At 69.6% G+C, this 47,006-nt stretch carries 30 protein-coding genes and 1 pseudogene (1 of these 31 running past the window's edge); 20 read left to right on the top strand and 11 right to left on the bottom strand.

The window, feature by feature from the left end; translation table 11 throughout:
- Positions 1–827: pseudogene (locus tag DK459_RS17380) on the top strand (hypothetical protein); the annotation flags it as partial.
- 65 nt (positions 828–892) lie between these two features.
- Here DK459_RS17380 and DK459_RS17375 read toward each other — a convergent pair.
- Positions 893–1,834, bottom strand: a complete 942-nt coding sequence (locus DK459_RS17375; RefSeq protein ID WP_024069340.1) for an aromatic alcohol reductase — start codon at positions 1,832–1,834, stop codon at positions 893–895.
- Between the two features lie 212 nt (positions 1,835–2,046).
- On the opposite strand from DK459_RS17375, the gene DK459_RS17370 reads away from it, so the two are divergent.
- Both DK459_RS17370 and DK459_RS17365 read left to right on the top strand, forming a co-directional pair.
- Entirely contained in the window at positions 2,047–2,946 is a 900-nt protein-coding gene (locus DK459_RS17370) for a LysR family transcriptional regulator (protein ID WP_006386343.1), read from the top strand.
- Positions 2,947–3,094: 148 nt separating this feature from the next.
- A complete protein-coding gene (locus DK459_RS17365) occupies positions 3,095–4,003 on the top strand; it encodes a DNA/RNA non-specific endonuclease (protein WP_080564238.1) in 909 nt (302 codons plus the stop codon).
- A 34-nt stretch (positions 4,004–4,037) separates the two neighbouring features.
- Here DK459_RS17365 and DK459_RS17360 read toward each other — a convergent pair whose 3' ends face one another.
- Positions 4,038–4,763 (bottom strand): NAD(P)-dependent oxidoreductase, encoded by a 726-nt coding sequence (locus DK459_RS17360; RefSeq protein ID WP_006386341.1) that lies wholly within the window; start codon positions 4,761–4,763, stop codon positions 4,038–4,040.
- Positions 4,764–4,928: 165 nt separating this feature from the next.
- Here DK459_RS17360 and DK459_RS17355 point away from each other — a divergent pair, with 165 nt between their 5' ends.
- The 3 genes from DK459_RS17355 to DK459_RS17345 all read left to right on the top strand — a co-directional run bounded on the left by DK459_RS17355 (position 4,929) and on the right by DK459_RS17345 (position 7,077).
- Positions 4,929–5,378 (top strand): EF-hand domain-containing protein, encoded by a 450-nt coding sequence (locus tag DK459_RS17355; protein ID WP_006386340.1) that lies wholly within the window; start codon positions 4,929–4,931, stop codon positions 5,376–5,378.
- Positions 5,375–6,160 carry an APH(3') family aminoglycoside O-phosphotransferase gene (locus DK459_RS17350; protein WP_006386339.1) on the top strand — a complete coding sequence of 262 codons (786 nt, stop codon included), beginning with the start codon at positions 5,375–5,377 and terminating at the stop codon, positions 6,158–6,160. Before DK459_RS17355 ends, DK459_RS17350 begins: the two co-directional genes overlap by 4 nt.
- 242 nt (positions 6,161–6,402) lie before the next feature.
- A complete protein-coding gene (locus DK459_RS17345; RefSeq protein WP_038504954.1) occupies positions 6,403–7,077 on the top strand; it encodes a hypothetical protein in 675 nt (224 codons plus the stop codon).
- A gap of 60 nt (positions 7,078–7,137) precedes the next feature.
- Here the strand turns inward: DK459_RS17345 and DK459_RS17340 are convergent, their stop codons facing one another.
- Positions 7,138–7,935, bottom strand: coding sequence for a hypothetical protein (locus DK459_RS17340; RefSeq protein WP_006386337.1), 798 nt, complete (start codon positions 7,933–7,935; stop codon positions 7,138–7,140).
- A gap of 61 nt (positions 7,936–7,996) precedes the next feature.
- Here DK459_RS17340 and DK459_RS17335 point away from each other — a divergent pair, with 61 nt between their 5' ends.
- The 6 genes from DK459_RS17335 to DK459_RS17310 all read left to right on the top strand — a co-directional run bounded on the left by DK459_RS17335 (position 7,997) and on the right by DK459_RS17310 (position 14,877).
- The gene (locus DK459_RS17335; RefSeq protein WP_024069343.1) at positions 7,997–8,473 is read left to right on the top strand and encodes a hypothetical protein; all 477 of its coding nucleotides are present in this window, start codon (positions 7,997–7,999) and stop codon (positions 8,471–8,473) included.
- Positions 8,474–8,564: 91 nt separating this feature from the next.
- Positions 8,565–9,866 carry a UDP-N-acetylglucosamine 1-carboxyvinyltransferase gene (locus tag DK459_RS17330; protein WP_024069344.1) on the top strand — a complete coding sequence of 434 codons (1,302 nt, stop codon included), beginning with the start codon at positions 8,565–8,567 and terminating at the stop codon, positions 9,864–9,866.
- Between the two features lie 75 nt (positions 9,867–9,941).
- Positions 9,942–10,736: an alpha/beta fold hydrolase gene (locus tag DK459_RS17325; protein WP_054471831.1), complete on the top strand. Its 795-nt coding sequence runs from the start codon at positions 9,942–9,944 to the stop codon at positions 10,734–10,736.
- A 190-nt stretch (positions 10,737–10,926) separates the two neighbouring features.
- Entirely contained in the window at positions 10,927–12,378 is a 1,452-nt protein-coding gene (locus DK459_RS17320) for an NCS1 family nucleobase:cation symporter-1 (protein WP_035182450.1), read from the top strand.
- A gap of 127 nt (positions 12,379–12,505) precedes the next feature.
- Entirely contained in the window at positions 12,506–13,885 is a 1,380-nt protein-coding gene (locus DK459_RS17315) for an HdeD family acid-resistance protein (protein WP_006384613.1), read from the top strand.
- Positions 13,882–14,877 carry a DUF4105 domain-containing protein gene (locus tag DK459_RS17310; protein WP_038503845.1) on the top strand — a complete coding sequence of 332 codons (996 nt, stop codon included), beginning with the start codon at positions 13,882–13,884 and terminating at the stop codon, positions 14,875–14,877. Before DK459_RS17315 ends, DK459_RS17310 begins: the two co-directional genes overlap by 4 nt.
- A gap of 19 nt (positions 14,878–14,896) precedes the next feature.
- Here DK459_RS17310 and DK459_RS17305 read toward each other — a convergent pair whose 3' ends face one another.
- Positions 14,897–15,640 (bottom strand): SDR family NAD(P)-dependent oxidoreductase, encoded by a 744-nt coding sequence (locus tag DK459_RS17305; RefSeq protein WP_024069348.1) that lies wholly within the window; start codon positions 15,638–15,640, stop codon positions 14,897–14,899.
- Positions 15,641–15,686: 46 nt separating this feature from the next.
- Positions 15,687–16,349 carry a TetR family transcriptional regulator gene (locus tag DK459_RS17300; protein ID WP_053497957.1) on the bottom strand — a complete coding sequence of 221 codons (663 nt, stop codon included), beginning with the start codon at positions 16,347–16,349 and terminating at the stop codon, positions 15,687–15,689.
- Positions 16,350–16,432: 83 nt separating this feature from the next.
- Between DK459_RS17300 and DK459_RS17295 the strand changes: the two genes are divergently transcribed.
- The gene (locus DK459_RS17295) at positions 16,433–17,101 is read left to right on the top strand and encodes an O-methyltransferase (RefSeq protein WP_020928233.1); all 669 of its coding nucleotides are present in this window, start codon (positions 16,433–16,435) and stop codon (positions 17,099–17,101) included.
- A gap of 18 nt (positions 17,102–17,119) precedes the next feature.
- Here DK459_RS17295 and DK459_RS17290 read toward each other — a convergent pair whose 3' ends face one another.
- A complete protein-coding gene (locus tag DK459_RS17290; RefSeq protein ID WP_006386328.1) occupies positions 17,120–18,655 on the bottom strand; it encodes an MFS transporter in 1,536 nt (511 codons plus the stop codon).
- A gap of 111 nt (positions 18,656–18,766) precedes the next feature.
- Between DK459_RS17290 and DK459_RS17285 the strand changes: the two genes are divergently transcribed.
- Positions 18,767–19,666, top strand: a complete 900-nt coding sequence (locus DK459_RS17285; protein ID WP_006386327.1) for a LysR family transcriptional regulator — start codon at positions 18,767–18,769, stop codon at positions 19,664–19,666.
- 7 nt (positions 19,667–19,673) lie between these two features.
- Here the strand turns inward: DK459_RS17285 and DK459_RS17280 are convergent, their stop codons facing one another.
- Positions 19,674–22,358 (bottom strand): hybrid sensor histidine kinase/response regulator, encoded by a 2,685-nt coding sequence (locus DK459_RS17280; RefSeq protein WP_054471826.1) that lies wholly within the window; start codon positions 22,356–22,358, stop codon positions 19,674–19,676.
- On the bottom strand, positions 22,351–23,172 hold the full coding sequence (locus tag DK459_RS17275; RefSeq protein ID WP_006386325.1) for a response regulator: 822 nt from the start codon (positions 23,170–23,172) through the stop codon (positions 22,351–22,353). Before DK459_RS17275 ends, DK459_RS17280 begins: the two co-directional genes overlap by 8 nt.
- Before the next feature lie 483 nt (positions 23,173–23,655).
- Here DK459_RS17275 and DK459_RS17270 point away from each other — a divergent pair, with 483 nt between their 5' ends.
- The 3 genes from DK459_RS17270 to DK459_RS17260 are packed head-to-tail and all read left to right on the top strand — an operon-like array spanning position 23,656 to position 40,761.
- Complete coding sequence (locus DK459_RS17270; protein ID WP_006386324.1) at positions 23,656–25,311, top strand: ShlB/FhaC/HecB family hemolysin secretion/activation protein; 1,656 nt, start codon at positions 23,656–23,658, stop codon at positions 25,309–25,311.
- A gap of 24 nt (positions 25,312–25,335) precedes the next feature.
- Positions 25,336–39,996, top strand: coding sequence for a filamentous hemagglutinin N-terminal domain-containing protein (locus DK459_RS17265; protein WP_110134940.1), 14,661 nt, complete (start codon positions 25,336–25,338; stop codon positions 39,994–39,996).
- Positions 39,997–40,005: 9 nt separating this feature from the next.
- Positions 40,006–40,761 carry a SapC family protein gene (locus DK459_RS17260; protein ID WP_006386319.1) on the top strand — a complete coding sequence of 252 codons (756 nt, stop codon included), beginning with the start codon at positions 40,006–40,008 and terminating at the stop codon, positions 40,759–40,761.
- Between the two features lie 84 nt (positions 40,762–40,845).
- Here DK459_RS17260 and DK459_RS17255 read toward each other — a convergent pair whose 3' ends face one another.
- The 3 genes from DK459_RS17255 to DK459_RS17245 all read right to left on the bottom strand — a co-directional run bounded on the left by DK459_RS17255 (position 40,846) and on the right by DK459_RS17245 (position 44,223).
- The gene (locus DK459_RS17255; RefSeq protein ID WP_024069353.1) at positions 40,846–42,144 is read right to left on the bottom strand and encodes an alpha/beta fold hydrolase; all 1,299 of its coding nucleotides are present in this window, start codon (positions 42,142–42,144) and stop codon (positions 40,846–40,848) included.
- A 9-nt stretch (positions 42,145–42,153) separates the two neighbouring features.
- Positions 42,154–43,146 carry a tripartite tricarboxylate transporter substrate binding protein gene (locus DK459_RS17250; RefSeq protein ID WP_006386317.1) on the bottom strand — a complete coding sequence of 331 codons (993 nt, stop codon included), beginning with the start codon at positions 43,144–43,146 and terminating at the stop codon, positions 42,154–42,156.
- A gap of 153 nt (positions 43,147–43,299) precedes the next feature.
- Positions 43,300–44,223 (bottom strand): LysR family transcriptional regulator, encoded by a 924-nt coding sequence (locus tag DK459_RS17245; RefSeq protein ID WP_024069354.1) that lies wholly within the window; start codon positions 44,221–44,223, stop codon positions 43,300–43,302.
- A gap of 141 nt (positions 44,224–44,364) precedes the next feature.
- Here DK459_RS17245 and DK459_RS17240 point away from each other — a divergent pair, with 141 nt between their 5' ends.
- From DK459_RS17240 to DK459_RS17230, 3 genes are all read left to right on the top strand, one after another.
- On the top strand, positions 44,365–45,303 hold the full coding sequence (locus tag DK459_RS17240) for a dihydrodipicolinate synthase family protein (protein ID WP_054444096.1): 939 nt from the start codon (positions 44,365–44,367) through the stop codon (positions 45,301–45,303).
- A 78-nt stretch (positions 45,304–45,381) separates the two neighbouring features.
- Positions 45,382–46,350, top strand: a complete 969-nt coding sequence (locus DK459_RS17235; RefSeq protein ID WP_054444097.1) for a tripartite tricarboxylate transporter substrate binding protein — start codon at positions 45,382–45,384, stop codon at positions 46,348–46,350.
- Positions 46,340–47,006, top strand: partial view of an SDR family NAD(P)-dependent oxidoreductase gene (locus DK459_RS17230; RefSeq protein WP_024069355.1) — the 5' portion only. 38 nt of this gene lie beyond the right edge of the window; only the first 667 of its 705 coding nucleotides appear in the window; it begins with the start codon at positions 46,340–46,342; the stop codon falls past the right edge of the window. Before DK459_RS17235 ends, DK459_RS17230 begins: the two co-directional genes overlap by 11 nt.

Genomic DNA, 47,006 nt, shown 5'->3' with positions numbered 1-47,006 from the left:
GTCCCGCCCCCATGGCCAATCGATCCTATCTGTACAGCCTGAGCAACCGCCCCGCCAGCTATGCCGACCGGCCCGAAACGATCTGCGGCCTGTCCGAATGGCCGTATGCCGTCCCGTTCTCCTACCGCTTGCTGATGTCGGGCGATCCGCAGTTGTGCGCGTCCTTGATCGCCGACGGCCTGGAAGACGACGAGCCGCATCGGCGCACCCGGCTGTACGCCATCAGCAGCCGCTTCGAGCCCGGCCTGGCGCGCATCAAGCGTTTTGCCGAGATCGTGCGGGCGGCGGTGGGCGCCGCCGCGCCCGCGACGGCAGCGACGCCAGCGGCCGAGCCGGCGCCGTCGCTGCTCGGCAGGATCCGGCGGCTGTTCTCGTCCGCCGACGCCGCGCCGGCCGGGCCTGCGACCACGGCCCCGACCGAACTGCTGGCGGCCCTGGACGAGACCATCGCCTTTCTCGAGGCGCACCGCGACGACTACCTGCTGCTGGAGACCATCGAACTGGACGTGATGGCCGAATCGGAAGAGGCCGCGCTCAAGGCGAGCGTGGAAAAAGAGCTGGCGCGTTGCCGCCAGGCGGGCGCCGCGCTCGACGCGCTGCCGGCCGATCCGGCCGAGGCCGGCCGGCAGTTGCTGGCGGCCACCCGGGAACGCGGCGCCGCGCCGCTGGATGCCCTGCACGGATTGCGTTTGGACGACAGCTTCGATGGCGGCCGCAACCAGCGCGTGGACTACATCCTGGGGCTGATGTGGAGCGAGGTGCTGTACTTCGACCTGCTCGACCGCGCCGAATTCGAGGCGCGCCAGCGCGAGGCGCAGGCGGAGTGACACCCGGCCGGCGGCCATGCGCCGGCCCCTGCCCGCTTTGCCCCCTGCCCGCTTCGGCCCCGCTCCTACGCCACGACGCCCGCCGCCCGCCGCAACGCCTGCCGGTTCTCGCGCACCCACGCCGTCAGGCCCTGCGTGGCGATGCCGCGCGCGGCGTTGAAGGTCCGCGCCGGATCCCACGCCACGCCCCGCCCTTGCGCGAACACGGCGCGGTACTTGCGCATCGGATCGCCAGGCGCGGCGGCCAGCTCGCGCATCAGCGCCGGCACCGTCCGGGCCTGGCGCTGTGTCTCGATGCCGAGCGCCCGGTCCACCGTGTCGGCCAATTGGCGATAGCTCACGGTATCGCCGGCCACGTACACCACCTGGTTGGCCAGGCGCGGCTCGGCGCGCAGGATCGCGGCGGTCAGGGCGCCGATGTCGTCGGCGGTGGTGACGGTCACTTGCGTATCCCAGCCGCCCAGCGCATTCACCCGCCGCGCCGCCAGGTCGACCACGCCGAAGGCCGGTTCGAACAGGAAGCTGGTGAACATGCCGGTCGAGACGATCAGCCACTCCGTGGCGGACTGCGCCCGCAGCATGTCGCGCACGTCGAGCTGCTCGTCGAACAGGTCCTGCGGACTGCCCCGGCCGATGAGGTCGTAGTCGACGCCGAACTGCCAGGGCACGAAGCGCCGCACGCCGCCGTCCAGCGCGGCGCGCGCGATCTTGCGCTGCACGCCGGGGCCGCCCACGAAGCCGGTGCACGACACCACGGTGCCGAAGCGGCCGAACAGCGCGGCCAGTTCGGCGGTCGGTTGCGCCAGCAGGTCGCCGCTCACGATCTGCACGCCCAGCGCGCGCAGGGTGGCGAGATCGCGCTGCTTTTGCGGATCGTCGGTGCGCAGGGACGACGGGCGCAACAGCACCGCGAGCGTGCCCGGGGCCGCGCGCGGCGCCAGGCCGCGCAGCATGGCCAGGCCGAGCTGGCCCGCGCCCAGCACCAGGGTTGCATCGGGATTCGACATAGGAAACTCCACAGACAAGGATGAATGCGGCCGGCGCGGACATCGCGCCGCGGCCCGGCCGTCGGACGCAGGCAGTGTAGGAGCGCCCGCCAGCGCCATTGTTCGCCGCGCCTGAACACACAAAGCGCGATCCGCGAACCGGCCGCGCCGCCTCGCTTGGCCGGGCGCTTGCTAACATCGCCCTTCCCTATCCGCATCGCCGCAGGCCGCCCATGGACAAACTTCAAGCGATGACGACTTTCGTGCGGGTCGTGCAGGCACAGAGCTTCAGCAAGGCCGCGGCCACGCTGGCGCTGCCGCGCTCGTCGGTGACGACGACCATCAAACAGCTCGAAGCGCTGCTGGGCACGCCGCTGCTGCGGCGCACGACGCGCAGCCTCAGCCTGACCGAGGCCGGCGCGCGTTACTACGCCGCGTGCCAGGCCATCCTGGCGCAGATCGCCGAAGCCGAGCATGCCCTGGCCGCCGACGCGCAGACACCACGCGGCCGGGTGCGGGTGGACATGCCGGGCGCCATCGGCCGCGCCCTGGTGGTGCCGCGCCTGCGCGAGTTCGAGGCGCGCTATCCGGATATCGAGCTGGTGCTGGGCCTGAACGATCGCCCGTTGGACCTGGTGCATGAAGGCATCGACTGCGCGATCCGCAGCGGGGCGCTGGCCGATTCCACGCTGGTGGCCCGGCCGCTGGGCCGGTTGAGCTGGCTCACCTGCGCATCGCCGCTGTACCTGGCCCGATTCGGCGAGCCGGACTCGGTGGCGGCGCTGGCGGCGCATCGGGTCGTCAATTACCTGTCGAACGCCAGCGGCCGGCCGCTCGACTGGCGCTTCCGTGTCGATGGCGAGGACGTGGCGCTGGCGCTGCCCGGACGCTACGCGGTCAACGAGACCGAGGCCTATCTGCATTGCGGCCTGGAGGGGCTGGGCCTGATCCAGTTGTCCGAGCTGGCCGCAGGCATCTACCTGCGCAGCGGGCGCCTGCGCGAGGTGCTGGCGCAGGCGCGTTGCGCGCCGGTGCCGATCGCCATCGTCTATCCCCAGGCGCGCGCGACAGCGGCGGTGAAGACGTTCGTGGAGTGGGTCATCACGATCGCGCGGCAGGACCTGCCCGCCTGAAACGCGCCAGCCGGCGTGGCCTCGCCGGGTGCGACATCGCATCGCCCGCGGCGCGCATGCCGCACGGCGTGACAAATCCATCACTCATCTACAATCCGGGGTCATAGTGGTCGCCCGCCAGGGCGGCAGGTCCGTAGCCCCAGGTAGCATGACCCGCGCGAAGAAACCCGCTCCCAGAAAGAGAAGCTCCCCCTCCCGATCCCAAAGCCGCGCCGCCGGCCGCGTGCCGCGCTTCCTGCGCGCGCTGATCGTCACCTCGCTCGCCAGTTTCGGCGCCGCCACCTATGTGCTGCATCCGCAATGGAAGATGCCGGCGGCGGTCGGCGACATGCTGTCGCGCCTGGAATGGCCGTCGTTGCAACGCAGCGCGCCGGTGGCGCTGCCCGCACCCAATGCGGCGCTGGTGCAGACCGCCTTCAGTGACTGTCCGCAGTTCTTCCCGAACGCGCAGCCGCCCGCGGTGCCCGCCGCGCAACGCTTGCGCGAAGTCTGTTTTTCCTCGTTCGCCATCCTGCACAACGGCGCGACCAAGACGCCTGTGTTCGTGGCCGAGCGCCTGAACCGCCAGAACCTGGCGCAGGCCAAGGGACTGCACCGCACCGACAAGTTCTACGCCGAGGCGCGGGTGCCGCGCGCCGAGCGTTCGGAGCTGGATGACTACCGCGGCTCGGGCTACTCGCGCGGCCACATGGCGCCGGCCGGCGACATGGCCACGCCCGAGGCCATGGCGCAGAGCTTTTCGCTGGCCAACATGGTGCCGCAGGACCAGAGCCACAACGCCGGCCCGTGGAGCCGCATCGAGCAGGACACGCGCCAATACGTGATGCGGGCGGCGGGCGACGTATACGTGTTCACCGGGCCGGTGTATGGCGACCGCCCCAAGACCATCGGCGCCGGCGTGGCCGTGCCCAGCTATCTGTACAAGGTCGTGTACGACGCCACCACGCACCGCTCGTGGGTGCATTGGCAGGCCAACAGCGCCGGCACCAAGGCCGGGCCGCCGATCGGCTACGACGAATTCGTCAAGCGCACGGGGCTGCGGCTGCTGCCGCAATAAGCGCGGGCGGTGCGCGCCGGCGCCCTGTGGCGATTCAGCCCGCCGCCGTGTCGTAGATCACCGGCATGCGCCCGCGCCACCGCTCCCAGGCCGCGCCGCCCATGGCCAGCTCCGCCATGAAATGCGCGACGTTGATGCGGCTGGTGCGGCCTGCGTCGAAGATGGCGCTGCGGACCGGCGAAGGATGCGCCTCGTAGCCGCTGACGGCATCCCGGTCGACCAGGCTGTCGGGCCGCACGACGGCCCATTCGATCGCGGGATGCGCCTGGCCGACCACGACGCGCAGGTAGTCGGCGGCCGCTTCGTTGTCGGCGTGCGGCGGCACCAGCGCGCGCACCAGCGCCACCACGGCGCGCTGCGCCAGCGAGAGCGGCTCGCGCAAGTCGCGGTTGCTGTTACCGGCAGTGTTCATCAGCACGAACCTGACCGGCCGGCCCGGCGCATTCGCCATGACGGCCTCGCACAGGCGCCGCACCGCATCGGCCACCAGCCGCCGCGGCTGGCCGTAGATGCCGCGCAAGCTCATGCCATGGCCCAGGCACGACGCCACCGCCGTGCAGCCCGCCACGTGGCGCGCCATCGTGGCCGGGTCCAGGTCCAGCACGCTGGCCTGGACCAGCGACAGCCGCGGATCGCCCGCCCACGCCCGTAGCGCATCCGGCGAGCGCAGCAGCGCCCTGACCGGCTCGCCGCGTTCCAGCAGTTGGCCGACCAGCAGCCGCCCGGTCGCCCCGCTGGCGCCGACCACGAGTGTCGTCATCGCCGATCCTCTTGATATGCATGGCGTGATTGGTAACCAAGGATTGTATCTGGCCCCTTCATCGCGGATTCAGGCAAAATGAGCCGCGCGCGAGACCGCGTTGCGGCCCGGCGACGGGCACGGCAAGGCGACGCGCGCCGCATCTGTCGCATAAAAAGGAAAACGATGAAGAACGCCACCCGCATGGGCAGCCTGACCGCCGCGTTGCTGCTTGCCTGCGCTGCCGGCAATGCCATGGCGGCATCCACGCCCGCCGCCGCCTCCACGGCCCCGGCCAAGTCCGCGCCGGCGCAGGCAACGCCAACGAAGGAAACGCCGGCAAAAGACACGCCGGCCCAGCCCGCGCCCGCCACCGACGACGCCCTGGACAACGCCAATACCGGCCCCATCAGCGAGGCCGAATACATGACCCGGGCGGAGATGTCGTTCAACAAGCGCGACGTCAACGCCGACGGCTATCTCAGCCGCAGCCCCCTGCTCCAGGAAGCCACCGTCGAACAGGTCGTGGCCATGGACACGGACGGCGACGGGCGCATCAGCAAGGCCGAATACCTGGCCTACATGCTGAAGAACTTCCGCGCCCGGCCCAAATTCGAGCACGGCATCAAGCGTTGAAGGCCCAGGCCCGCTACACCCTGCCAGGCCCCATCGCCGACTTCATCGGCGACGCCCCGCTCATCGCCGACCAGGTCGGCGAATCGCCCAGCCGGGTCTACCACTTCACCCGCGGCAACGACGTCTTCTTTCTCAAGGCGTCGGCGGCGGTGTATGCGCCCACCACCTACAGCGTGCGGCGCGAGGCGCAAGTGCTGCAATGGCTGGCCGGCCATCTGAACGTGCCGGAAGTGGTGCGGGTGGCGGACAACGCCGATGGCGAATTCATGCTGACGCGGCGCGTGCCCGGCGTGCCGCTGCAGGCGCGCATGGACGATGCCGACACCGCCATCGGGCTGTTCGGCGAGGCCCTGCGCCAATTGCGCGCGGTGCCGGCGGACGATTGCCCGTTCGACGCCGGCGCGCCGATGCGGCTGCGCGAGCTGGACTATCTGCTGGCGCGCGGCCTGTGCGCCGACGACCACGACCTGACGCAATGGCCCGGCCTGGCAACGCCGGCCGACCTGGTGGCGCGGCTGCATGCCACCCTGCCGCGGGAAGACCCGGCGTTCAGCCATGGCGACCTGTGCGACAACAACGTGTTCGTCGACGAACGCGACCGGCTGCATTTCATCGACCTGGGCCGCGGCGGCGTGGCCGACCGCTGGCAGGACGTGGCCTTCATCCACCGCAACCTGCGCGACATTTCCGAGGACGCGGCGGCCACTTTTCTCGGCACCCTGGACGTCGCGGACGACCCGGCCAAGCGCCGCTTCTTCGAACAGCTGGACGAGCTGTTCTAGGGCGCTGGCCCGCGGATACGCGCGCATCCGCGGGACAGCGCACCGGCCTTGGCGCGCAGCCGTGCGCGCCGCCGTCACGGGCCGCTGGTATCCTCGTGGCGATTCTGTTAACGATTGGATACACAAGACGGAAATCGGCAATTACCCCGCCGGACCCCGCGTGCTAAGTTACGTCCCCGTTGATGCGGCCATGCGGCGCGCCAACGGCGATGCGCTTCCCCCTTCCTTTCTTCACGACCATCATGCACAACAACCAAGATCGCGCCCCGGCCCTGGCCGGCAAGAAACGGATAGCCGGCCTGCGTGCGGTCGCCCTGGGCCTGGCCCTGGCCGCGACCGCCGCCACCTCCCTGGCGGGCGACCTGCCGCCGCGCGGCGGCGCCGCCACCCAGCCGCAGACGCAACAGCCGCAGACGCAACAACAGGCGCAACCCCAGGACGAAGGCCGCCTGCCGCCGCGCGGCGAGCCGGCCCAGCAGGCGCCGGCCCGCACGCCGGCCCCGGCCCCCGCGCAGCAGCAAGCCCAGGCTCCCGCCGGCACCGAACAGAAGACCGAGATCAAGAGCCAGGCCGCCTATGAGCGCCTGCTGCACAACAGCGGCATCAGCGTGCAATGGCTGTGGACCGACGCGCGCGGCAAGCTGAACGCGGTCGACGACAACGACGTGGTGCGCCTGGAAGGCGGCCACACCAACGAAAACGGCTCGGTGACGATCAAGGGCCAGGTGCTGTCTATCTCGGCCGACCGCTTCACGTTCCGCGGCACCATCCTGATCGTGGACGCGCCGGACAAGGGCCGCCGCTGCGAACGCACCGGCGACTACGAGTTCCGCGCCACCGGCAAGCGCAAGTACTGGCGCCTGCAGCAGATGGAAGCGTGCGGCGGCCTGACCGACTACGTCGACATCTACTATTGATCGACGCGCTGGCCCCGACGCGGCGCCCCCGGGCCGCCGCGCCGGGTTCAATGCCCGTGTCTACAAATGGCGATGGCTGCACGCCATCGGCTGGCCGACCAGCTCGCCAACCAGCCGCGCCAGCGCCTCGGCGCTGCCTTCTTCCAGGCAGTTGGCGCGGATCATGCGAAACCCCAGCGCCATGCTGAAATGCCAGTCCAGGTCGAACAGGTGGTAATCGCGCCCGTCGGCCGGATTGCGCCAGCGCACCGCCGGGTCCTCGTACGCCGCGCCGATGAAGTCGACGTGCGAGCCGAACGGCGGCAGTTCCTCCAACGGTTCATCCGAGCCCGGCAGGCTCGGCATTTCCAGGTTCTCGCCCACGCCGACGTACGGCTCGGGCCCCTCGTAGGCCAGCAGGATCACGCTGAACCCCGTCGGGTCGGCGTCGTAATGGGCGCGTTGCCCGGGATTGAGCAGCGCGCGAGCGGCCGGTCCAAGGCAGAAATGCGGGCTGCGCCAACTGCTGCTCTCGTCGTCGAACGACGGATCGGGCACGATGCCATGCGCCGCGAGCAGCGCCAGCGTCTCTTCCATGGTGTCGTGATGCCGCACCGGCACTTCGGGCGGCAGATGGCCGGCGGACTGGTACAGCGCGATCACGTCGCCGGTCGTGCGCAGGCCTTCGCGGTACTGGAACGAGCCCTCTTTCAGGCCGGCCAGGCCGAGACTCAGGGTGTCCAGGGCCTCGCGTGGCACGCGATCGCCGCGCGGCTCCAGCAGATAGCCGCCGGCCAGCAGGCGCGCTTGCAGCGCCGGCCAGTCGGGCGGCGGCAGATGGGGGTAGCGGGGAAAGATGAACTGATGATGTTCGGACATCCTGGGCAAGCCTCGTAATAGCGTATTCTTTGACGTTCAGGCAACCGCAAGGATATCTTGAATGAACCCGACCTTAATCAAGTGGCTGACCAGCGTCGGCTTTGGCCTGGTCATCGGCCGCGCCGCCTACGGTGTCATCAACTCGCTGCTGCAGATGGTCTTCGGCGTGGACCAGCCCGGCGCCCCCTTCGACCCCGAGGCGCTGGATCGCATGCTGATCACCGGCAGTGTGCTGTGCCTGGTGGTGGCGGGGGTGACGGCGGCCGCGCTGCTGCGCGTGGCCGACAACCGGCGCCGCATCGCATGGGGCTGCCTGGTGCTGGGCGTGACCCTGATACTGACGCTGGCGGCCGCCCTGCCGACGATGGACCTGGGTTCGCATCCGGCGGGGTCCTCCGAGGCGCGTGACGCCAAGACGGCGTTCTTCTTCTGGATGCTGATCTTCGGCCTGCCCTACCTGGGCGGCGGCCTGGCGCTGACGATCGGCGGCGCCGTCATGCTGCGCAAGTTCCGCAACGCGCCAAGGTCGGCGGCCTGACGCGGCCCCGGGGCATGCCGGGTACAATTTCCCCCGCGCTTGCCCTTGCCATCCCCCTTGCCGTTCCACCTGTCGTCCAAGCTTCTCGCCCATGTCCAATCTCATCGTCCACGGCGGCACGCCCCTGCGCGGCCGCGTCATCCCGTCGGCCAACAAGAACGCGGTGCTGCCGATCCTGTGCGCCACGCTGCTGACCGACCAGCCGCTGCGGCTGCATGGCGTGCCCGACATCACCGACGTGCGCAAGATCCTCGACATCTTCCGCACGCTGGGCAGCGAAGTGCGGCTGGATGAAAGCACCCGCACACTGGACCTGCATCACCGCGACACCACGTTCGACGCCGCGCGCCATCGCCTGCCGGAAGAGATGCGCTCGTCCATCATGCTGGTGTCGCCGCTGCTGGCGCGCTTCGGCGTGGCGCGGCTGGAGGACAACGTCAAGGGCTGCACGCTGGGCGTGCGCGAGATCGATCCGCACGTCGACATCTTCCGCTCGTTCGGCGGCGAGGTCGAACGCGCCAGCGGTTCGCTGCTGGTGCGCAGCGCCGGCCCGCTCAAGCCGACCCATCATTGGCTGGACTACGCCTCGGTCACCACCACCGAGAATTTCGTGCTGTGCGCGGCCGCCGCGGCCGGCGAATCGACGCTGACCAATGCCGCGTCCGAGCCGCACGTGCAGGAGTTCTGCCGCTTCATGACGATGATGGGCGCCAACATCGACGGCATCGGCACCTCGCGCCTGACGGTGCGCGGCGGCGCCACCCTGCGCGGCGGCGAGTTCACCTTCGAGGAAGACTTCCACGAGATCACCACCTTCCTGGCGCTGGGCGCGATCACCGGCGGCGACGTGGTGGTGCGCAACAGCACGCCGTCCAATTTCCCGCTGATCGACCGCACCTTCGCCAAGTTCGGCGTCAGGATCGTGCACGAGAACGGCTGGTCGCGCGCGCTGCGCGACGGCCCGCTGAAGGTGCAGACGCCCTTCACCAGCAACGTGCTGACCAAGGTCGAGGCCGCGCCGTGGCCGTATTTCCCGGTGGACCTGCTGCCCATCTTCATCGCCCTGGGCGTGTGCGCCGAAGGCAACGCGATGTTCTGGAACAAGGTCTACGACGGCGCGCTGGGCTGGACCGGCGAGCTGTCCAAGTTCGGCGCGCACGTGTTCTCGTCGGATCCGCACCGCGTCATCACCTTCGGCGGCAATCCGCTGACGCCGGCGGTGGTCGAAAGCCCCTACATCATCCGCGTGGCGATCGCGCTGTTCATGATCGCCAGCAGCATCGAGGGGCGTTCCGAGATCCGCAACGCCACGCCGATCCGCCGCGCCCACCCGCGCTTCGTCGAGAACCTGCGTAGCCTGGGCGTGCAGGTCGAATGGACCGCCGAGGAATAGCGCGGGCGGTTTCCTATAATCCCGGGATTCCTTCAAACGGCGCTTCGGCGCCCTTTTGCTTCCCAGGATCCCTACATGTCGTCGATTGCCAGCCAGGATGTCCACGTGTCCACCCCGCAAGGCCGCCTGTTCGCGCGGCGCTGGGATCCCGCCGGGCGGGATGCGGACGCGGCGCCGATCGTGCTGCTGCATGATTCCCTGGGCTGCGTCGAACTGTGGCGCGACTTCCCCGAACAGCTGGCCGCGGCCACCGGCCGCGCCGTCATCGCCTACGACCGTCTGGGCTTTGGCCGCTCCGATCCCAACCCCGCCACGCTGACCACCGGCTTCGTCGAGGCCGAGGCGCGCGACGGTTTCCAGGCCGTGCGCCAGGCGCTTGGCATCGGCCGCTTCATCGCCTTCGGCCACAGCGTCGGCGGCGGCATGGGCATCTGCTGCGCGGCGACCCATCCCCAGGATTGCGACGCCCTGATCACCGAGTCGGCCCAGACCTTCGCCGAGGACCGTACCCTGGATGGCATCCGCGCCGCGCAGCGCAACTTCGCCGAGCCGGGCCAACTGGACCGCCTGAAGAAGTATCACGGCGACAAGGCCGCGTGGGTGCTGAGCGCCTGGGTCGACACTTGGCTGTCGCCGGCCTTCGCCGACTGGAAGCTCGACGACGCGCTGCGCCAGGTCAAATGCCCGGTGCTGGCGCTGCACGGCGAAGTGGACGAGTACGGCTCGGCCGCGCACCCCGAAATCATCGCCCGCCTGACCGGCGGCAAGCAGGCGCTGCTGGAGAACTGCGGCCACGTGCCGCACCGCGAGCAGGCGCACATCGTGCTGGACCTGGCCGGCCAGTGGCTGCGGGGCGCGGTGCCAGGCTGATTGGCCGCCAGGGCCTGCGCAGGCAGGCCCTTTGCCGGAAGGGAAAACCCCAGGGGCGTATTGGCGCAAAGGTTGTATACACTCTTTGCACACCATAGTACGCGCCAGGCTCCGTCCAAGTGTTGCTGCTGTAATTGGTCCGCCCGGCTTCCTTTACGGCCATGCCCAACCTTGGGCCAGGGAGCTCGCCATCGATATCCGAAATCCTTCCCCCGGTCTCTACAACGAAGACCTGGCCCCCACGAAGGAACGCCGCTGGGGCGCCTTCAGCATCTTCAACGTCTGGACCTCGGACGTGCACAGCCTGTGGGGCTACTACCTGGCCGCCAGCCTGTTCCTGCTGTGCGGCAGCTTCGTCAACTTCCTGATCGCCATCGGCCTGAGTTCGCTGGTGATCTTCTTCCTCATGAACCTGATGGGCTATGCCGGCGAAAAGACCGGCGTGCCCTACCCGGTGCTGGCGCGCGCTTCGTTCGGCATCTGGGGCGCCAACCTGGCGGCGCTGGTGCGCGCGGTGGTGGCGTGCTTCTGGTATGGCGCGCAGACGGCGGCCGCGTCGGGCGCCATCGTGGCGCTGCTGGTGCGCAACGACAGCCTGCTGGCCTTCCACCAGAACACGCAATGGCTGGGGCATTCGGGCCTGGAGCTGATCTGCTACGTCGGCATCTGGGCGCTGCAGCTGCTCATCATCCAGAAAGGCATGGAAACGGTGCGCCGGTTCCAGGACTGGGCCGGCCCGGCGGTGTGGATCGCCATGCTGGTGCTGGCGGTCGGCCTGTGCATCAAGGCCGGCGGCTTCAGCCTGGAGCACGGCATCCCGATGGACGTGCTGCTGGACAAGACCCGCGACGCCGGCGTGACGGGCGCGCCGGGCAGCTTCTGGGCGCTGATGGCGGTGGGCGCCACCTGGATCACCTACTTCGCCGCGCTGTACCTGAACTTCTGCGATTTCTCGCGCTACGCCCGCGACAAGCAGGCGGTGAAACGCGGCAACCTGTGGGGCCTGCCGGTGAACCTGGTGGCCTTTTCGCTGGTGGCGGGCGTCACCACCATCGCCGCCTACAAGGTCTACGGCGAGGTGCTGCTGCACCCCGAGCAGATCTCCACCAAGTTCGACAGCTGGGTCCTGGCGCTGCTGGCCGCGCTGACCTTCGCGGTGGCCACGCTGGGCATCAACGTGGTGGCGAACTTCGTGTCGGCCGCCTTCGATATTTCGAACGTGTTTCCCAAGCGCATCAATTTCAAGTGCGGCGGCTACATCGCGGCGCTGATCGCGCTGGTGCTGTATCCGTTCGCGCCGTGGGAAGGCGGCGCGGCCCACTTCGTCAACGCCATCGGCGCCACCATGGGACCGCTGCTGGGCATCATCCTGGTGGACTACTACCTGGTGGCCAAGGGCCGCATCAATGTTGCGGCGCTGTATGACGAGCATGGCGAATACCGCTACCGGGGCGGCTGGAACATGAACGCGCTGGCGGCCACCGGCATCGGCAGCGTGTTCTCGACCATCCTGCCCAACTTCACCGACCTGCTGCCGGCCTGGTGGGCCACCTATGGCTGGTTCTTCGGCGTGGGGATCGGCGGCGGCGTCTACTGGGTGCTGGCCACGCTGCGCCCGCGGGCCATGCCGGCCATCGCTTGACCGGTCCGCCGCCGGCGCCTCGGCGCCGGCGGCGGCGCGCGACTCGACGCGCGGGCCGCAGTCGCGGTACCCTGCATGCGATACTTGCCATCCCGTGGCATTGCGCCCTTGCATGGAGCCCCGCCCCATGAGTCACCTGGTCTTGCTGCTGCTCGGTGTCGACTATCTGCACAAGCGCGCCCGCGCCCTGATGATCGGCGGCTGGCTGATGCTGGCCGCAGGCGCGTTCGTGTTCCTCGACGCCCTGGACAACGCGCTGTACTTTCCCCTGAATTTCTTCGCCGCGCTGCTGGTGGCCGAGGGCATCGCGACGCTGGCCATCGCCAAGTCCGGCGTGGGCGGCCAGCGCGTGCTGCGCTACACCAAGGGGGTGTTCGTGCTGGTGGCCGGCACACTGGTGCTGGCGGGCCATCATCACGGGCATTTCGTGCTGTCGATGATCTTCGGGCTGCTGTTCCTGGTGGACGGGCTGATCCAGTGCATCGCCGCCTACGTGGTGCGCTACCAGCGCTGGCGCGTGGTGTTCGCCTCGGGCGTGGCCGAGGTGCTGCTGGCGATCTTCTTCTTCCAGCCCTACCCCACCCACTATGTCGGCACGGTGCCCTACTGCATCGGGCTGTTCCTGGCCATCTCGGGCCTCAAGCTGCTGTGGCTGGCGCGCCGCGTGCGCAACCTGGATGCCAATCCGGCGCTGGCCACCAACCCCGACCCCGCCTTCATGCCGACGCGCGCCGACGGCCCGGCGCAGAAGGTGTTCGACGGTCCGCCGCAAGCCAGCGAGCGCGCCCTGACCGTGCACGTATGGACGCCTTCGGGCTCGGCCAAAACCGAGACGCGCAACTACCCGGTGGTCGACCGCTACATCGCGGCGGTGGACATCAACGGCGTCGTGTCCACCGGCCATGCCGCGCTGGAATCGCCCGAGGGCATCTACATCAGTCTCTATCCGGCCGTGGAGATCGACCACTCGCCCGAGCAGTTCGGCACGCTGCTGCGCGCCACCGCCGACAACAACGTGCCCGGCGTGTACCAGCCCGACTACGCCACCGAGTCCAAGGCCTGGTGCCCGTCGACCATGCAGGTGCGCATCCGCAATTACGACGCCGCCAAGCTGCAGGCGTTCTGGGACGAGTACCGCAAGACCGAGATCTACAACCTGACCCACCGCAACTGCTCCAGTTCGGTCTCGGCCGCGCTGGAAGCGGCGCTGGACGGCGTGGTGGGCCGCCTGCACGGCCCGCGGGCCGGCTGGGCGGTGCTGTGGCGGCTGCTGTTCACGCCCGAGTTGTGGGTGGCGGCGCAGATCCGCAAGCGCGCCCTGACCATGGCCTGGACCCCGGGCCTGACGCTGGACTATGCGCGCGCGCTCAGCATGCTGGCCGATCCGCGGCCGTTCGGCTGGTGGAAGATGTCGCAGGCGGCGCTGCGCCAGATCGCGGCGCTGCGCGCCGGCTGGCGCCGCCAGGACCGCGAGGCGGTCGCCCGCAATACCCAGACCCAGTCATGACGGCGCTGCTGGCGGCCGCCGTCGTCGCCGGCGCCCTGTGGGGCGCGCTGGCGCTGTGGTTCCAGTCGCCAGGCCGGGGCCGCGCCCGCCTGCTCGCGCCGCTGGCCTGGGTGGCGTTGGCCGCCGCCGCGCTGGCGGGACTGGCATGGGGCTACCTGCTGCCGGCCGCGCTGTTCGGCGCGCTGTTGCTGGCGCTGCTGGCCTGGTGGATCTGGGGCATGCGGCCCTCCAACGACCGCGACTGGATGCCCGAAGTGGCCCGCGCCACCCATGGCGAGGTCCATGGCGACCGCCTGACGCTGCACGACGTGCGCAACTTCGATTGGCGCTCGCGCACCGACTTCGACGCGCGCTGGGAAACCCGCCACTATGACCTGTCGAAACTGGCATCGGTGGACCTGGCGCTGTCGTATTGGGGCCGCCCGGCGATTGCGCATGCCCTGGTGTCGTTCGGCTTCAGCGACGGCCAGTACGTGGTGTTCTCAGTGGAGATCCGCCGCAAGCGCAACGACACGTTCTCGGAAATCGGCGGTTTTTTCCGCCAGTATGAGCTGTCGGTGCTGGCCTCGGCCGAGGAAGACAGCCTGCGCGTGCGCACCAATGTGCGGGGCGAGGACGGCTATCTGTACCGCGTCCACATGCCGCCCGGCGCGCCGCGCAAGCTGCTGCTGTCGTACGTGGACACGGCCACGCGCCTGCGGCGCCAGCCGCGCTTCTACAACACCCTGACGGCCAACTGCATCACCATCGTGTACCGGCTGGCCGACAAGATCGTGCCGGGCCTGCCGCTGGACTACCGCCTGCTGCTGTCGGGATATCTGCCGGAATACCTGTACCGCCTGGGAGCGCTGCAAGGCGCTGGCAGCGTCCAGGCCTACCGCGCCGCCGGCCGCTACACCGACCGCGCCCGCGCCACGCGCGATGCGGCGCAATACTCGCGCAATATCCGGCGTGGCGTGCCGGGCGTGCCGCCCGCCGAAGCGGACGCGTGACCGTGGCGATGGCCGCGCCTCAGGTCAGGTTCAGCCCGCCGTCCGACAACAGGATCTCGCCCGTCAGGTAGTCGGACTGCGCCAGCCACGCCACTGCCTGGGCGATGTCGTCCGGCTGCGCGGCGCGGCGCATCGGCGCCCGTTCGCGCCACAGCTGCTGCGCCTGGGTCCAATCCCGCGTCAACGGCGTGTCCACCAATCCGGGCGCCACCGCGTTGACCCGGATCGACGGCGCCAACGACACCGCCAGCAGACGCGTCACATGGTTCAGCGCCGCCTTGGCCGCCGCATACGGAATCGACGCGCCCTTGGGCCGCACGCCGGCATGCGAGCTGACGTTCACCACGCAACCCGGCCGGCCCCGCGCCGCGGCCGCCGACAGCGCGGCTTGCGCCTCGGCCACCAGGCGGAATGGCGCAACCACGTTGACTTCGTGCATCTCGTGCCAGACCGCGGGCGTGGCCGCGGCCAGGTCGCCGTGCGCGATCACGCGGCTGATGCCGGCGTTGTTGACCAGCACGTCCAGCCGGCCCCACGCCGCCACCGCCTCGCGGACCAGACGCACACGGTCGGCGTCGACGGCCAGGTCCGCTTGCACATAGACGGCCGAACCCAGCTCCGCGGCCAGCGCCCGGCCCGCCTCGGCCGACTGGCGCGAATGCAGCACCACGGCATAGCCATCGCGCGACAGGCGCCGGGCAATGGCGGCGCCGATGCCGGAGGTGGAGCCGGTCACCAGCGCCACGGGAAGGGAATCATGCATCGTGTCAGTCGTATGAGAGTGCATCACGGAAGGAGGATGCCACAGGTTACTTGCGGGCTTGCCGGCGTGCCTGGCCGACGCCCCGCGCCAGGCTGTCCAGATACGCGCACAGCATGTCGGCCAGCGCGTCCGCGTAGCCCTCGATCTCGGCGTCGGTGCGCGGACTTTCGGAGAACTGCTTGCCGACGGCGCTGAGCGTGTGGGTGATGAGATCGCCCGCCAGGACGCGGGTGGCGTCAGACGCGTTGGGTAGGGCCTCTTCGAGAAACGCGAGCACGATGCGGCCGCCCTCTTCCTTGGTGGCGCGCGCCTCGGGCGCATCGCGATACAGCGGCGCCGCGTCATTGAGGGCGACACGCATGACGGCCTCTTCGCACTCCGAGCGGACGAAGGCGTGCACCAGGTTGCGCAAGCGCTGCGGCGGCGCGTGGCGCGCGTCTTCGAGCAGGCGCCGCAGCAGATCCGAGGTCTGCTGCCATTCCTGCGTCTGCAGGCGATACAGGATGGCGGCCTTGTTGGGGAAGTATTGATAGAGCGAGCCGATGCTGACGCCGGCCTTCTCGGCCACGCGGGCGGTGGTGAAGCGCGCGGCCCCTTCCTTGGCCAAAACCTGAGCCCCCGCCTGCAGGATGGCCGCGACCAGCTCGGCCGAGCGGGCCTGCTGCGGTTGTTTTCTCTCGGAAAGCCGGGTGCTGCGGCGTGTGGTCATGGCGGCGCGCGAAATGCGAATAGGGAAATGCGACGAATTCGTCGTATTCTAAACCCCTGCCCCCCGACTGGAAACCCATCATCATGACCAACACCCTGACCTCTGCGCCCCTGCCTGCGCTGCTGGACCGCCTGTTCACCCAGGCCGACGCCTCCTGGTCGAATGCCGACCCCGCCCTGGCCAATATGTCCGACGCCGAGCAGGCGCGGCTGATGCGCAGCAAGACCGAATACCGCGAGTTCTACGGCCGCATGAAGGACCTGCCGCTGGCGGTGTCGCCCGAGACCGGCACCCTGCTGTACATGCTGGCGCGCAGCACGCAGGCCCGCTCCATCATCGAATTCGGCGCCTCGTTCGGCATTTCGACGCTGCACCTGGCGGCGGCGTTGCGCGACAACGGCGGCGGCCGGCTGATCACCACCGAATTCGAGCCTTCCAAGGTCGCCCTGGCCAGCGACCATCTGCTTGAAGCCGGGCTGGCGGACCTGGTGGAACTGCGCCAGGGCGATGCGTTGCAGACGCTGGCCGCCGACCTGCCCGAGCGCATCGACCTGGTGCTGCTGGACGGCGCCAAGGCGCTGTACTCCGACATCCTGGCCTTGCTGGAAAGCCGGCTGCGACCCGGCGCGCTGATCGTGGCGGACAATGCCGACCATTGCCCTGAGTACCTGGCGCGCGTGCGTTCGCCGGACTCGGGCTACCTGTCGACGCCGTTCGGCGACGACGTCGAGCTGTCGATGCGGTTGGGGTGAGGCGCCGCCACACCGGTCTCAGGCCCGCGCCGCCGCCGGCGCCGCCTCGCGCGCCTCGGGCTTGCCCAGGAAGAGAAACACCACCAGGGCGGTCAGCACCGTGATCGCCGCCAGGATCCACAGCAGCACGGCGAAGGCATCCGCGGAAGCGTGCGCCAATACCGCGCGGCCGGTCCCGGGCAGGATCGCGGCCAGCGCGTCGAAGTCGCCGGCGACCAAGCGCTGGGCCGCCTGCGTCGCCCGCGGCGCGGCGCCGGGCAACGCCGTGGCGAGGTGGCTTGCGGTCAAGCCGGTCAGCAGCGCGCTGACCACGGCCAGCGCCACGCCTTCGCCCGCCACCCGGGTCGTGCTGAAGATCCCGGTCGCCATGCCGGCGCGCTCGACGGGCACCACGCTGACGGCCAGCCCATCCATCAAACCCCACGGCAGGCTGATGCCGATGCCGATCAGCAGCATCGGCCCCACCAGCGCCGTCACCTGCCCGGCCGTCATGGCCAGGCTGAGCCAGGCCAGGCCGGCGGCCGCCAGCAGCAACCCCGCGCCACAGATCAGCGCCGGCGCCAGCCAGCGCGTCAGCTGGCCAGCCACGATCGGCAACAACAGCAAAGGAGCGGACAGCGCGATCATCATGCGGCCCGCCTCGATTTCGCCAAGGCCGTCGACGGCAATGAAACGCACCGGCAGCAGGATCAGCAACACCACGAAGGCATAGGCCGGCGCGGCCGCCAGCAGTTGCACTCCCAGGAAACGCGGATAGCGGAACAGCGTCAGGTCGAGCATCGGCCGGACCGCGCGCAACTCGATCACGCCGAACGCGGCGAACAACGCAACCGCCGCCGCAAGCATCGCCAACGTGGAAGGATCGCCCCAGCCGCTTTGCGGCGCCCGCATGATGCCCCAGGTCAGCAACGCCAGCGCCGCGCTGAACGTGGCGGCGCCCGGCCAGTCCAGGCGCCCCGCCGCCGGATCGCGCGATTCGCGCAGGCAACGCGCGCCCAGCAGCAATGCAACGGCGGCCAGGCCGATCACCAGCAGGAAGATGCTGCGCCAGCCGTAGCGTTCGATCAGCAAGGCCGAGGCGATGGGCCCGAACGACAGGCCCGCGCCGAAACTGGCGCCCAGCAGGCTGAAGGCCCGCATGCGCCCGGGCCCGTCGAACGCCTGCGCCAAGGCCGCGGCGCCGCCCGAAAAGATCGCCGCGCCGCCCAGGCCTTGCGCGGCGCGCAGCAGGTCGAAGGCGACGATGTCCGGCGCATGGACCAGGCCGAGGGAGGCCGCGATGAAGATCGCGGCGCCCGCCAGGAAGACGCGGCGGCGCCCGTAGCGGTCGGCCAGCGCGCCGGCCACCAGCAGCGAGCTGCCGAACACCAGCATGAAGGCGTTGGTGATCCAGTTCAGCGCGACCGGGCTGCCGCCCAGGTCGCGCGCGATGGCGGGCAGCGCGATGGCGGGGCCGGTAAAGGTGAACGGCATGGCCGCGCACGCCAGGCATACGGCGGCCAGGACCAGGAACTTGCGGGCCGCAGACAGCGGCGGCGAAACGACAGACGGCATGGCAGACATCGATGTGGAAGGGAACGGCATTGAAGATACCTGTGCGCAATGGGCGGATAAATAGGGTAAAAATCCACACATACGGGAATTAATTTCTTCAATGGAATCGCCATGGACCGTTTGAGCGGCCTGTTGCCGTTTGTCCGCAGCGCCGAACTGGGTGGCTTCGCCGCCGCCGGACGCGACCTGGACCTGTCGCCCTCGGCCGTCGGCAAGGCCGTGGCCCGGCTGGAACAGGACCTGCATGTGCGGCTGTTCCAGCGCAGCACGCGCCGCATGCAGCTGACCGAGGAAGGCCGGCTGTTCTACGAGCGCTGCAAACGCATCCTGGAAGACCTGGACGATGCGCACGCCATGCTGTCGCAGACGCTGCGCGAACCCCGCGGGCGCCTGCGCGTCAGCGCGCCGCTGGTCAGCTACCACTTCCTGCTGCCGGTGCTGCCGGCCTTCGCGGCGCGCTATCCGCACATCGAACTGGACATGGACTTCAACGACCGGATCGTGGACCTGATCGGCGAGCGCGTCGACGTGGCGATCCGCAGCGGCGACCTGCCCGATTCGCGCCTGGCGGCCCGAACGCTCGGCAGCTTCCGGCTGCGGCTGTACGCGGCGCCCGATTACCTGGCGCGCCATGGCACGCCGCAGCGCGCGCGCGACCTGGAACGGCATCGGGCGGTGCGGTTCCGCTATCCGAACGCCGGTACGCTGCAGGAATGGCCGCTGGCGCTGGCCGCGGGCGAGGCCGCGCCGCGGCTGACGGCCGCGTTCACCTGCAACAACATGGAAGCGTTGCTGGGCGCGACCATCCAGGGGTTCGGCATCGGCTGCATGCCGGATTTCCTGGCGCGCGAGGCGCTGGCGGCCGGCAGGCTGCGCGCGCTGCTGGACGCGCAGGTCAATGGCGCGGGGCGCTTCCAGGCGCTGTGGCCCTCCAACCGCAACCTGTCGCCCAAGGTCAGGGTGTTCGTCGACTTCCTCGCGGAGCGGCTGTTTCGCGACAGCCCGCCCTGACGCCCGTTCAGGCCACGGGCATCCGCCCGCACAGTTCGCCGATGGCCGCGAGATCGCCCTGCCGCGCCAGCCGCTGCACCTGCTGGCTGAAATCCGTGAAGGCCGGATCGCGCGCCTGCACGGCGCGCGCCCAATCCATCAGGTCCGAAATGCCGCCGATATCCAGCAGCCGCTGCACCTGTTCCAGTTCGGCGCGCGACAGGCGCGGCAGCGGCGATGCCGCCGGCGCCGGCTCATTGGCCGCGGGGTTCGTCGCCAGATGCAGCAGGCGGCCCAGCAGATGCCGCAATTCCACCAGGTTGATGGGCTTGAGCAGGCTGGCGTCGTAGCCTGCGCCGTCCAGGGGCGGCGTCTCCTGCGGCGTCGCCGATACCGCCACCACCGGCAGGTCCGGCCAGCGCGCGCGCGCGGCCCGCAGCACGGCGGAACCGTCGGCGCCTTCCATGCGGTGGTCGGTCAGGATCAGGTCGGGCCGGCGCGCGTCGTCGGCCTGGATGCGCGCCACCATGCCGCGGCCGTCGGCTTCGCTTTCCACCAGGAAGCCCAGGCTGGCCAGTTCCTCGACCAGGAACTCGCGGATTTCCGGGGTGTCCTCGGCCAGCCAGATGCGCTTGCCCGCGCCATCCAGCAAGGGCAGCACGTGCGCCGCGGCGGCGATGTAGTGGTGCGACACGCGTGATTCGTCCACCTGCCTGACCGGCAGGGCCACGCTGATCGTTGTGCCCTGGCCCACTTCGCTGTCGACGTGGATGCGGCCGTTCATGCGCTGCACCCATTGCTGGACGATCGCCAGGCCAAGCCCGACGCCGGGCTGGCTGTCGGCGGACGTCAGCCGCTGGAACGGTTCAAAGATGTGCTGCCGGTCTTCGGGCGCGATGCCGCAGCCGGTATCGCGCACCGCCAGCGTCAGCCAGCCCGCGGCCTCGCCCGCCGCCGGCGCGGCGTAGTCCGCGGTCAGCGTGAGCACGCCGCCGCGGGTGAACTTGGCGGCATTGTCGATCAGGTTGGAGAGCACCTGCCGCACGCGCTTGCCATCCATCTCCAGCACGGCGGGCACGCTGTCCGACACCCGCAGTTCGAAGCGGTTGTCCTGGCGCGCCGCGATCGGCGCGGCTTCCTTGGCCACGGCATCGAGCAAGGCGTGCGCGTATTCGGGCGCCAGCCGCAATGCCTGGCCGCCGGCGCCGGCGGCGTAGTCGATCAGGTCATTGACCATGCCCAGCATGTGGTCGGCGCTGCGGCGGATGACGGCGCCGCGCGGCGCGTCGTCGCGGCCGCCGGCCTGGATCAGGTCGGCAAAGCCGATGATCGAGGTCAGCGGCGTGCGCAGATCGTGGCTGATGCGCGCCAGGAAGTCCTGCCGCACCCGGCCGGCCTCGTCGGCCAGAATCAGCGCCGCCTGCAACGCCTGGGTGCGCTCGGTGACGGCCTGGTCCAGCCGCTGGTGTTCGCGTTCGCGCGCCTGCGCCAGTTCGCGCTGTGCCGCCAGCCGCTCCTGGCGATGCTGGCGCGAGCGGCCATGCAACAGCACGGCCAGCATCAGCGACACCGACAGCAGGTCCCAGGCGACTTCCGGCCCGCCCGCCCAGCGGCCCGGCAGCAGCCCCTGGATGTAGGCCACCCGCAGGAACAGGCAGGAACAGTAGATGGCGAAGGACAGCAGGAAGATGCGCGCGTTGGCATGGCCGCGGCGCCAGCCGTCGGCCATGGACACCAGCCACACCAGCGCCCACAGGAAAATCAGCCCGATCAACGCCTGCGCCGCCTCGCGGTAGTCGCCCAGCGCGGCCCAGACCGCGCCCGCCACGCCGGCGGCGATCAGCCCGCGATAGACGCCGCGCCAGATGCGCACCCGGTGCAGGTCGGCGAACAGCATCGCCATGAAACCGAACAGGGACGCCGCCAGCGTCGCCAGCACGCTGGGCGCGCGCAACACCATCTCGCCGCCGCCGGTCAGGACGTAGCGGTACAGCAGCCCCTGGAACGACAGACTGTAGAGAATCTCGATGAAGATGGCGGCGGACAGCAACAGGTAGACCGGGTCGCGCTGGGCCGCGCCCAGCACCGCGGCGTAGAGGCCGACCATCATCAGGGCGCCGATCAGCAGCGCCACCACCATGGTGTTGCGCTGGGTCACGCCGACGAACGCCGCCGGCGTCCTCAGGGTGGGCTCCATGCTGATGGCGGAACGGCTCTGCACCCGCACCAATACCGTCATGCGCTGGCCCGGTTCGAGCCGCAACGGCACCACCGAGACGGTGGCCGGGATCTCGCGGCGCGCCAGCGGCTCGCGGTTGCCGGCCAGCAGGATGCCGGACGGCTGCCGTTGCCCTGGCGCGAACAGATAGAAACGCACGTCCTCCAGCCGCGGCACGCCGAACGAGAGCCAGCGTTCCTGGGCGCTGCCGGACGTGTTGCTGACCTCCAGCCGCAGCCAGAACGCCGAGGCGGAATACCCCCGGTTCAGCCAGCGGGCGGTCACCGGCTGCCAGGCGCCATCGAGGACCTGGCTGGCGTCCTGGTCGCCGGCATGGTCTTCGATGCCCCGCAGCTCGCCGACCAGCGGCAGGGTGCCGCCCACGGTGCTCAGGTCGATGACGGGCTGGGGATCCTGCCCGCGCGCGGGCAGGCTCAGGCAGGACAGGGCCAGCCACAGCAACCAGGCCAGCCAGCCCACGCGACGATCAGGCATGGGGATCCTGCTCCTGGCGCAGGGCGGTCGGCGCCATGCCGAAACGCTCGCGGAAAGCGGTGGAGAAATTGCCGCGGTTGCCATAGCCCACCGCCTGCGAAATGGCCTGGATGTCCAGGCCGGTCTCGCACAGCAGGCGGCGCGCCTCGCGCATGCGTTCTTCGCGCAGGAATTCGAACACAGTGGTGCCGGCGCACCGCCGGAACGCCTGGTTCAGCCGACGCGCGTTGGTGCCCAGCGCCTGGGCCAGCGCCACCAGCTCCGGCGTGTGGTCCAGCCGTTCGCGCAACAGCTTGCGCGCGGCGCGGAACAGGACGCCATCGAGCGTCGACCCGGTGCCCGCGGCCGGGGCGCCGTCCTCGCAAGGGCCGGCCGCGCTGGCGGGCTGCGCCACCGGCGTCACGCGCAGGTGTATCAGCAGGCGCAGGCGCACTTCCTCGAAATCGAACGGCTTGGCGACGTAGTCGACGGCGCCCGCCGACAAGCCCGCCACGCGCTCCATGGGCAACGACGCCGCGGTCAGGAAGATGACGGGAATGGCCCGCGTGGCCGGGTCGGCCTTGAGCAGGCGACAGGCCGCCAGGCCGTCGCAGACCGGCATGTTCACGTCCATCAGGATGATGTCGGGCTGCACCAGTTGCGCCTTGCGATAGCCGTCGTTGCCGTCCTCGGCCACATACACCCGGCAGTCCTGGCTGGTCAGGAAATCCACCAGCAGCATGCGGTCCTCGGGACGGTCCTCGACGACCAGCACGCGCAGGCCGGCAAGCTGGCCCGGGATAAGCGGATAGGAGGCGTCATTCATGCCGCGCATTCTTTCATGCCGGCCGCTGGACGCGTTGGTAACAGCCCACAGAACCGTGCCGGTTTTGTGAATATTTTTCCTTGCGGCAAACGTGTCGTGCATTCCGGCAAACCTGGTGGGCGCAATCATTATTCACACATGATAGTGTTTGTTACATCAAGCCATGGACCGGGAATCCGTGGCGTCCCATCGATCTTCGGCAACGTCCCGCGACAACAACATCACGTAAACACCCTCGACAGCACGCCGGCAGGTCGTTCCTCCGGGCATCTCCTGGATGCCACCGCCCAAGCAAGAATCCCGCAGTGCCCCACAGTTGTAAAGAACTTTAGAAATTTTGTTTTTTGATGTTTACGAAATATATCAAATAGCTTCATTTAAGCCTGAATGTAACGAATTATCACCCAAGCATCCATGCGCCGCCCTATTCCACTCCGCCGCCCCGCCCTGTTCCGCCAGCCTCCTTCCTCCCTGCGCGCCGGCGTTGCCGCCGTGCTGCTGGCGTTAGCCGCCGGCCCCGTGGCGGCGCAGAACGTGCAGCTTCACCTGCCTTCGGGCGCCGAGCCGGGCCGCCAGCTGCCTCAGCCGGTCATGCCCGAAAGCACGCCCACCGCGCCACCGGTGACGGTGCAGCAAGGTGGCGCGACCGAAGCGCCCGCCGGCGCGGACAAGCTGACGTTCACGCTGACCGACATGCGTGTCGAAGGGGTGACCCGCTACCCCGCCGACACGCTGCGCCCGCTCTACCAGGACCTGGTCGGCAAGACCATCACCGTGGCGGACGCTTTCAAGGTGGCCAGCGACATCGAGCTGCGCTACCGCAACGACGGCTACGTCACCACGCGCGTGATCGTGCCGGCGCAGACGATCGAAGGCGGCCAGTTCCGCATCATGGTGGTCGAGGGCTACATCTCCGACGTGAAGTACGACGGCGACATCGGCCCGGCGCAGGCGGCGGTCGAAAAACTGGTGCAGCGCCTGCGCGGCGTGCGTCCCATCAACGTGGCGGAAGTCGAGCGCCAGCTGCTGCTGGCCAACGACCTGAACGGCCTGACCGTGCGCGCCTCGCTGGAGGCCTCGCCCAAGGAAGTGGGCGGCTCGGTGCTGGTGGTGCGCAGCGAGCGCAAGCCGGTCGATGCGCGCCTGGGCATCGACAACCGCGCCTCGCCCTACCTGGGCTGGAGCGAAATGACCGGCCAGGTCACGCTGAACTCGTTCGGCGGGCGCGCCGACAGCCTCACCCTGACCGGCAGGGTGGGCTTTCCGGCCTACCGCAGCAAAGCCGTGGGCGCCAATTACGACATGCTGGTCAGCGACAGCGGCATGACGGTCGACGTCGCGGCCAGCTACGCCAAGAGCGAACCGGGCCGCGAACTGGCTCCCCTGAACGTCGCCAGCGACGTGCAGGCGTATTCGGCCACCGTCACCTATCCGGTGATCCGCTCGCGCCTGGAAAACCTGCGCGCGTTCGGCATGCTGGACGTGCGCAACGTCACCACCGACATCACCGGCATTCCCTTCACGCGCGACCGCCTGCGGGTGCTGCGCGCCGGCCTGAGCTATGACCGCACCGACAGCTGGAACGGGATCACCGCCGTGCGCGGCACCGTGCACCAGGGCCTGGACGCCATGGGCGCCTCACAGGAAGGCAATGAGCTGGCCTCGCGCGCCAAGGGCCGCCCCGACTTCCTGAAACTGACGGCCGAACTGACCCGCCTGCAGCAGCTGTCCGACCGCTTCAGCCTGGTGGCCACCTTTGCCGGCCAGTACAGCGCCAGCCCGCTGCTGGCCAGCGAGGAATTCGCCCTGGGCGGCCCCAACTTCGGCCGCGGCTACGACGACGGCGAAATGTCCGCGGACTCGGGCGTGGCGGCCTCGCTGGAACTGCGCTACGCCGTGTCGAGCGACCGTTTCCTGCCGCAGGGCGCGCACGTCTACACGTTCGTGGACGGCGGCCACATCTGGTCGCGCAGCGAAAGCGCCCCGCTGACGCGCGCCAAGCTTTCCTCGTATGGCGCCGGCATGCGCGCCAACCTGACCAAGAACCTGTACGCCACGATCGAAGTGGCCAAGCCCATGAGCAGCGACGTCCTGACCCAGGGCAACAAGGATCCCCGCGTGTTCTTCAGCCTCTCGGCCCAGTACTAATCCGCGACAGAAAAGCGACCGACCATGAATCGTCAATCCCGCATCCTCGCCCAATCCGCCCGCCGCCAGTCCCTGAAGGCCCCGCCCCTGCCCGCGCTCACCACCATGGCGATGGTGATCGGCTCGCTGGTCTCCGGCGGCGCCCACGCCAACCCCACCGGCAGCAACGTCGTGGCCGGCGGCGCGACCATCAATGACCGCGGCAACGGCACGCTGGACATCAACCAGTCGACCGGCAAGGCGATCATCAACTGGAAAGACTTCAGCATCGGCGCCAACGAGACGGTCAATTTCCGCCAGCCGGGCAGCAACAGCATCACGCTGAACCGGGTGGTCGGCAACGATCCGTCGGCCATCTTCGGCCGCCTGAACGCCAACGGCACGGTGATGCTGGTCAACCCGAACGGCGTGCTGTTCGGCAAGGGCGCCCGCATCGACGTGGGCGGCCTGGTCGCCACCACCGCCAACATCAGCGACAAGGACTTCCTGGCCGGCAAGTACAAGTTCGATAAGCCGTCGTCCAAGGCCAACGCCATGATCGTCAACGAAGGCACGATCAGCATCAAGGACAGCGGCCTGGCGGTGCTGGTGGCGCCTGCCGTGCGCAACTCGGGCGTGATCGAGGCCAAGCTGGGCCGCGTGGCCCTGGCCGGCGCCAAGACCGTCACGGTCGACTTCCACGGCGACGGCCTGCTGAGCTTTGACGCCACCTCGGCCGTCAGCGAGCTGCCCAAGGACGCCGATGGCAAACCGGTCTCGGCCCTGGTCGCCAACAACGGCGTGATCCGCGCCGACGGCGGCACGGTCCTGATGACGGCGCGCGCGGTCAAGGGCGTGATCGACAACGTGGTCAACACCGACGGCATCGTCAGCGCCAAGGCGGTGGGCACGCAGAACGGCAAGATCGTGCTGTCGGGCGGCGACGCCGGCACGGTCAATGTGGCGGGCACGGTCGAGGCCACCGGCGCCAACGCCGGCGAGCGTGGCGGCAAGGTGGTGGTAACCGGCGAACACGTCAACGTGGCGCGCGGCGCCGCCATCGACGTGTCCGGCGCGGCCGGCGGCGGCGAGATCGCGCTGGGCAGCCAGGGCGTCGCGCCCGACGACGGCTCGGCCGCGTTCAGCGGCAAGTCGTCCACCGTCAAGGTGGCGGCGGGCGCCAGCCTCAAGGCCGACGCGCTGGTCAACGGCAAGGGCGGCAACGTGACGATGTGGTCCAACGACGCCACGGCGTTTGCCGGCAGCCTGTCGGCGCGCGGCGGCGCGCAAGGCGGCGATGGCGGCTTCGCCGAAGTCTCCAGCAACAAGAACATCGGCCTGACCGGCTCGGCCGACCTGCGCGCGCCCAAGGGCAAGACCGGCCTGCTGCTGATCGACCCGACCGACCTGCGCATCGTCGATTCCGCCAGCGGCAGCGGCTCGCAGGACGGCGCGGCCGGCGACGGCACCATCAACGGCGGCGACGCCAACACCGCCAACAACACCGTGTCGCGCGGCCTGCTGGAAAGCCTGGCCGGCACCACCAACATCAAGCTGGAAGCCACCGGCCAGATCACGGTCGCGGACATGGCCGCGATCAACCTGAAGACCACCAGCGGCCACAGCTTCACGATGCGCTCGACCCAGACGGGCGGCATCCGCTTCGAGAACGCGAACACCGAGATCAGCACCCAGGGCGGCTCCATCACGCTGGAAGCGCTGGGCGTGGGCAGCACGCTGGACAACATCGGCAAGCTGACCAGCCGCGGCGGCGCGATCACGCTGAACGCCACCGGCGACATCAACCTGGCCAACGTCATCGACGCCGGCAGCGGCGCGGCGCTGGTCCGCACCAGCGCCGGCTCGATCCGCAACACCGGCGGCGCCAACCAGGTCGTGGCCGGCGGCAGCGTCAAGCTGGACGCCAGCGGCGGCAACATCGGCGATCCGGCCGCGGCGGTCAACACCCGCACGGCCCAGTTGTCGCTTGCGACCGGCGGCAACCTGGCCGTGGCCAACCGCCAGACGCTGACGTCGCTGGACATCACCAGCCGCCACGCGCAACCGGGCGTCAACAACAGCTTCCAGCTGACCTCGCCCGACCTGGCTTTCGCGCTGCAGGACAACGGCAGCTACCAGCTGAGCACGGTCACGCAGCCGGGCCTGAACTTCTCGTTCACCGGCGACCGCACCATCACCGCGGGCAACATCGACCTGGGCAGCGGCGCGCTGGCGCTGACCTCGACGGCCGGCCACATCCTGGGCACGCCCACCTCGTTGCTGAAGGCGGGCTTCATCACGCTGAGCGCCGCCGGCAGCGACGGCAGGAGCGGCGCGATCGGCTCGTCTGCCCAGGGGCTGAACACCCAGACCGCCTCGCTGACCGCCACCAGCGGCACCGGCGGCGTCTACCTGAACAACACCGGTTCGGCGATCCTGAAGGCCATCGACACCACCGGCAGCCTGGTCGCCACGACCACGGGCAACCTGACCCTGGGCGATATCAAGACCGGCGCGTCCGCCGTCCTGACGTCGGCCCTGGGCAACATCGTGGACGACGGCGTCGACGCCACCACGATCGCCACGTCCTCGCTGACGCTGGCGGCGGCGAACGGCACCATCGGCACCGGCGCACGCAGCCTGAAGACCAGCGCCAGCAGCCTGTCCGCCGTCTCGAGCGGCGGCGTGTACCTGGACAGCACCAGCAGCAACCTGAACATCACCCAGGCGCAGGCCGCCAACGCCGCCATCACCATCACTGGCGCCGGCAGCGTCTCGGCCAACAACGTCAGCTCGGGCGGCGGCGCCGTCAACCTGACCGGCAACAGCATCAACGCCGGCCAGGTCAACGCGGGCAGCGGCAACGTCACGCTGACCGCGCGCGCCGGCAGCATCACCGGCACCTCGGCCTCGCTGATCACCGGCAACGTCGTCACCCTGCTGGCCCCGGCCTCCAACACCTCGTACACCGTCGGCACCGCGGGCACCTACCTGCGCACCGCCGCCGGCGAACTGCACGCCACCGGCGGCAGCATCTTCCTGAACCAGGCCCAGGGCTCGGTGCTGCTGGACGACCTGAAGGCCAACAACGGCATCTATGTGACCGGCGTCGCCAACCTGACGGCCAACCAGCTGGACGCCGGCAACGGCACGCTCTCGCTCAACGCCCAGGGCGGCAGCGTCCTGCGCGCCAATGCCAACAGCGTGCTGGCGGGCAGCAGCGTCAACCTGCAGGCCCTGCAACACCTGGGCACGGCCAGCGAACACCTCACCACCGCCACCACCAGCCTGACGCTGGGCAGCGGCGGCGACATCTTCATCGACAACCCGGGCAAGACGCTGACCTACCTGGCGATCAGCAATTCCCACGCCGACCCGGCCCGCCGCAACACGCTGCAGGTGGCCGCGCCGTTCCTGACCTTCGATATCAATGACAACCTGGGCAACGCCTACGAGCTGCGCCAGGTCTACAGCTCGCTGCTGAACCAGTTCTCTTTCACCGGCGACCAGAGCCTGAAGCTGGGCAACCTGCGCGCCGGCAGCGTCATCACGCTGACCTCGACCCTGGGCAGCATCCTGGACGACGGCATCGCCGATACGCGCGTCACCGCCAGCAACGTCAGCCTGACGGCCAACCAGGACATCGGCACCGCCGCCAACTACGTGGCGGTCAACGCGCCCAGCCTGTCGCTGGACACGCGCGGCAACCTGTATGCCACCAACATCGCCGACCTCAACTCGCTGTCGGTGACCGCCCGCCACAAGAGCGCGGACGACCACTACGTGCTGGACGTGCGCGCGCCGTCGCTGCTGTTCAACATCACCGACGACGCCAGCGGCCACACCATCCGCGAAGTGCGCGACGCCAACTCGGTGAACTTCAGTTTCACCAGCGACCGCGACATCACGGCTGGCAGCATCGACGCCGGCTACAGCGGCAGCATCACCCTGAACGCCGCCGGCGACATCCGCGACGACGGCAACAAGCAGACCCGCCTGCTGGCCAACGCGGTCAACCTGATCGCCGGCAAGGCGGTCGGCGCCAGCGGCGCGGGCTACCTGGACATCATCGCCGGCAGCCTGAGCGGCTCGGCGGGCAATGGCGGCTTCTACGTCCAGCTGCCCCACCCCACCGGTTCGTCCAACACCACCGGCACCGTCACGCTGAACAACATCACCGCCACCGACGACGTGCGCATCGACACGCGCCAGGGCGACGCGCTGCTGTCCGGCACCGTGCGCAGCTGGAACGGCGCGGTCGCCCTGAACGTGGCCAACGGCTCGCTGTTCGGCAACGGCACCGGCAACGTGTACGCGGGCGGCAATGACATCCTGCTGACCGCCGCCGGCGCCATCGGCGGCGTGTACAACGGCAGCCTGCGCTACATCGGCGTGGGCGGCAGCGGCCAGGCCAGCGTGCAGGCCACCGCCGGCACCGACGTCTACCTGAACGGCACCACCGGCAACATCAAGCTGACGCGGCTGGAGGCCGGCAGCGGCCAGATCGGCTACACCCAGGCGTCGGGCAACACCACGATCGGCAGCCTGAGCGCCGCCGGCGCGGCCACCCTGGCCAACACCGGCGGTTCGCTGCTGGACGACGGCGACGCCGCCACGCAGATCCGCGCCAGCAGCATCGCGCTGGCGGCCGGCGGCAGCATTGGCGCGACGGGCGCCGCGCTGACCCTGCAGGCCCCGGACGTCAGCCTCGCCAGCGGCGGCGGCATCGCCGTCGACAACCTGGTCGGCCTGACGCGCCTGAACATCACCCGCAACGGCACGGCCAACGCCACCTATGCGATCACCGCGCCGAACCTGACGGCGTTCACCGTGACGGATGACGCCAGCGGCATCCACCTGAAGAACATCGCCAGCGCCACCAACCTGGACTTCGGCTTCACCGCCAACAGCAAGAACCTGCTGGTCGGCAGCATCGACGCGGGCGCCAACGGCAAGGTCAGCCTGACCTCGAACCAGAACATCAGCAACGACGATCCGGCCAACAGCGGCGCCATCCGCGCCTCGACCGTGGCGCTGACGGCGGGCACCGGCGGCTCCATCGGCTCGTCGGTCACGGGCGGCGGGCTGGTCCTGAACGGCACGTCGGCGCTCAGCCTGACCGCCGGCAACCACTTCTACGTCAGCAGCGACACCGTGCTGCGCAGCCTGGCCATCAACAGCCTGAAGGCCGCCGGCAGCGCCAGCACTTTCGAGATCGGCGGCGGCGCCGGCCAGACCATCCGCATCAGCGACGACGGCACCACCCAGTACCTCGAACAGGTCACCGGCGGCCTGACCGACTTCAGCTTCAGCGGCCGCAAGAACATCCAGGCCGGCACGATCACCGCCACCAATTCGGTCAACCTGGCCACGACCGGCGGCGGCGTCAACTCCAGCATCACCAGCGATGGCGGCGCCGGCCGCATCACGGCCAACAGCGTCACGCTATCGGCCACCGGCTCGGACAGCTATACCGCCCGCGACGCCAATACCGGCGCCATCGGCGCCGGCGCCCGGGCGCTGCGCGTGACCACCAGCAACCTGGCGGTCACCAACAACGGCGACATCAACCTGAACAACGGCGGCCAGGCGCTCAGCAGCCTGAACCTGTACCTGTCGCGCCGCGACGCCGGCAGCAGCGTCAACTACGACACCAACAGCTATGCCTTCGCCGGCATGGGCGGGCAGTCGCTGTCGCTGGGTAGCGGCACCAACATGACGATCGGCGCCAACATGCAGGGCGCGGCGCTGACCATCAACACCGACACCGCGATCACCTCGAACACCATCAACGCCGGCAGCGGCTCGGTGTCGCTGACCACGCGCTACGTCAACAGCGACCTGGCCCCCAGCATCGGCGGCTCGGGCCTGATCACCGGCAACAGCGTCAGCCTGAGCGCCCTGGGCACCAACGGCAGCGTTTTTGCCAAGACCAGCACGTCCAACCTGTCGATCGCCTCCGCTGGCAATGTGAACGTGGCTAACGACAAGCAGCTCGATTCGCTGTCATTGACGGCCAATCACAGCAGTTCCAACGGCGCGGTCGTCAACACCTACGCCATCAGCGCCACCGGCATGACGGAGTTCTCGCTGAATGATTCGACCGACGTCTCGGGCCTGACACTCAGCAACATCATCAATACCGACAACCTGGCACTGTCGATCTCGTCGGACCGCGCGCTGACCGTCAACAAGGTCACCACCGCCGCCGGCGGCTCGGTCACTCTGGCCAGCAACGGCACCATCTACGGCAACGGCGCCAGCGCGCCGAATATCACCACTGGCGCGCTGACGCTCAACGCCAGCTCGGTGACGGGCACCTACGCCACCAACCAGCCGCTGTTCGTCAGTGTCGACTCACTGTCCTCGAACATCCGCGGCAGCCTGTGGGTGTCGAACAACAAGAGCCTGACGCTGCTGGACAACAGCGCCACCAGCTCGGCCCAGGTCAACGTGACCAACGGTTCGATCACGCAGGGCGCCGGCCGCTTCGTCACCCCGGCGCTGACACTGACCGCCGCGCAGTCCATCGGTGGCGCCGGCAACGCGGTGCAGACCGACACGCGCCAGCTGACTACGCAATCGGGCGGCAACCTGTACGTCAACAACGCCAGCGACCTGTTCTCGCTGAACATCACCGCCAACCACGCCAACAGCGCAGTGGACAACGTGCTGCAGGTCGCGGCCAAGGGCCTGACGTTCAATGTCACGGACGCCGGCGCCTATGCCATGACCGAGGTCAGCGACCTGACCGGCCTGAACTTCTCGTTCGGCGGTGACCGCACGCTGTACGTCGGCAACGTCGACGTCGGCCCGGCCAACACCGTGAGCCTGGACGCCTATGGCTCGGGGGCCAATATCCTGAACCTGTCGCCGACTTCGCACATCACTGGCGACGTGGTCACGCTGCGTACCAGCGGCCAGATCGGCGTCGCTTCCGGCGACGACTCGGGCTCGATCCACACCACCACCAGCGAGCTCTACCTCACCGCCGGCAGCGACGTCTACGTGGACAATGACCGCGACCTGGCCAGCCTGTCGCTGTACGCCACCGGCAGCGCGCCCGCGACCTACCAGATCCAGTCGAACGAACTGCTGTTCGACGTGGCCCACAACGGCAGCCGCCTGCAGGTCAACCAGGTGCGCGACAACACCGGCCTGAACCTGATGCTGTCGAGCAACGTCGGCCAGGACATCGGCATCATCGACACGCAGCCAACCGGCACGGTGCGCCTGTCCAGCAACAACAGCATCCTGGGCAGCGCCGACGACAGCCAGCGCATCACCGCCGCGCAGGTCAACATCACCACCCAGGGCTCGGGCGCCATCGGCGCGGTCGGCCGCGAAATCAACCTGTCGGCGCCGATCGTCAGCATCCAGAACGCCGGCGACGTCTACGTCGATTCCGACACGCACATCGATTCGCTGACGCTGTACTCCACCGGCAATGCCGCGCGCAGCTACGGCATCAATTCGCCCACCCGCGACGGCGGCAACATCGGATTCCAGGCCACCGACGGCGGCAGCGGCAGCAGCGCCGGCCTGGTGCTGAGCCAAGTGATCGACCAGGGCGGCCTGAACCTCAGCGTCACCAGCGACCGCACCATCACGGTCGGCAAGATCAATGTCGGCAACGACAACGTCACGCTGACCTCGCGCGGCGGCTCGCTGCTGGGCGACGGCGACAGCACCACCAAGATCGACGCGGCGGCCCTGACCCTGACGGCCAACAACGCCATCGGCGCGGCCGGCGCCGGCAACGCCATCGACACCCGCGTCAGCACGCTGAACGGCCGCGCCAATGGCGGCGGCGCGTACATCACGGTGGAAGGCAACACCAGCCTGCCGAGCCTGGTCTCGACGGGCGCCAGCTCGGTCAGCAACACCACCGGCGACATCGAGCTGGGCACGGTCAACACCAACGGCAACGCCTTCACCGTCAACAACACCGGCGGCTCGATCCTGAGCGGCACGATCAACAACGCCACCACCGTCAACCTGACGGCCAATGGCTCGATCGGCAACAAGAGCGCCATTCGCACCACCGCGCTGGCCAACGGCACCACCACGGTCAACCTCAGCGCCACCAAGACCGACCGCGCCGATGGCAGCATCGCGCTGACGGAAGCCTATGGCCTGCAGGTGGCCTCGGCCTCCGGCGCCGGTGATATCACCCTGAGCGCCGACACCGCCAACAACGGCCGCAACCTGACCGTGGGCACCATCACGTCCACAGACGGCGCGGTCACCCTGTCGACCGCGCGCGGCAGCATCGTCGGCGCCAACAACAGCAACCTGGTCACCGGCAAGAGCGTCAACCTGACGGCCAACTACGGCACGGGCACCTCGATCGGCGCGTCGAACTCGGCCCGCCTGCACCTGAACACCGAGAAGCTGACCATGGCCACGCCGGGCAGCATCTACGTCGACAACCTGGCCGACCTGTCCGACCTGACCATCATCCGCAACAACGCGCAGGGCTCGAACCTGGGCAGCGCGGGCATGTTGACCATCGACGCCAAGAACCTGACGTTCAGCGGCGGCGACTCCAACAACGCCACCGCGCTGACCGTGGTGCGCGACACCACCGGCCTGAACTTCACCTACCAGGCCGTGGGCGCGATCAACCTGCACGACATCGACGTCACGCAGAACGGCTCGGTAACGCTGTCGACCAACCCGTACTACTACACGGGCGGCTCCATCCAGGGCATGAACGGCTCGTCCAAGATCGTGGCGGGCGACCTGACGCTGTCCACCGGCACGGGCGACACGCCCAACACCATCGGCTCGGCCGGCCTGGCGCTGAGCACGCAGGTCAAGAACATCGCCGCCACCGCCTCGGGCGGCATCTGGCTCAAGCAGAACGGCTCGATCAACCTGGGCAACCTGCGCGCGGGCGGCGACCTGTCGGTCACCACCACCACCGGCGACATCCTGGTCGGCACGGTCAGCTACGGCACCGGCAACGCCCTGACCCTGAACGCCCAGACCGGCAGCATCCTGTACGGCGGCGGCACGCTCTCGGGCGCGGGCGCCGGCGCCATCACGCTGTCCGCGCAGAACGGCATCGGCACGCGCGACGCGGCCATCAAGATCGCCGCGCCCAACAGCCCGGTGTCGGCCACCGTCACCGGCGACGGCTCGCTCTACCTGGAGAGCAGCGGCAACCTGCTGGGCGGCCTGACGACCTCGGTCGCCAATGGCGAGACGCGCATCACCGGCAACGGCAGCCTGGCGCTGACCAGCGTCACCTCGGGCACCGACGCCACCGGCAACGACATCTCGGTCAAGACCACCTCGGGCAACATCACGGTCAAGAACGTGCAGGCCGGCGCCAACCACGGCCAGGTCACGCTCAACGCCGAGAACGGTTCGATCCTGGCCGACGCGGCCGGCGCCACCGTCAAGGCCTACGGCGTGGCGCTCAACGCCGCCAACGCCATCGGCGCCAGCAACGGCCGCATCAACGCCACCGGCCAGCGCGTCGAAGCCACCACCAGCGGCGGCATGTACCTGGCGGCGGACAACAACTCCGTCTACTCCTACCTGTCGGGCAACATCATCGACATCGCCGCCGCCGGCAATCTGCAGATCGCCAACGCGATCTCGTCCAATGGCGCGATCAAGATCACCGGCAACGGCGCCAACAGCCAGTTGGTGGCCGGCAACATCGACGCCGGCGCCGGCAGCGTCAACATCGACTTCAGCAAGACGGGCAGCACCATCGTCGACGACCGCGAGGACTCCACGCGCATCATCGGCAACAACGTTGTGCTCAAGGCCGGCGCGGGCATCGGCGGCGCCGCCGGCTCGCCCGACAACCTGCAGACGACCGCCGCCAACATCACCGCCGAAGTCACCGGCGCGGGCTCGATCTACCTGAACGACAACCGCGCGGCCGGCACCACGCTGGCGTCGGTCATCACCCAGAACGGCGCGATCGGCATCACCACCGCCGGCTCCACCCTGGTCACCAGCGCCATCAGCCGCAACGGCTCGGCCAGCAACAACATCTCGATCGCCACCACCAGCGGCGACCTGTCGGTGAACACGATCGACGCCTCGGCGGGCGGCGACATCAGCCTGAATGCGGCCGGCTCCATCCTGGGCGCGGTGGCCAACAACCTGGTCCTGGGCAACACGCTGACAGCCGTCGCCGGCGGCAGCATCGGCTCGGCCGCCTACCCGGGCAATGGCTCGGGCGGCATCGCGCTGCGCACCAACCTCGGCGCCCTGGGCAACCTGTCGACCGCCGCCGACGGCGCGGTCATCGTGGTCAACAACATCGGCACGCGTGCGCTCAGCGCCAACAGCGGCAACATCCAGCAGAGCGGCGCCATCAGCTCGGTCTACCTGACCACGGCCGGCGATCTGGACGCCAGCGGCGGCATGTCGAACACCGCCGCCAACCTGCTGCTGTCCTCGGGCGGCAAGCTGACGCTGGCCAGCGCCGGCGTACAGGCCAACGGCACCATCACGCTCAAGGGCACGCAGGACGTGGTGGCCGCCGGCGCCACGCCGCGCACGATCAACGTCAAGGGCACCACGCTGAATTTCAGCAGCGGCGCCGCGGGCGGCAACACCACGCTGGTGACCGAAGCCCGCACCATCGGGGCCAGCTTGACCGGCACCAGCACGCCGGCCAACCTGACGCTGACCAACACCGGCGCGCTCGACGCGTCGCTGAGCGCCGCCAACGGCGACATCAGCGCCACGGCCACCGGCTCGCTGAACGCCTCGGCCACCGCCGTCGGCAGCAACCGCACCATCGCGCTGACCTCGCAGCATGGCGATTTAGAGATCGGCATCGTCAACGCCGGCGCCGCCAGCGGCACCGTGATCCTGAGCGCCGCCGAGGGCTCGCTGCTGGGGCTGGACAACACCCTCACGGCCAACAGCCTGGACCTGACCAGCAAGACCGGCATCGGCACCCAGGCCGACCACTTCACCACGTCGGCCCGCAATCTCAAGGCCAATGTCCTGGGCAGCGGCGACATCTATGTGGACGCCTCCGGTCCGTTGACGCTGGGCCGCGTCGCGACGGCTGACGGCAACATCGGCATCGCCTCCGCCGGCAACCTGGCGAGCACGGTCGGCCTGTCGGCCGGCAACCGCGGCGACGTCGCGCTGGCCTCCACCGCCGGCAACGTCACCGTCAGCCACGATATCGCCAGCGCCGACGCGCATGACCTGTCCGTGAGCGGCGCGGCCATCGCCATGGCCGCCGCCAACACCAGCGGCAGCCAGACCTACACCGGCAACGTCACCCTCAACGGCGACCTGACCGGCAGCGCCATCGGCATCACCGGCAACGCCACGCTGGCCGGCGGCAAGCGCACCCTGACGGCCAACGGCGCCAACGGCGGCGTCGCCCTCTCGGGCGCGCTGAACGGCGGCGCGCAGCAGGCCGTGATCGTGGCCGACGACGGCGACGTCACGCTGGGCGGCAATGCCTCCAACCTGGCCAGCCTGACCATCACCGGCAACAACATCGACCTGCGCCAGGTCGCCACCACCGGCGCCCAGCAGTACAACGGCGCCACCACGCTGCGCGGCGCGTACACCACCGCCAACGGCGCCTTCGGCGTCGACGGCGCCACCACGCTGGCCAGCACCGTGAGCGTGACCACCGGCAGCGGCGCGGTCGCCTTCACGGGCGCCGTGTCGGGCGCCAACGCGCTGACCGTCACCAGCAGCGGCACCACCACCTACGGCGGCGCGGTCGACATCGCCTCGCTCAACCAGGCGGGCACCGGCGGCACGGCCATCAACGGCGGCAGCGTCACCAGCAGCGGCACGCAGACCTACGTCGGCCACGTAACGCTGGGCGACGATGCGGTGCTGACCGGCACCACCGTCACGCTGGCCAACGGCGCCGACGGCGCCTATGCGCTGGAAATCGACGGCACGGCCCTGCTGACCGGCGCCATCGGCGCCACCACCAAGCTGGCCAGCCTGACGCTGGACGGCGCCGCCACGCTCAATGCGGGCAGCATCGCCACCACCGGCAACCAGCGCTACAAGGGCGCCGTGACGCTGAGCGGCGATCACACGCTGAGCGCCACCACCGGCGGCGTAGCCTTCGACGGCGCGCTGGACGGCACGCATGACCTGCACGTCGTGTCCACGGCCGGCGGCGACGTCAGCTTCGACGCGGTCGGCAGCGCCACGCAACGCCTGGGCAGCCTGACGGTCGACACGGCCGGCACGACCGCCTTCAATGGTTCGGTCTACGCGGCATCGGTGCAGACCGACGACCCGGGCGCCGTGACCATCACGGGCGAGCGCGTCGACACCACTGGCGTCATGCGATTCGGCGAGCTGGTCACGCTGGGCGGCAACGTCACGCTCAAGGGCGCCAGCGTCACCCTGGCCGGCGGCGCGAACTCGACCGACGAGGGCCAGGGCCTGACCATCGAAGGTCCGGCCACGATCAACGGCCCGGTGGGCGCCGGCGCCAATGGCCGCCTGGCCTATCTGACCGTCGACGGCGACGCGACGCTCGGCGGCGGCCCGCTCAAGACGGTGGGCGAACAGTCCTACCTGGGCAAGGTCGAACTGTCCGGCAATGCGCAACTGAGCACCGCCGACGCCAAGGTGACCTTCAACGATACGGTCACCAGCGGCAACGGCAGCGGCCTGACGGTCAGCAGCGGCAGCGGCGACGTGCGCTTTGCCGAACAGGTCGGCGACGCCGCCACCGGCCGCCTGGGCGCCCTGGCCGTCAACAGCAACGGCGCCACCACCTTCGAGAAGGCCGTGTACGCCGCGTCGGTCAACACCGACGCGGGCGGCACCTTGGCCATCAACGGCGGCCTGATCGACACCACCGGCACGCAGTCCTATGGCGAACGCGCCGTGTTCAGCACCGACACCGTGCTCAAGGGCAGCACCGTCAGCCTGCTGGGCGGCGGCGACGGCAAGCACGACCTGACAATCGACGGCAATGCCGTGCTCAAGGGACCGCTGGGCGCCAATGATCCGCTGGCCAGCCTGACGGTCACGGGCAACGCCACGCTGGGCGCCGGCAGCATCGTCACCGACGGCGAACAGTCGTACCAGGGCAATGTGACCGTGGGCGGCAACGTCTCGGTGACCAGCCGCCAGGGCGACATCGGCTTCGACCGCGCGGTCGATGGCGGCCACGGCCTGACGGTCGTCGCCAATCAAGGCGAAGTGACCTTCTCCGGCCCGGTCGGCCAGGGCTCGCGCCTGGGCGACCTGAAGGTCAGCGCCGCCGGCGACATCGTGCTGGACGGCCCGGTGCGCGCCGCCTCGGTGCAGACCGGCGGCAATGGCGACGTGCTGATCAACGGCGGCTCGGTGGACACCACCGGCACGCAGCAATACGGCCAGCACGTCATCCTGAGCGGCGTGGACACCACCCTGACCGGCGCCAACGTGCAGCTCAAGGCCGGCGTCGACGGCACCCAGCCGGGCCAGCAAGGCCTGGTCATCGTCGGCAACGCCGATATCCAGGGCGACGTCGGCGCCACCACGCCGTTGCGCGACCTGGCCATCTCCGGCGCCACGACCATGGGTCCGGGCAAGACGCACACCACCGGCGACCAGGTCTACAACGGCGCGGTGACCCTGGCTGGCAACCGCGACCTGGCCAGCGACACCGGCTCGGTGATCCTGGGCAGCAAGCTGGATGGCGGCAACGGCAACAACCTGAACGTCAACGCCGGCAAGAACATCCAGGTCGCGGGCGACGCCACCGGCCTGGGTTCGCTGACCCTGCGCGCCGTCGACACCATCGTGTTCAACGGCGATGTCAGCGCCTACCGCGTGCAGCAGCTGGAAGCCAAGTCCGCCAGCTACAACGGCGCGGTGCGCGCCTCCGGCCCGGACGGCATCGACATCGCGGGCGACACGCTGTCGTTCGGCAAGAACGTCACCGCCGACACGGGTTCGATCCGCATCGCCAATACCAGCCCGACCGGCACCACGTCCTTTGGCGCGGGCAGCACCGTGAGGGCCGCCACCGGCTTCACCCAGACCGGCGGCGCCGGGCTGACGCTGCCGGCGCAATTGCTGGTGACGCAGGGCCCCATCAACCTGGGCGCGCCGGCGAAGCTGCAAGGCGGCAACGCGGTCATCCAGACCAACGGCGACATCACCGCCATCGGCCTGAGCGGCCCGCAGACCTCGCTGACGCTGGCCTCCGGCGTGGGCGCGCTGCGCATCGGCCTGAACGACGCGGATCCGAGCCACAAGCTGGACGTGGCCGGGCTGACCGTGCCGAACGCCGGCTCGGCCGACATGTGGGGCGCGATCGGCGGCAAGACCGGCTCCATGGCCGCCACCATGGTCCGCAGTTCGCTGGTCGGCGCGCCGTACTACATGAACGGCGCCACCTGGGGCCCGACGGACGTGATCGACCGCCTGGCCGCCGTGACGGCGCCGCGCACGGTGATCCCCACCACGCCCACCGCCAACCCGCTGTTCCAGGGCACGGTTCCGTCCAAGGGCTTCGGCCCCGACGCCCTGGGCGCGTACACCGATCCGCAGGTGTTGACCGTGGCCTCCGCGTTTACCTGGCAGCTGCCTTCCGGCGACAATGCGCTCCTGAGCGTGCCGGCCGGCAACAACCCGGTGCTGCAGACGCCCGGCGCCAATCCGCAGCGCCCCGCCGCCGAAGGCGTGCCGTCATCCGATGATGCGCGCCGCGACACCGACACTCCCTCACGTACTCTCTGATCCAACACCATGACCACGCAGACTTCGCTTCCCCTGTTCTACGAACAACCCCGTCCGCTCGCCGCCGGCGTGCACGCCAACCTGTCGCTGGCCGGCAATACCGGCTTCGCCTACGCCGCCAAGACCAACGCGGTGCCGCTGGTGGCCACCGAGCTGCCGACCGCGTGCCGCCACTTCCCCATCGTCTTCACCGATGGCGAGCAGCCCACGCCGGTCGCCGTGCTGGGCGTGCGCGGCCAGGAAAACCTGTTCGTCGACGCGCAGGGCCAATGGCGCCCCGGCACCTACATCCCGGCCTACGTGCGCCGCTATCCCTTCATCTTCATGGAGAACGAAGACCGCAGCCAGTACACGCTGTGTATCGACGAGAAGGCCGCCGCGGTGGTCGAGGGCCGTGACAACCCGTTCTTCGACGAGGCCGGCGAGCCGACCGCGCTGGCCCGCAGCGCCCTGGAATTCTGCCGCGACTACCAGAACCAGCACGCCTACACGCTGGAATTCGCGCGCGCCCTGGCCGACGCCGACCTGCTGGTCGAAAACCGCGCCGACATCACCCTGGCCGACGGCCAGCGCCTGGCCATGTCCGGCTTCAAGGTGATCGACGAAGCCAGGTTCAACAAGCTGCCGGAAGCGGAATTCCTGCGCTGGCGCGCCAATGGCTGGCTGCCGCTGGTCTATTGCCACCTGCTGTCGATCAACACCTGGCCCAGCCTGATCGATCAGGTGCAGCCGGTGGTCGCGGCCGAGGAAGCCGCCGAGGCGTGATCTTCCGGAACGCCCGCGGGCCGGCGCACGCGCCAACCCGCGCCCCCACGGCCCCGCCGGCCTCGCCGGTCGGGGCCGTGTGCATTACTGGCCTTGCCCGGCCGCGCGCGCCAGGAATTCCAGCACCGCGCGATAGGACCCCTCGTTGCCGGCCGCGTTGGCCGGCGGCGTACCGCCCGCGTCCAGCAACAGGCCCGACATGGCGTGCGGCTTGCTGATCAGCGTGGCCGGCAGGCACGGATAGTGCACGTGATGCCCCGCCCCCTTGCACACATAATGCGACGTGGGCAGCCCGTGCGCCTCGCGCTGGCGCATGACGATCTCGGAATATGCGGTGCTGGGCCAGAAGCCGTCATCCGACGCGCTCACCAGCAGGACCGGGCCCGGATAGCGTTCAACCGGAATGCGGGCGCGCTCGAACGCCGCGGCATCGCGGCTGGCGCTCAGAAACGCATGGGTCTGCCGGTACGGCGGGTCCGAGGCGTAGGCCGCTTCCCAATCGGCGCTGGCGTTGTCCTGCCACAGGTGCGGCAAGGGCTCGCCGCCCTTGCGCCAGACCTGCGCATTGCGTCCGGTGCCCGGCTCGCCCGCGCTGACCACGCCGTGCGTCACGGGCGACGGCACGTAGGCCACCACCGCGCTCACCAGGTCGGGATAGTGCGACGCCACCAGCAATGAGGTCTCGCCGCCGCGGCTGATGCCCGACAGCGCCACGAAGCCGTCGCGCGGCTTGAGTTCGGCGCGGGCCCAGCGCAGCGCCTGCTCGAAATACTCCAGCGGCATGTCGTTCAGGTACTTGGGCCGGCCGTCGTAGTTGAAAATGGCCAGCGCCAGGCACTGGTAGCCGCGGGCCGCGAACAGCGCCGCGCGCGGCGCGTTGACGCCGCCGGACGAGCCGTTCATGTAGATCACCAGCGGGTGCGGGCCGGGGCCGGCGGGCGTGTAGAGTTCGCCCGACAGCGTCATGCCGCCGACCTGTTCGCGCACGGCGCGGTGCGTGACGCCCTCGGCCACGAAGGTCTGCACCAGCCGCGCGGTGGCCTCATGCCGGCCGTCGGTGGCGTGCAGGTCGATCGCCAGCGGCTCGGTGCGATCGGGCGGAAACACCACCCGGTCCATCTCCTCGCAGGTCATCGACCACACCAGTCCCATGGCGGACGGCTCGGCATAGCTGCCGGACACGGGGCAGTCGCGCGCCAGGTCCAGGCTGCCGTCGTGGCCGGCCATGAACACCGCCTGCGAACGCCACGGCACGCCGCTCATCCGCATGCGGGCCGTGACGGTGACGAAGGCGTAGGCGGGAAAGCCGTCGATGCGGATCTGGCGCGGCACGTCGATCAGCGCCGTTTCGGGGCTGACGGTGATGCGGGCTTGCTCGGTCATGGCGCTTCCTCAGCCTTTCAGGTCGGTCTTGGGCACGTTGTTGGCGCGGATCACGCCGGCCCACATGGCGGATTCCTCGGCGATGACGCGGTCCAGGTCGGCCGACGAGGTGAACTCCACGGTCACGCCCTGCTCGGCGAACTGCTTGACCAGGCTGGGATCGCGCGTGCCTTCGCGCACCGCATGCTCCAGCGTCCTGACCACCTCCGCCGGCATCGCCGCCGGCCCCGAGATCATCATGCGGGTATAGAGTTCAAAGCCGTCGACGCCGGCCTCCTTCATGGTCGGCACGTCCGGCAGGCTCGACAGGCGCTGGTCGGCCGTCACCGCCAGCACCTGCAGCTTGCCCGACTGGATGTTGGGCAGCGCCGACGTCGGGAAATCGAAGGTGCTCTGCACCGTGCCCGCCATCAGGTCCAGCAGCGCCGGGCCGCTGCCCTTGTAGGGCACGTCCTGGAACTGGGTGCCGGTCTTGGACTGGAAATGCAGCAGCGCCAGGTGGTTGATGACGCCGCGCCCGGCATGGGCGCAAGTGATGTCGCCCGGCTTCTTCTTGGCCAGCGCGATGAATTCCTGCACGTTCTTGACGCCCAGCGCCGGATGCACGATCAGCAGCATCGGCGACTTGCCCATCGAACCCAGCTGCTTGAAGTCCGACTGCTGGTACGGCAGGTTGTTGTAGAGCAAGGGGTTCAGGATCATGCCGTTGGTGCCGGCAAAGCCCAGCGTGTAGCCGTCGGGTTCGGCCCGCGCCACCGCCACCGTGGCGATGATGGCCTGGCCGCCCGGCCGGTTCTCGACCACCACGCTGCCCTTCAGGACCTTGCCCATGCGTTCGGCCAGCGCGCGCGCGGCGATGTCGGTCAGGCCGCCGGGCGCGAAGCCGACCAGCAGGCGCACGGGACGGGTGGGGAAATTGGCCTGGGCCTGGGCATGCGCCAGGCGAGGCATCAACGGCAGCGCGGCAAGCGCGCCCAGGGCGTGGCGGCGGGTGAACGGCATAAGGCTCTCTCCAGACAGGCGCGCACGACGTCCGCGCGACAGGCGGCCGCGCGAGCCATGCGATGAACAAGGGGGAAGGAAGCACAGGCCGCCCGCCGAACGGCGGGGGGTCTCAATGACGGTATCTTGTATGCAATATGGCGCGGGGGCTATCTAGGGATATCCCGGGTCGGCGGCCTGCCCCGCCGCGCGCGCCGCGGCCAGCCGCCACAGTTGCTCGGCCACCGCGGCCATGTCGGTCGGCTGGCGGAACAGGCAGATCTCCAGCGGAATGTCCCATTCCTGGCCGCCGGCGCGCACCAGCCTGCCCTGCGCCAGGTCCTCGCGCACCAGCATGTTCGGCAGCCAGGCGACGCCACGGCCCTGCACCGCCATGGTCCGCAGCAACGTGGCGTGCGGCCCGACGAAGGTGGCGCGTATGCGTTCCTCGCCGAGGTCCTTCTTGCGCAATTGGCTGGCCACGATGCGCCCCAGGCCCGAGGCCGGCCCATAGGCCAGGAAGTCCACGGCGCCCTCGCCCGCCAGGCGATGCGCCGGCGCGGCCGATCCGCCCGGCGCGCTGACCGGCACCAGCGTATCGGTGCCCAGCCGCACCATGGGATAGGCGGTTTCATCCAGGCGGCTGGCCACGCGCGGATGCCGGTGGCACAGCAGGAACTGCACGCGGCGCTGCGCCATCAGGTCTTCGCAGGCCTGGAAGCTGTCGGACATCATCTGGATCGCGCCGACTTCCATGTCCGCTTCCAGGCCGGCCAGCCATTTCGGAAAGAAGGTCAGCGACAGCAGATGGGTCGCCGCGAAGCGCAGGCTGGCGGCATCCTGCGCATGGGCCGCGACCGCCTTGATGCGCGCCGCCTCCAGGTCGGCCAGCACCTGCTTGAGCAGCGGCAGGAAGCGGCGGCCGGCGGCGGTCAGTTCGGTGGGGTGCGAGCTGCGATCGCACAGGTCGGCGCCCACCCATTCCTCCAGCGCGCGGATGTGGCGGCTGAACGCCGGCTGCGCGATGGCGCGCGCTTCCGCCGCGCGCGAGAAACTTCCGGTGTCGGCCAGCGCGAGGAAATCCTCCAGCCAATTCATGTCCAGAGGTCGGTTTCCAGGTCCCATGATTGTTTGCAGCGCAACATAGATAATTCTATGCAATTCGAGTATTGGACGGCCCAAAGGGGATGCCGCAATCATAGCGGCCATTCCCCCACCCACAGGACCTGGAAAACACCCATGCCTTCCATCCCGAATTACCGTGGCATCATCCCCGCGATCGCCTGCCCGTTCACCGCCGACCGCCGCATCGACGAGCCCGCGCTGCGCCGCCTGGCCAGCTGGCTGGCGGGCCACGATGGCGTGGTCGCCGTCATGACCAACGGCCACACCGGCGAGGTGTTTTCGCTGACGCCCGCCGAACGCGCGCAGGTCACCCGCATCGTGGCCGACGAGCTGCGCGGCAGGCTGCCCGTGATTTCCTCGATCGTATGCGAAGGCATCGCCGAGGCCGCCGAACACGCCCGCGCCGCGCGCGCCGCCGGCGCCGCCGCGCTGGATGTGATGCCGCCCCACCACTGGTTGCGTTTCGGCTTCACGCCCGGCCACGCGCTGGAATACTTCCAGGCCATCCACGAGGCCGCGCCCGATCTCGACCTGGTCTGCCACGTCTATCCGGCGTGGACGCGCGCGTCCTATTCGTCGAGCCTGCTGGCCGACCTGGCGCGGCTGCCCTACGTGCAGGCCTTCAAGGTCGGCCAGCGCGACATGAACAAGTATGCCCGCGACATCCAGGCGCTGCGCGACGCCGATGCCTCCAAGGCCATTCTCACCTGCCACGACGAATACCTGCTGGCCTCGATGGTGCAGGACGTGGACGGCGCGCTGGTCGGCTTCGCCACCTTCATCCCGCAGCTCATCATCGACCTGTGGGAGGCGGTGAAGGCCGGCGATCTGAAGCGCGCCCAGGCGGTGCAGGCGCTGATCACCCCGCTCAAGGACGCGGTGTACGGCGCCGGCGAGCCCACTGGCGAAGCGCATGCCCGCATGAAGGCCGGCATGTACCTGGCCGGCGTGCTGGAGAGCGCCGCGGTGCGTCCGCCCACCGAAGCCCCCGGCGCGGCCGAGATGGACGCGCTGCGCGCCGCCCTGGCCAAGGCGGAACTGCTGGCGCGCTGACGCCGCATCGCGCGGCGGCCAAGGGGCGGGACAGCCCCGGCCACGCCGCGACGACATCAAAACCAGAGGAGACACATCATGCGAAAAACCATTCTGTTGCGCGCCGCGCTGGCCCTGTGCACGGCGCTTGGCGCCGCCGCGGCGCACGCCGAGGCCGCCTACCCCGCGCGCCAGGTGCGGTTCGTGATCCCCTTCCCGCCGGGCGGCACGCTCGACATGCTGGGCCGCGACGTGGCGCAGAAACTAAGCGAGCAGACCGGCCAGAGCTTCGTGGTGGAAAACCGTTCGGGCGGCAACGGCATCATCGGCGCCGACGTCGTGGCCCGGTCGCCGGCCGACGGCTACACCCTGCTCTTTAACGCCTCGACCTTCACCACGGCGCCGATGACGATGAAGTCCGTGCCTTTCGACGTCGACAAGAATTTCGTGCCCGTCGCCATGGCCGGCAAGGCGCCACTGTCGGTCTCGGTCAAGAAGGACCTGCCGGTGTCCGACCTGGCCGGCCTGCTGGCCTATGCCAAGCAGAATCCGGGCAAACTGACCTTCGCCGTCGGCTCGATCGGATCGGCCGGTCACCTGGCCACCGAACTGCTCAAGCGCCAGGGCGGCCTGGACTACATGGTCATCCCGTACCGCGGCACCTCGCCCGCGCTGCAGGATCTGGTGGGCGGGCGCATCGACGGATTCATCGACCCGGTGCTGGGCGCCCTGTCGTACTACAAGGGCGGCATGCTGAAGATCCTCGCCGTCACCTCGGAAACGCGCCTGCCCAACCTGCCCGACGTGCCCACGGTGGGCGAAGTGCTGCCCGGCTACCAGTACTACAGCTGGTACGGCCTGTGGGCGCCGGCCGGCACCCCCGCGACGATCGTCGAGAAGCTCAACGCCGAGGTCAACAAGGCCCTGTCCTCGGGCATGGCGGCCAAGTACGAACAGCTGGGCGTGACGATCACGCCTATCACCACGGCCGGGTTCACGCGTTTCCAGAAGGACGATATGGCGCGCTCGCGCAAAATCATCGAAGAAGGCCACATCCATGTCGACTGATCCCACCCCAGGCCACGCGGTCGTCACTGGCGCCACCGGCGGCATCGGCCAGGCGATCGTGCAGCGGCTGCTGGATGGCCGCTGGCGCGTGACCGGACTGGACCTCGGGCCGGCCGTGACGCGGCATCCCGCCTACCGGCATGTCACGGTCGACCTGTGTGACGACGCCGCCACCCATCGGGCCTTGCAGGGTCTGGACAATGCCACGGCCCTGGTGCATGCGGCCGGGCTGTTGCGGGTGGCGCCGCTGGCGCAATCGGAATCCGCCGATGGCGAACTAATGTGGAAACTGCACGTCGATGCCGCGGTCCGGTTGACCCGCGATCTGGCGCCGGCGATGGTCGCGCAAGGCGGCGGCCGCGTGGTGCTGGTCGGCAGCCGCGTGGCCCAGGGCATGCCCGGCCGCGGCCAATATGCCGCGTCCAAGGCGGCGCTGGTGGCGCTGGCGCACAGTTGGGGCGCGGAACTGGCCGGCCAGGGCGTCACGGTGAACGTGGTGTCCCCGGCCGCCACGCAGACGGGCATGCTGGAAGACCCCGCCCGGGCCGTCAGTCCGGCCCGCATGCCCCCGATCGGCAGGCTGATACAGCCCGGCGAGATCGCGGCCCTGGTGGCGTTCCTGCTGTCCGCCGAGGCGGCCGCCATCACCGGTCAGG

This window comes from Achromobacter sp. RW408, from assembly GCF_003184165.1.
GTDB classification, from domain to species: Bacteria; Pseudomonadota; Gammaproteobacteria; order Burkholderiales; family Burkholderiaceae_B; genus Achromobacter; species Achromobacter xylosoxidans.
Note: the sequence above shows the minus strand (reverse complement) of the source record. Positions and strands in the feature narration are given on the sequence as shown.

Excerpts from the sequence above, each read along its gene's own strand:
- DK459_RS17375 (WP_024069340.1), bottom strand. The coding sequence starts at position 1,834 with ATGTCGAATCCCGATGCAACCCTGGTGCTGGGCGCGGGCCAGCTCGGC.
- DK459_RS17370 (WP_006386343.1), top strand. The coding sequence starts at position 2,047 with ATGGACAAACTTCAAGCGATGACGACTTTCGTGCGGGTCGTGCAGGCA.
- DK459_RS17365 (WP_080564238.1), top strand. The coding sequence starts at position 3,095 with ATGACCCGCGCGAAGAAACCCGCTCCCAGAAAGAGAAGCTCCCCCTCC.
- DK459_RS17360 (WP_006386341.1), bottom strand. The coding sequence starts at position 4,763 with ATGACGACACTCGTGGTCGGCGCCAGCGGGGCGACCGGGCGGCTGCTG.
- DK459_RS17355 (WP_006386340.1), top strand. The coding sequence starts at position 4,929 with ATGAAGAACGCCACCCGCATGGGCAGCCTGACCGCCGCGTTGCTGCTT.
- DK459_RS17345 (WP_038504954.1), top strand. The coding sequence starts at position 6,403 with ATGCACAACAACCAAGATCGCGCCCCGGCCCTGGCCGGCAAGAAACGG.
- DK459_RS17340 (WP_006386337.1), bottom strand. The coding sequence starts at position 7,935 with ATGTCCGAACATCATCAGTTCATCTTTCCCCGCTACCCCCATCTGCCG.
- DK459_RS17335 (WP_024069343.1), top strand. The coding sequence starts at position 7,997 with ATGAACCCGACCTTAATCAAGTGGCTGACCAGCGTCGGCTTTGGCCTG.
- DK459_RS17330 (WP_024069344.1), top strand. The coding sequence starts at position 8,565 with ATGTCCAATCTCATCGTCCACGGCGGCACGCCCCTGCGCGGCCGCGTC.
- DK459_RS17325 (WP_054471831.1), top strand. The coding sequence starts at position 9,942 with ATGTCGTCGATTGCCAGCCAGGATGTCCACGTGTCCACCCCGCAAGGC.
- DK459_RS17315 (WP_006384613.1), top strand. The coding sequence starts at position 12,506 with ATGAGTCACCTGGTCTTGCTGCTGCTCGGTGTCGACTATCTGCACAAG.
- DK459_RS17310 (WP_038503845.1), top strand. The coding sequence starts at position 13,882 with ATGACGGCGCTGCTGGCGGCCGCCGTCGTCGCCGGCGCCCTGTGGGGC.
- DK459_RS17305 (WP_024069348.1), bottom strand. The coding sequence starts at position 15,640 with ATGCATGATTCCCTTCCCGTGGCGCTGGTGACCGGCTCCACCTCCGGC.
- DK459_RS17300 (WP_053497957.1), bottom strand. The coding sequence starts at position 16,349 with ATGACCACACGCCGCAGCACCCGGCTTTCCGAGAGAAAACAACCGCAG.
- DK459_RS17295 (WP_020928233.1), top strand. The coding sequence starts at position 16,433 with ATGACCAACACCCTGACCTCTGCGCCCCTGCCTGCGCTGCTGGACCGC.
- DK459_RS17290 (WP_006386328.1), bottom strand. The coding sequence starts at position 18,655 with ATGCCGTCTGTCGTTTCGCCGCCGCTGTCTGCGGCCCGCAAGTTCCTG.
- DK459_RS17285 (WP_006386327.1), top strand. The coding sequence starts at position 18,767 with ATGGACCGTTTGAGCGGCCTGTTGCCGTTTGTCCGCAGCGCCGAACTG.
- DK459_RS17280 (WP_054471826.1), bottom strand. The coding sequence starts at position 22,358 with ATGCCTGATCGTCGCGTGGGCTGGCTGGCCTGGTTGCTGTGGCTGGCC.
- DK459_RS17275 (WP_006386325.1), bottom strand. The coding sequence starts at position 23,172 with ATGCGCGGCATGAATGACGCCTCCTATCCGCTTATCCCGGGCCAGCTT.
- DK459_RS17265 (WP_110134940.1), top strand. The coding sequence starts at position 25,336 with ATGAATCGTCAATCCCGCATCCTCGCCCAATCCGCCCGCCGCCAGTCC.
- DK459_RS17260 (WP_006386319.1), top strand. The coding sequence starts at position 40,006 with ATGACCACGCAGACTTCGCTTCCCCTGTTCTACGAACAACCCCGTCCG.
- DK459_RS17255 (WP_024069353.1), bottom strand. The coding sequence starts at position 42,144 with ATGACCGAGCAAGCCCGCATCACCGTCAGCCCCGAAACGGCGCTGATC.
- DK459_RS17250 (WP_006386317.1), bottom strand. The coding sequence starts at position 43,146 with ATGCCGTTCACCCGCCGCCACGCCCTGGGCGCGCTTGCCGCGCTGCCG.
- DK459_RS17245 (WP_024069354.1), bottom strand. The coding sequence starts at position 44,223 with ATGAATTGGCTGGAGGATTTCCTCGCGCTGGCCGACACCGGAAGTTTC.
- DK459_RS17240 (WP_054444096.1), top strand. The coding sequence starts at position 44,365 with ATGCCTTCCATCCCGAATTACCGTGGCATCATCCCCGCGATCGCCTGC.
- DK459_RS17235 (WP_054444097.1), top strand. The coding sequence starts at position 45,382 with ATGCGAAAAACCATTCTGTTGCGCGCCGCGCTGGCCCTGTGCACGGCG.